The sequence below is a fragment of the Motilimonas eburnea genome, from assembly GCF_021295345.1.
Classification (GTDB): domain Bacteria; phylum Pseudomonadota; class Gammaproteobacteria; order Enterobacterales; family CBDFNC01; genus Motilimonas; species Motilimonas eburnea.
Genome location: NZ_JAIMJB010000023.1, coordinates 1 through 57,671 on the forward strand (window position 1 = coordinate 1; position 57,671 = coordinate 57,671).

Annotated in this window: 48 protein-coding genes, 2 tRNA genes, 1 other RNA gene and 1 pseudogene; 34 read left to right on the plus strand and 18 right to left on the minus strand. The window is 45.4% G+C overall.

All coding sequences use genetic code 11. The features are described 5' to 3' along the window. Positions 1-125 precede the first annotated feature (125 nt). A pseudogene (locus K6Y21_RS18145) lies at positions 126-557 on the plus strand (IS3 family transposase); the annotation flags it as partial. Positions 558-791: 234 nt separating this feature from the next. On the opposite strand, the gene K6Y21_RS18150 reads toward K6Y21_RS18145, so the two are convergent. Genes K6Y21_RS18150 through K6Y21_RS18165 form a run of 4 tightly spaced genes read right to left on the minus strand, consistent with a single transcriptional unit; the run spans position 792 to position 6,683 of the window. Further along, entirely contained in the window at positions 792-1,475 is a 684-nt protein-coding gene (locus tag K6Y21_RS18150) for a hypothetical protein (protein ID WP_233073298.1), read from the minus strand. A gap of 34 nt (positions 1,476-1,509) precedes the next feature. Beyond that, positions 1,510-2,682 (minus strand): protein-PII uridylyltransferase, encoded by a 1,173-nt coding sequence (locus K6Y21_RS18155; RefSeq protein WP_233073299.1) that lies wholly within the window; start codon positions 2,680-2,682, stop codon positions 1,510-1,512. Further along, a complete protein-coding gene (locus K6Y21_RS18160; RefSeq protein WP_233073300.1) occupies positions 2,672-4,999 on the minus strand; it encodes a sensor histidine kinase in 2,328 nt (775 codons plus the stop codon). Before K6Y21_RS18160 ends, K6Y21_RS18155 begins: the two co-directional genes overlap by 11 nt. Then, on the minus strand, positions 4,989-6,683 hold the full coding sequence (locus K6Y21_RS18165) for an N-6 DNA methylase (protein WP_233073301.1): 1,695 nt from the start codon (positions 6,681-6,683) through the stop codon (positions 4,989-4,991). Before K6Y21_RS18165 ends, K6Y21_RS18160 begins: the two co-directional genes overlap by 11 nt. A gap of 301 nt (positions 6,684-6,984) precedes the next feature. On the opposite strand from K6Y21_RS18165, the gene K6Y21_RS21495 reads away from it, so the two are divergent. Beyond that, entirely contained in the window at positions 6,985-7,494 is a 510-nt protein-coding gene (locus tag K6Y21_RS21495) for a transposase (RefSeq protein ID WP_432758007.1), read from the plus strand. Next, positions 7,464-7,802 carry a hypothetical protein gene (locus K6Y21_RS21500; protein WP_432758008.1) on the plus strand — a complete coding sequence of 113 codons (339 nt, stop codon included), beginning with the start codon at positions 7,464-7,466 and terminating at the stop codon, positions 7,800-7,802. The genes K6Y21_RS21495 and K6Y21_RS21500 overlap by 31 nt, the downstream gene beginning before the upstream one ends. A gap of 162 nt (positions 7,803-7,964) precedes the next feature. Here the strand turns inward: K6Y21_RS21500 and K6Y21_RS18175 are convergent, their stop codons facing one another. From K6Y21_RS18175 to smpB, 3 genes are all read right to left on the minus strand, one after another. Further along, the gene (locus K6Y21_RS18175) at positions 7,965-8,249 is read right to left on the minus strand and encodes a hypothetical protein (RefSeq protein ID WP_233073302.1); all 285 of its coding nucleotides are present in this window, start codon (positions 8,247-8,249) and stop codon (positions 7,965-7,967) included. A 509-nt stretch (positions 8,250-8,758) separates the two neighbouring features. Continuing rightward, positions 8,759-9,110: a transfer-messenger RNA gene (gene ssrA, locus K6Y21_RS18180) on the minus strand. A 46-nt stretch (positions 9,111-9,156) separates the two neighbouring features. Then, positions 9,157-9,642 carry an SsrA-binding protein SmpB gene (smpB, locus tag K6Y21_RS18185; RefSeq protein ID WP_233073303.1) on the minus strand — a complete coding sequence of 162 codons (486 nt, stop codon included), beginning with the start codon at positions 9,640-9,642 and terminating at the stop codon, positions 9,157-9,159. A 196-nt stretch (positions 9,643-9,838) separates the two neighbouring features. Between smpB and K6Y21_RS18190 the strand changes: the two genes are divergently transcribed. Then, positions 9,839-10,273, plus strand: a complete 435-nt coding sequence (locus K6Y21_RS18190; RefSeq protein WP_233073304.1) for a type II toxin-antitoxin system RatA family toxin — start codon at positions 9,839-9,841, stop codon at positions 10,271-10,273. Further along, a complete protein-coding gene (locus tag K6Y21_RS18195; protein WP_233073305.1) occupies positions 10,266-10,601 on the plus strand; it encodes an RnfH family protein in 336 nt (111 codons plus the stop codon). Before K6Y21_RS18190 ends, K6Y21_RS18195 begins: the two co-directional genes overlap by 8 nt. Positions 10,602-10,772: 171 nt before the next feature. Here the strand turns inward: K6Y21_RS18195 and K6Y21_RS18200 are convergent, their stop codons facing one another. The 3 genes from K6Y21_RS18200 to nadK form a co-directional block, all read right to left on the minus strand. Beyond that, complete coding sequence (locus K6Y21_RS18200; protein ID WP_233073306.1) at positions 10,773-11,228, minus strand: outer membrane protein assembly factor BamE; 456 nt, start codon at positions 11,226-11,228, stop codon at positions 10,773-10,775. 134 nt (positions 11,229-11,362) lie between these two features. Continuing rightward, positions 11,363-13,030, minus strand: a complete 1,668-nt coding sequence (gene recN / locus K6Y21_RS18205; RefSeq protein WP_233073307.1) for a DNA repair protein RecN — start codon at positions 13,028-13,030, stop codon at positions 11,363-11,365. Between the two features lie 171 nt (positions 13,031-13,201). Then, complete coding sequence (gene nadK / locus K6Y21_RS18210) at positions 13,202-14,083, minus strand: NAD(+) kinase (protein WP_233073308.1); 882 nt, start codon at positions 14,081-14,083, stop codon at positions 13,202-13,204. 169 nt (positions 14,084-14,252) lie between these two features. Here nadK and grpE point away from each other — a divergent pair, with 169 nt between their 5' ends. The 6 genes from grpE (at position 14,253) to bamJ (ending at position 21,333) form a co-directional block, all read left to right on the plus strand. Beyond that, complete coding sequence (gene grpE / locus K6Y21_RS18215; RefSeq protein ID WP_233073309.1) at positions 14,253-14,882, plus strand: nucleotide exchange factor GrpE; 630 nt, start codon at positions 14,253-14,255, stop codon at positions 14,880-14,882. 322 nt (positions 14,883-15,204) lie between these two features. Further along, positions 15,205-17,130: a molecular chaperone DnaK gene (gene dnaK, locus K6Y21_RS18220; RefSeq protein WP_233073310.1), complete on the plus strand. Its 1,926-nt coding sequence runs from the start codon at positions 15,205-15,207 to the stop codon at positions 17,128-17,130. A 102-nt stretch (positions 17,131-17,232) separates the two neighbouring features. After that, positions 17,233-18,363, plus strand: coding sequence for a molecular chaperone DnaJ (gene dnaJ, locus K6Y21_RS18225; RefSeq protein ID WP_233073311.1), 1,131 nt, complete (start codon positions 17,233-17,235; stop codon positions 18,361-18,363). A 358-nt stretch (positions 18,364-18,721) separates the two neighbouring features. Beyond that, positions 18,722-19,630: an ROK family protein gene (locus K6Y21_RS18230; RefSeq protein WP_233073312.1), complete on the plus strand. Its 909-nt coding sequence runs from the start codon at positions 18,722-18,724 to the stop codon at positions 19,628-19,630. A gap of 243 nt (positions 19,631-19,873) precedes the next feature. Further along, positions 19,874-20,614, plus strand: coding sequence for a copper homeostasis protein CutC (locus K6Y21_RS18235; protein WP_233073313.1), 741 nt, complete (start codon positions 19,874-19,876; stop codon positions 20,612-20,614). A gap of 95 nt (positions 20,615-20,709) precedes the next feature. Beyond that, positions 20,710-21,333: a BamJ family beta-barrel-assembly machinery protein gene (gene bamJ, locus K6Y21_RS18240; RefSeq protein ID WP_233073314.1), complete on the plus strand. Its 624-nt coding sequence runs from the start codon at positions 20,710-20,712 to the stop codon at positions 21,331-21,333. A 119-nt stretch (positions 21,334-21,452) separates the two neighbouring features. On the opposite strand, the gene K6Y21_RS21325 is transcribed toward bamJ, so the two are convergent. Further along, complete coding sequence (locus tag K6Y21_RS21325) at positions 21,453-22,919, minus strand: lytic polysaccharide monooxygenase (protein WP_285229761.1); 1,467 nt, start codon at positions 22,917-22,919, stop codon at positions 21,453-21,455. An 894-nt stretch (positions 22,920-23,813) separates the two neighbouring features. Between K6Y21_RS21325 and carA the strand changes: the two genes are divergently transcribed. The 3 genes from carA (at position 23,814) to greA (ending at position 28,906) form a co-directional block, all read left to right on the plus strand. Next, a complete protein-coding gene (gene carA, locus K6Y21_RS18255; RefSeq protein ID WP_233073315.1) occupies positions 23,814-24,959 on the plus strand; it encodes a glutamine-hydrolyzing carbamoyl-phosphate synthase small subunit in 1,146 nt (381 codons plus the stop codon). Positions 24,960-24,979: 20 nt separating this feature from the next. Next, positions 24,980-28,204: a carbamoyl-phosphate synthase large subunit gene (carB, locus tag K6Y21_RS18260; RefSeq protein ID WP_233073316.1), complete on the plus strand. Its 3,225-nt coding sequence runs from the start codon at positions 24,980-24,982 to the stop codon at positions 28,202-28,204. A gap of 225 nt (positions 28,205-28,429) precedes the next feature. Continuing rightward, on the plus strand, positions 28,430-28,906 hold the full coding sequence (gene greA, locus K6Y21_RS18265) for a transcription elongation factor GreA (protein WP_233073317.1): 477 nt from the start codon (positions 28,430-28,432) through the stop codon (positions 28,904-28,906). Positions 28,907-28,961: 55 nt separating this feature from the next. Here greA and yhbY read toward each other — a convergent pair whose 3' ends face one another. Next, a complete protein-coding gene (gene yhbY / locus K6Y21_RS18270; protein ID WP_233073318.1) occupies positions 28,962-29,258 on the minus strand; it encodes a ribosome assembly RNA-binding protein YhbY in 297 nt (98 codons plus the stop codon). 88 nt (positions 29,259-29,346) lie between these two features. Here yhbY and rlmE point away from each other — a divergent pair, with 88 nt between their 5' ends. The 15 genes from rlmE (at position 29,347) to nlpI (ending at position 45,251) form a co-directional block, all read left to right on the plus strand. Continuing rightward, a complete protein-coding gene (gene rlmE / locus K6Y21_RS18275) occupies positions 29,347-29,976 on the plus strand; it encodes a 23S rRNA (uridine(2552)-2'-O)-methyltransferase RlmE (protein ID WP_233073319.1) in 630 nt (209 codons plus the stop codon). Positions 29,977-30,027: 51 nt separating this feature from the next. After that, positions 30,028-32,064 (plus strand): ATP-dependent zinc metalloprotease FtsH, encoded by a 2,037-nt coding sequence (gene ftsH / locus K6Y21_RS18280; protein ID WP_490356156.1) that lies wholly within the window; start codon positions 30,028-30,030, stop codon positions 32,062-32,064. Positions 32,065-32,151: 87 nt separating this feature from the next. After that, positions 32,152-32,979 carry a dihydropteroate synthase gene (gene folP / locus K6Y21_RS18285; RefSeq protein WP_233073320.1) on the plus strand — a complete coding sequence of 276 codons (828 nt, stop codon included), beginning with the start codon at positions 32,152-32,154 and terminating at the stop codon, positions 32,977-32,979. A gap of 29 nt (positions 32,980-33,008) precedes the next feature. After that, the gene (glmM, locus tag K6Y21_RS18290) at positions 33,009-34,343 is read left to right on the plus strand and encodes a phosphoglucosamine mutase (protein WP_233073321.1); all 1,335 of its coding nucleotides are present in this window, start codon (positions 33,009-33,011) and stop codon (positions 34,341-34,343) included. 222 nt (positions 34,344-34,565) lie between these two features. Next, positions 34,566-34,913 carry a preprotein translocase subunit SecG gene (gene secG / locus K6Y21_RS18295; protein WP_233073322.1) on the plus strand — a complete coding sequence of 116 codons (348 nt, stop codon included), beginning with the start codon at positions 34,566-34,568 and terminating at the stop codon, positions 34,911-34,913. Between the two features lie 15 nt (positions 34,914-34,928). Further along, positions 34,929-35,015: transfer RNA gene (locus tag K6Y21_RS18300), tRNA-Leu, on the plus strand. Positions 35,016-35,089: 74 nt separating this feature from the next. Then, positions 35,090-35,166: transfer RNA gene (locus K6Y21_RS18305), tRNA-Met, on the plus strand. 180 nt (positions 35,167-35,346) lie between these two features. Next, the gene (gene rimP, locus K6Y21_RS18310; protein ID WP_233073323.1) at positions 35,347-35,805 is read left to right on the plus strand and encodes a ribosome maturation factor RimP; all 459 of its coding nucleotides are present in this window, start codon (positions 35,347-35,349) and stop codon (positions 35,803-35,805) included. Positions 35,806-35,819: 14 nt separating this feature from the next. Beyond that, positions 35,820-37,316, plus strand: a complete 1,497-nt coding sequence (gene nusA / locus K6Y21_RS18315; protein WP_233073324.1) for a transcription termination factor NusA — start codon at positions 35,820-35,822, stop codon at positions 37,314-37,316. Between the two features lie 26 nt (positions 37,317-37,342). After that, positions 37,343-40,021: a translation initiation factor IF-2 gene (infB, locus tag K6Y21_RS18320; protein ID WP_233073325.1), complete on the plus strand. Its 2,679-nt coding sequence runs from the start codon at positions 37,343-37,345 to the stop codon at positions 40,019-40,021. 135 nt (positions 40,022-40,156) lie between these two features. After that, entirely contained in the window at positions 40,157-40,552 is a 396-nt protein-coding gene (gene rbfA, locus K6Y21_RS18325) for a 30S ribosome-binding factor RbfA (RefSeq protein WP_233073326.1), read from the plus strand. After that, positions 40,552-41,484, plus strand: a complete 933-nt coding sequence (truB, locus tag K6Y21_RS18330; RefSeq protein ID WP_233073327.1) for a tRNA pseudouridine(55) synthase TruB — start codon at positions 40,552-40,554, stop codon at positions 41,482-41,484. The genes rbfA and truB overlap by 1 nt, the downstream gene beginning before the upstream one ends. A 135-nt stretch (positions 41,485-41,619) precedes the next feature. Further along, the gene (rpsO, locus tag K6Y21_RS18335; protein WP_233073328.1) at positions 41,620-41,889 is read left to right on the plus strand and encodes a 30S ribosomal protein S15; all 270 of its coding nucleotides are present in this window, start codon (positions 41,620-41,622) and stop codon (positions 41,887-41,889) included. 201 nt (positions 41,890-42,090) lie between these two features. Continuing rightward, entirely contained in the window at positions 42,091-44,208 is a 2,118-nt protein-coding gene (gene pnp / locus K6Y21_RS18340; protein WP_233073346.1) for a polyribonucleotide nucleotidyltransferase, read from the plus strand. 164 nt (positions 44,209-44,372) lie between these two features. Then, a complete protein-coding gene (nlpI, locus tag K6Y21_RS18345; protein WP_233073329.1) occupies positions 44,373-45,251 on the plus strand; it encodes a lipoprotein NlpI in 879 nt (292 codons plus the stop codon). A 62-nt stretch (positions 45,252-45,313) separates the two neighbouring features. Here the strand turns inward: nlpI and K6Y21_RS18350 are convergent, their stop codons facing one another. Both K6Y21_RS18350 and ubiU read right to left on the minus strand, forming a co-directional pair. Next, complete coding sequence (locus K6Y21_RS18350) at positions 45,314-46,192, minus strand: U32 family peptidase (protein WP_233073330.1); 879 nt, start codon at positions 46,190-46,192, stop codon at positions 45,314-45,316. Positions 46,193-46,201: 9 nt separating this feature from the next. Continuing rightward, positions 46,202-47,197, minus strand: a complete 996-nt coding sequence (ubiU, locus tag K6Y21_RS18355) for a ubiquinone anaerobic biosynthesis protein UbiU (protein WP_233073331.1) — start codon at positions 47,195-47,197, stop codon at positions 46,202-46,204. Between the two features lie 165 nt (positions 47,198-47,362). Between ubiU and ubiT the strand changes: the two genes are divergently transcribed. From ubiT to K6Y21_RS18375, 4 genes are all read left to right on the plus strand, one after another. After that, positions 47,363-47,899 (plus strand): ubiquinone anaerobic biosynthesis accessory factor UbiT, encoded by a 537-nt coding sequence (ubiT, locus tag K6Y21_RS18360; RefSeq protein WP_233073332.1) that lies wholly within the window; start codon positions 47,363-47,365, stop codon positions 47,897-47,899. A 120-nt stretch (positions 47,900-48,019) separates the two neighbouring features. Then, positions 48,020-48,460: a hypothetical protein gene (locus K6Y21_RS18365; protein WP_233073333.1), complete on the plus strand. Its 441-nt coding sequence runs from the start codon at positions 48,020-48,022 to the stop codon at positions 48,458-48,460. 165 nt (positions 48,461-48,625) lie between these two features. Next, on the plus strand, positions 48,626-49,804 hold the full coding sequence (locus K6Y21_RS18370) for an aminotransferase-like domain-containing protein (RefSeq protein WP_233073334.1): 1,179 nt from the start codon (positions 48,626-48,628) through the stop codon (positions 49,802-49,804). A gap of 305 nt (positions 49,805-50,109) precedes the next feature. Further along, positions 50,110-50,736 (plus strand): NADPH-dependent FMN reductase, encoded by a 627-nt coding sequence (locus tag K6Y21_RS18375; RefSeq protein ID WP_233073335.1) that lies wholly within the window; start codon positions 50,110-50,112, stop codon positions 50,734-50,736. Positions 50,737-50,816: 80 nt separating this feature from the next. Here K6Y21_RS18375 and K6Y21_RS18380 read toward each other — a convergent pair whose 3' ends face one another. The 4 genes from K6Y21_RS18380 to K6Y21_RS18395 form a co-directional block, all read right to left on the minus strand. Further along, on the minus strand, positions 50,817-52,286 hold the full coding sequence (locus K6Y21_RS18380; protein WP_233073336.1) for an MATE family efflux transporter: 1,470 nt from the start codon (positions 52,284-52,286) through the stop codon (positions 50,817-50,819). 82 nt (positions 52,287-52,368) lie between these two features. Continuing rightward, a complete protein-coding gene (locus K6Y21_RS18385; protein ID WP_233073337.1) occupies positions 52,369-52,614 on the minus strand; it encodes a YfhL family 4Fe-4S dicluster ferredoxin in 246 nt (81 codons plus the stop codon). A 19-nt stretch (positions 52,615-52,633) separates the two neighbouring features. Then, positions 52,634-54,019, minus strand: coding sequence for a prephenate-dependent tRNA uridine(34) hydroxylase TrhP (gene trhP, locus K6Y21_RS18390; protein ID WP_233073338.1), 1,386 nt, complete (start codon positions 54,017-54,019; stop codon positions 52,634-52,636). 205 nt (positions 54,020-54,224) lie between these two features. Then, positions 54,225-55,364, minus strand: a complete 1,140-nt coding sequence (locus K6Y21_RS18395) for a Na/Pi symporter (RefSeq protein WP_432758010.1) — start codon at positions 55,362-55,364, stop codon at positions 54,225-54,227. A 409-nt stretch (positions 55,365-55,773) separates the two neighbouring features. Between K6Y21_RS18395 and K6Y21_RS18400 the strand changes: the two genes are divergently transcribed. After that, complete coding sequence (locus K6Y21_RS18400) at positions 55,774-57,339, plus strand: AbgT family transporter (protein WP_233073348.1); 1,566 nt, start codon at positions 55,774-55,776, stop codon at positions 57,337-57,339. Positions 57,340-57,671: the final 332 nt, after the last annotated feature.

The window sequence follows — 57,671 nt, forward strand, 5'->3', positions numbered from 1 at the left end:
GCAATGTGCGCAACTGTACACCGGTTGGGCCGACAACGTTGAATCCAGAAAAAGAGTCAATTAAACAGACAGAAAAACAGGCCGCCTAAAGCGGCTAATGGTGACAACTAACTTGAAAAACGCCGATTGTGATGGATTTATATTCGCGTCGCATCGTAGGCTGGCACATCGACAAGCGCATGACGACGGATTTGATAAGTAAGGCATTAATGAAAGCTTACAATTTGCGACTGCCACCTCAGGGGCTGGTGTTTCACAGCGATCGTGGCTCACAATATACCAGCAAGCAATTCCGTAAATTGCTAGCGAGCTATGGAATGAGATCCAGTATGGGGGATGTGGGTGCGTGTTGGGATAATGCCGTTGTAGAGCGCTTTTTTGGCAGTTTAAAGCACGATTGGCTATTCAAAGTTAATCAGCCAACAAGGGAATTTATGAAGCAAGATGTGGCCGCTTACATGAAGTATTACAACTTGGAGCGACTGCACTCAGCCAATGGTGATCTGTCACCAGTGGAGTTTGAAAATTCTCAACTAAAGGTGTCCAGTTTTGGTTGACCAGAACAAACTCCATGGCGGATAAGTACGGTACCCAGTAAGATCCTTATACCTATGACGATAGTCTAGTGCTTCGTAACAAGCTAAATATTCGTGATGAAGCATTGTTGGCTGCTGCCGAAAGCGATCTAACGACTCTCGCAACAATGGGGCTTGAATTTCAACTGCCGCCTTATGGGGAGGATTACCGTGTTCAGTATTGATGGTGCAGATCTGGCAAGTATCAGTACACCTTTAGATTAAATGTGGGTTTAGTTCACGAGCCGCTGCGATATTTTTGGCTGATGAACCAGCTTTCGAATTAGCCTTACTAGTCCAGTACTTTCCAAGTTCTTCATAGTAAGGCTTCCACCAGTGCTGCTGAGCCTTTTCCATAATTTTTTGATATCTAGTATCTCCCCGTAAGCGAACCCAACTCTCCGCTTCCACAAAATTTGATATTACAAAATCTATTGCAAGGAAAATATCAAGAGGGTGGTGCATTACTCTTGGGGTGTCTAATAATATGATGTTGCCATACGAATCTAAATCATCTAATTTTTTGCCGCCGTGATGAAAGTGATAGATAGGATGCATAAATTTAGTTGGTTCAGGAGAGTTGTGAAAGTCTAAATGCCAAGCTCCCTTACACGGCTCATCCAGTAGACTCTTGGTATCGTAATGAACATTGATTGTGAGGTCTGTTACATCTTGGTAATTGAAGCAGTTATTCGAAACAGTAACATCCACATCTAATTTTAACGTGAGTTTATTTGTCCATTCATTCCCACGTATAAACTGAGGTTCACCGACATTAAATTGTAGGCCGCGCATTTTGTATTTTAACGGATGCCGGCCATTTGGTTTCCACATCTTTAACTGGTTGATTGTGTTGTCAATAGGACCACTGTTAGAAATAATACCAGTATTTCTCAACATCCCAGAAAGCTCTTTTAATCGATCTATCGTTTCATTATGACTGGGCACTTGGTTTTAGCCTCGCTTTCAGTAGCTCACGCTTAGAAGTATCATCACTATGAAGGGCATAGCCTTTACGTTTGTGCTCTTGCTTTAGTACAGCTGTAATATCAAGGTATTTAGGTTGTTCCCAAGGCTGTATATCTGACTCGCGAACTCTTAGAGCATCATAAGGGTCTAAGGGAGTACCTGAAACTACGCAGTTAACCCAGAGCTTATCGCTCTGATCGCCATCAGGGTAGCTTAATTGAATCGGCTCCAACTCGTTAGTGCCTAGTATTTTTTTTAGTTCTTCAACTCGCTCCGAACAAGATAAGGCGTTTAATGGTTCACCATCTTCAGAGTTATTGTACCACCAGTATTCAATGGCGGGTGTCCACCAACGTTGTTTAACATTAGAAAAAATTCCGGTGTAACGATAGTCAGATAAAGCCTCAAGTACTTTGTCCCAATCCGTAGAACGTTCAATATCTACCCCTAGCTTTGTGGCTAACATTTTTTCAGTGGAGAGCATTCCAGCGCTTCGTATTAAAGAAGAAAAAATGCAACTCACTACCGCGTGTGGCATCTTCGATTTTGCTTTGAGGTAATCGATCAGTCGAGAGTCTACAAATTGAAAAATAGTGTCGTTGCAGTTTAATAAATTTTGGACTTCTTGATCATTGAACTCGTTAATACCAATAGGCCTTTTCGCAAAGTGATAGGCTTCTACCACATCGCAAAGTACTGTTTTTGCTCTTTCTGCGAAAGCTGACTGGGTTAAATTATCTTTTATGATTACGTAGTCGAATAGGTTTGAAGAAGTATCATCTGGTTTAAAGGAAGCAACAATGTTTCTATTACTAGAGAGAAGTATCAATGGGCAGTGTGACAAATTACCCATAGTCATTTCTGTTCTGAGATGTTGAGCTAGAGTCGTACCGTGGTAATCAGCACGTTGCTCATCTACACTCTTTTTGACGAGCTCTTGGTCGATAATAAAGCCGCTATATGGCTCGTTGTTTCCACTCGTAGTCTCAAAACCTGATTTAAATTCTTTAATAACATCAGGAATACTCATTACTTGTATATGTTTTATGGATATACCAGAGTCTTTACAAAGTATCTCTGTAAAGCCTGTCACATCTCTCAACTCATCATCGTCAATGTAAAGGTAATTAATAGGCATCTTCAGGGATCTCTTCTTGTTTGGCTCTTGGTAGTAGAATCTGGATACATGTGTTGTAACCCTCAGATGGTTCTACGACTGTAATTTCACCATCCAACTCATCAATGATTTGCTCGGTAATCGATAGACCTAAGCCCATTCCACGGCCATACTCATTGTCTGAGGCATAGGACTTAGCTGGCACTTCAGTTGTGTATAGTGGCATGAAAACTTGAGTTCGCTTACTCTCAGGAATTCCATCTCCATTATCCTCAAAGCGAATAGTAATCCAGTCACTGGTAGAACTAACATCAAACAATATTTTTCCAGTTTGTCTTTTGGCTCTATCAATTGCTTTGCATGCATTTGTAAACATATTGATAAGTACCGACATTAACTCTGAAATATGGAGTGGTTTCAACCAGATATCCCAATCATCATAACGAACCTCAAGCTCATAGCCTCGGCGCTCAATGGTCGGTTTCATTGCTTCAAAGAAGTCAGATACAATTTGTCGAATTTCGAAATACTGTCTTTCTCTGTTCGAATTACTGCGTATTGTTCCATCAAAAAAGTCAGTATAGGCATCAAGCATCCCAACACAGCGGTTCAAGTCACTAGAGATGTTACTCAGTTCATCATTCCTTTTAGTCAGCTCATTTAATTTGTGGCTAGCTATCTTTAAGTTGGAAAGATATAGCTGTATTTCATGGGTGAACTCAGATATTGCAAGGCCAATTGATGCAAGTACACGGTGCATCATTTGTTCATTGATAAACTCTTTTACTGTGAAATCTAATTCTTCGACTTTCTCAAGTAGCCTCTCAGGAGCTTGTTCAAAGCCAGTGCTTGTATTATCAATTATCTCACTATTGTCAGACTTCCGCTCTAGTGTCTCTTTTTCAGGAGTGGACTGATAGATAGCTACTTTTTCAATTTCTGCTTTTAGGTTTGAGACTTTTTCTTCAACTTGCTCCACTAGCGGCTTGGGCTTTTTATAGTCTTTTTGGCTCGCTTTAACTTTTCGGCCTCTTTGCTCAGCATTATGAGTTGCTACTTTTATTACTATATCTCTTGTAAGCTTCTGAAGTTTCTCAAAACTAGGTGACTCGATAACGCCTTCTCGAGCAGATGTTTCCTCAAATACCCCTTGGTCGTCATCAAGGCTAACGTGACCATAAAAGTTTGTGTTTGCATGAGGTGGAAGAATAACCCTTCTTCGCGACGACTCATCAAGCCCTAGCCAGTCATTATATCGCTCACCATAAGGAGCAACATTGAACTTATTTCTAAATAAACGAATACCACCGTTATTTGTAAGGAAAGCTTGAAGATAGCGAACTGTGCTTTTCCCTTTCCCCATCGAGAAATAGTACCCTGTAAGTTTGTAGTTAACTGACTCCAGAAGGTAATCGTAATGCTCTGGTAACTCATATGTTGTCACGAGGTCATCACCTAATTCGTCGAATATTGTCAGATAAACATTCTCGTTCCTTACTTCCGCTTCAAATCTTACATCGGCAGCGTTTAAGAATTGTTCTTTTGGTTCGAGCGTAATCGGAATGTTTTTCCCATCATATGATTGATAGCTGAATGTGACATCAAACCCAGGGTCATTTCGTTTAGAATCGGGCTTTACTGTAAGTATGTTGGACAAATAATTGTATGATGTAAGAATGTTGTGCTCTGTCCATGCTTCTCGTGTTCTTGACATGATTAGCTTAGTACCACATTCGAAAGTATCTATATCTTCACTGCTTTCGATTTTGCTAGGGATAAAGTTAACGGAAGTGTTGGCTGCGAACTCTTCCCAATTGATTTCAACTTTTAGATAATTAGTGTCTTCTTGACGCTTGGTTATTATAGTGAGTTGCTCTGCTAGCTTTTGAGCTGAAAATCGCCCAATGCCTTTTCTGCCAGCCTTTTGACGCGAGAATTTAGGGGAGGTTGGGTGCTCATCTTTGTCTGGAGTGCTTATCTTCATAAAGCCATTGACAAGGCTTGCACGACTCATACCAGCACCGTTGTCAAAAAGGCTTATCTCACCACCTTCTTGCTCGGTTCCTACAAAGTTAACACGGACAGATGTTGCATCTGCATCGTATGAGTTTTTTATAAGCTCCGTTAATGCAGTTGTACGTTTAGCTACTAATTGTTCGCCAAGTCGCTCAACTATTTTCGCATCCACAGTAAAACGAACATTATTTTTATCATGTTTAGCGATTTGTTCTGAGAGGTCCAATAGTTTGCTGTAGTCAAAACTCTGTGCATTTGGTTTAGATAATTTCCCACCCAACAAAGTTATTAACTGCTCTTTCAGCTCTAACTCAGTACTCATTATATTTTTTAGCTCCCTTATATCGCTCTCGTCTTAAATCATGGACTGCTTTAACAAGATACTCACACTCTTCGTACGTTATTAGGCCATGCTTGATTAGTACATCATCGACCATCTTGGCTGCAGAGTTAAAGTCTTCTAATGCTAACGTGCTTTCAACCTGAACTCTTAAGCTATCTAAATCATCAATGCATTGCTCTGTAAACAGTACTTTAATGCGTCGCCCTGCAGACGGCTCAATTTTCAATACACCAGAACTGTATGCTCTTCCTTCCAGTTCTGCAGAGAACTGAGTAAAAGTAGAAAGCATGGTCAGTGCCATAGCGCGTTTATATTTTGCACTTACAGGCTTATTGAAAATCACTTTATGAATTGAGTTAGTACAATTAAATTGTTTACCAGTGTTGACGACCATACGTGGCCCGCGGTGAATCATGTAAGATAAAAAGCAATCTGCTTGTAGTCCATCGATTCCCCAGCCAGGAGCAAACCAGTGTGGACGTTTTTTAAACGTACGATTTGTTTTTCTTTCTTCGAGAGATATTTCAGACAGATACTGGAATACTCGAGACGAAGTATCTGTCATTTGCTCTTCTGTCGGACAAACAAGATATACGCGCTGATCTGCATTCGCGCTTTTCTTATGTCTATTTTTATCGTGGATGATACCTTGTAGATAGCTAAATCGGCCAACGACAGGTTTTAACACATTTTCTGGAAGTTGGTGTTGTTCTGCTGTCGAGCGGTTGATAATAAAGTAGTTGTTCGCACCCGTTACCATTCCGATTTTAATATCAACATATTCACTTAGTTCTTTTGTTGTCTCTTTCATAAGAAGATTTCTATACGAAAGTTTCGCACCAGATGAAATGATATCTAGCTTATAGTCCTTCACACTAAGGGTAGTTGTAGCATTAACGTTAGCAATAGCCTGTTTTAGGTCATTCACATTCCCCACAACATTCACCGAAAGGTTACTTTGTGAGATTTCTTTTTTATGAAAACCTTCAGCTAGAAGAATAATCGAAGTTTCTTGCGCACCTTCTTCTTTGAAGAAACGCTCTGCAAGTTTCAGAATCTTAATTCGTTTAAAATGCTTTTGGTGAATTTCTAATAGTTTCTCTGCGTAGTCTGCATGTAACAAGCTACTAGGTAGGACCCAAGCTACACGCCCACCTTCTTTCAGGAAGACTAAGCTATGCAACAAGAAAAAAGCCCACAAGCTTGTATTCCGCCCCATTGTTGTTGCGGAAAAAGGGGAGTTACGAAGAACGCTGTTACATGACTTACGTTGTTCGTCAGTCATGTTATGCATTGATACGTAAGGTGGATTACCAAGAACTACATCAAACTCATTTGTTAAGAACTCAGAAGGATCTACTTGAATGAAGTCTTTTTGGATGAATCTCTTTTCTGATTCAATGTGATTGATGAACTTTGAATTCAAAATTTGAAAAGCATGCTCATCAATATCTACGCCGTATATCTGCTTTTCGGGTACACGAGAGCCTAGCTCGCGCAATCTCGCGATACTACTTTCAAAAAATCCACAACCACCAAAACTTGGTTCTAGGATGTCCTCATTGGTACTTCGAATAGCCCAATCAGCTAGTACTTGGCTTAGTTCTGGTGGAGTGTAATAGGCACCCAGTTCTCTTTTTTTAGGTAAAGAATGTGGGTTCATGATGATAAGTTCTCATTCATCCGAGGATAATTCAAAAGATACAAAGATATCTTCTTATAGTACATGATGTACTTGCGCATTTGAACCACTCCTCGAGATTGGGCTTTGTTCAAGAGTATATACTTCAGTTACTTAACATTTTCTATTCTCGAGAACTCTTCAGCAGCATAGGGAAAGTATCATTGTTTTCCTAAATAGCGCGATATGTGCTATTTATCGCTGGCATGCGCACTTAACTTGCGGCCTCAACCCTTTTCCATTTGTCCTTATCGACTGGGCTGACGTGCGTGAACAGCTGCGAATGATGACATTGCGCGCATCCATTGCCGACAATGGTCGCAGCGTTGTTTTGTATGAACGCACCTTTGAATTCAAGCATTACAATTCTCCTCGCAGCCATCAACGTTGCTTGGATGAATTAAAACAAGTGATGCCTCCCAGCTGCACGCGCATTCTGATCACCGATGCCGGTTACCGAAATACTTGGTTTCGCCAAGTTGAAGCACTGGGTTGGTATTGGCTTGGCCGCTTACGCGGTGAGGTGGGTGTGAAGCTAGCCAAGCAAGGCTGGCTATCAAATAAGAGCCTTCTTGCATGCCAGCTTTATTTGTACAAAGGGGCTGCTAAGAAACGCAAAGGTAAGCGGCATAGCCGCACGGGTCAAAAGCATTCTGCTCAACACTTATATCAAAGTTCAGCAAAAGAGCCATGGATGCTTGCCACCAACTTGCCCCCGCCATGTTTACTGCAAAACAAGTTGTTAATCTCTACGCCAAACGGATGCAAATCGAAGAATCATTTCGAGACTTAAAAAGCCCTGCTTATGGCTTTGGTTTGCGCCATTGCCGTAGTCGCAGCACGAAGCGCTTGGATATTTTGTTACTCATCAGCCTGTTGGCTGAGATTGTGCTTTGGTGCATTGGGCTGATTGCTAGACAGCAAAATTGGCAGTATCAGTTTCAAGCCAACACCATCAAAACCCGCCATGTTTTATCAATAACACGGCTCGCAAAAGAGGTGCTAAGGCGGCGGGACCACCAAAGAAGTTGCGCGGATATACAGTGGGCAATCTGCGAATACGTGCGCGTGATCCATCAAACAGCGATGCTTAAATTATGAGGGGATCCGTCAGATGAGAAAGTTGCTAGCGGCGTGTGTTACGAAAGCACAGTTGCTTAGTTAAATCTGTGTTCAGTCTTTACCATTGCGTTTTACTCTATGAGACCTGAGCTTGCTCTGGGAATGATGGCAATCGTAGTAGGTGCCGATCTTAAACCAGTCTTAAGAATCAAAAACAAACGCTAATCCAACCAAAACTAATACCAGCCCATTAAATATGAGGCCGATGGTGGCGAGTCCGTGAGGATCTTGATGACGCATTTTTGCCACCACACCTAAGAGTGTGCCCAAAATAATAAAACCAAAAAATGTGATGATAGCTGCGAATAGGGCATGGTAGCCATAATAATCTCCGGCAAATCGAGATAGCTTACCAACTAATAAGGCACTCGGAAAACTCAGCGCAAAGCATGCGATGGATGAAACGCCGGTATAGGGTTTTGACATAGGTAACTCTTTGCAAGTGATTTGAATAAATGTTTAAGCTATTGATATTAAAGATATCACTCTTTTCCTTGATGGCAATGCCGACTACTGTTGTTAGATGCATTCTCTGGCATATAAATGGGGGTGGCATTTAGGGCGGTTTGGTGTGTTGGGTAAGTCGACTTGCTATGGTAATTTTCTCATATTAATTGCATTAAAACAGTAATAGGTATCGAACCTTTCGTCTTGTTCTGTTTAAGAATCTTTTACAGAGGTACGGACAAAAAAAGTACGCTATAGGTAATTTATTGGGAAATCTGGTGACCGATAATGACACCTTTGTTACTCATTAATTGGCGTTTTGTTTGTTTATGTAACTTAAACTACTCATTAATTATTCAAGAGTTGAGCTGCAAGACAAGGGCATAGATTGCTTGGCTATTGAAGATAATAAAACCGCAGAGGAAAATTTTGTGGCAGCAAAACAAAAAGGGCAATAACTCAGAGAGTTATTGCCCTTTCCAATCGATTGGTGGAGCTGGCGGGAGTTGAACCCGCGTCCGAAAAGCCTACATCCTCGGTACTACATGCTTAGTTAGTCATTTGGTTAACCATGGCAACTCCGACTAACAGGATTTGATATGGCGAGTCTGATACTGTTTCGCGGTTCAACCTCAGACAAGTTTCCCTCGCTATTCTATGTGGATGACCTTCCGAAACCCTGCCCATAGAAGAGACCTGGGAGGAAGGCTAGCTAGCCTAAGCTGCTAGAGCGTAGTTATCGTCGTTTGCAACTATAACTTTGCGGCTTTTTACGAGGCCTGCCGCACCTCGGCATGCACCTTGGGTTTCGTGAATCCCGTCGAATCCTAAATCAGCCCCAAGCTGTTACAGGCAGTTTACAAGAAACTTGCCCTGCAAGAAAGCACTATCTTACTTTATGTTTCATGGTGCGTTCTTTTTGTACTTGCCATTCGCGGTCTTTAATGTCGGCGCGTTTGTCGTGATCTTTTTTACCTTTGCCTAGCGCAACCTCAAGTTTTACCCAGTTTTGTTTCCAATACATGGCTGTGGCGACGAGGGCGTAACCTTGACGTTCTACCTTACCAATGAGGGTTTCAAGCTCTTTGCGCTTTAGTAGCAAACGTCTTGCACGCATTGGCTCACACACAACGTGAGTCGAAGCCTTGTCCAGTGGAATAATGGTGGCGGCAAGGAGAAACGCTTCGCCGTTCTTGAGGAACACGTAGCTGTCGGTGATGTTAGCTTTCCCTGCGCGGATTGATTTCACTTCCCATCCCTGCAGTTCGAGACCGGCTTCCACTTTGCTTTCTAAATGAAATTCATGGCGCGCTTTTTTGTTGAGCGCGATAGTGTTACTGCCGGATTTTGATTTTGAGTTCTTTTTAGCCATAGATGCGTATTATATTCGGCTGCTGTCAGAAAGGAATAGAATAAGCGAAAAAAGCCCAATAAAGCACTTATTTTCATCACTATGCCAAATTTGTCAGTTAGTGGATGAGGGGATGATGTCCAGCGAGATTGAAAAAAGTGCCTATTTTTGTTTTATTCTCGGGTAAAATAGTATTTTTGTGTTGAGAGTGGTGGTAATGGCACAGATTTCGAAGTCGGCATTAGTGATGTTTAGTGCCAATGAGATGTTTGACTTGGTTAATGATGTAGTGGCGTATCCTGAATTTTTGCCAGGCTGTGCAGGCAGTCGTATTCTAGAACAAACTGAGCGCACCATGCGGGCATCAGTCAACGTGGCTAAAGCGGGGATCACTAAGACCTTTACTACCGAGAACACCTTGGTCCCCGGCGAACGTATTATCATGCAGCTGGTGGATGGCCCCTTTAAGCATTTAAAAGGCGGTTGGACCTTTACGCCTCTTGATGACAAGGCATGCAAGGTAGCGTTAGATCTTGAGTTTGAATTTAGCAGTAAGTTAGTTGAGGTGGCTTTTGGGCGCGTGTTTAATGAATTATGTCACGCCATGGTAAGCGCATTTAGCGAACGGGCAAAAGAGGTTTACTGTGTCTGAGCTGACAATAAAAGTGGAGGTCGCTTATGCCACGCCTCATAAGCAAAAGATTGTCGCCTTGGATGTGGAAAAGGGCCTTACGATAAAAGAGTGTATCGAGCGCTCACATATCCACCATATTTTTCCTGAAATCGATATCGCACAGGCCAAGGTGGGCATTTTTAGTCGTCCGGCGAAATTAAGTGATGAAGTGCATGATCACGATAGGATTGAGATTTATCGTCCACTGATTGCCGATCCGAAAGAAATGCGTAAATTGCGTGCTCAGCGTGCAAAAGCGGAAGGTCGAGCGGATAAGATCACCGGTGGACGGGCGAAGTCGAAATAAGCTAGCGCAGGCTTGTTTTTGGATGACAAGCCGTAAGACAGCTTATAAGACGAGTCATAAGACAAGCCATAAGGCTAGATAGCCAGTCAATCATAAAATGACTGAAAATATAGAAAAGATACGGCTTTGCTAGGCCATAGGCTATTGAGTTAAGCCCATGGCCTGGTGGGATTACTGTGAAAAATCAACAGGTTTACAACGTTCATCGTCTGCTGTGTCAACACAGCGTTGTGCGGACTTTTTGCCTGATTTCGTTGCGTCTTTGGTATAGTTATCGACTCTGTCACTAAACTTTTCTACGATGGCATCGTCTCCCGAGACGCGGGCTAACTTACCGTTGTAGAACACTAATTCCATTTGAGATTGTTCCGATGGCTCTCCCCCTGGCTTTAAATAGTAAATGTAATACCATTTATCATTATCAAAGCTGTCGACTAGCATAGGAGAGCCCATTACATAGGTGACTTGCTCTTTGGTCATGCCTAGGGTGAGTTTTTCAACTTGCGATTCCTCAACGAAATTACCTTGTGGCACGTCGATTTGGAAAACAATCATATCGTAGATGGCTGAACAGCCGCTAAGTGATAGCGCTAAGGTGGCTGCAGCAAGAAGGCTCTTTAATCGCATAAATCCGTTTCATTAAGGTCAATATCAGCGGCAAATCATACCCAGTATGAGACTGGATGTAAAAACTTGCCGTGACAATTTTTGTTATTTTGTGCTTGCTGAAACAATCTTGCGGCTTATTAGCCCTGGTTTGTTTATTGGATCAGCAGCTCTTGTGCATTGGCGAGGGTTTTTTCGGTAATTTCATCGCCCCCCAGTAGCCTTGCAAGCTCAGTCAATCGCTGTTCGGGTTTTAGCGCGTGCATTGAGGTTTCGGTGCTGGTGCCGTCGGTTTCTTTACTAACAAACATTTGTTGATGGCCATGGCCAGCAACCTGAGGTAAATGGGTGACACAAAATACTTGCGTTGTTTCACCGAGTTTTCTGAGTAGCTTACCGACAACAGAAGCGGTGGCGCCACTGATACCAACATCGACTTCATCAAAAATCATGGTGGGTGTGGAGGCTTTTTGTGAGGTGATCACTTGCAGCGCTAAGCTGATCCTTGATAGCTCTCCGCCCGATGCCACTTTGCCGATGCTTTGCAAAGGCTGTCCGGGGTTGGTAGAGACACTAAAATTGATGGTGTCGATACCGAGTGCGCTGATCTCTGCGTGCTCATCGCTCATGATATCGATGGCAAATTGCCCTGAGGGCATACTCAGTTGATGCATGCTCTGGCTGATTTTGTCGCCTAATTCTTCGGCGTAGCGCTGGCGACTCTTGCTAAGTTTGAGGGCATCATCAAGGTAGCGTTGGCGGATCCCGGCTAACTCTGTTTCCAGTTGAATAATGCGCTCCTCTGAACTGGATATATTGCTGAGTTCTTTCGCTAACGCTTGGTGTTTTTGCGGTAACTCTTCAGGATTAACTTGGTGCTTACGGGCCAGCTGCATCCCCTGACTTAGGCGACTGTCTAAGTGATTAAACTGTTCAGGATCCATTTCTAGGCTTTCGGTGTAATGGCGTAGCTGGCTGCTGGCTTCTTCTACTTGGATGATGGCCTCTTGCAGTAAAGTGCATATTTCGGCGAGCGCTGGATCATTGTCTGCTTCACTTTCAACGCGGTTAGCGGCCATTTGCATCAAGCCAAGGGCGTTGACTTCATCATTTTCATAGAGCATGTCGATACCTGCTTGGCATTGCTCCATCAGCGAGCCGCAGTTGGCGAGCTTTTTATGCTCCTTCTCGATTTCCTCAAATTCACCGGGTAGTAGCGCAAACTCGTCTAGCTCTTGTACTTGATATTCAAGCAATTGCTTTTTGGCTTCGTTTTCAGCCTGTTGCTGCTGTAAATGACGTAGCTCTTTGTTCAGAAACTGCCAACCTTGATAGCTGTCTTTAACCTTTCGCAATAAATCTTTATGGCCTGCATAGCCATCTAATAGCTGCATTTGTATTTCGGGGCGCAGTAACGTTTGGTGAGCATGTTGGCCGTGGATATGGACGAGTTGTTGGCCCAAGCTTTTTAGTTGAGATAGCGGTACTGGAATGCTGTTAATGTAGCCTCGCGAGCGCCCCTCATGGGTAATGGTGCGTCGCAGAATACAATCGCCATGTTCATTATCTAACTCATTTTCCCTGAGCCAACGCTGTGCCGCAGGGATATTTGCTAAGGAAAAGCGAGCACTTATTTCCGCTTTTTTAGCGCCCGGGCGAACCATGTTAGCATCGGCTCTGTCTCCAAGGCACAACCCTAAGGCATCAATGGCAATGGATTTTCCTGCTCCGGTTTCACCCGTGATACTGGTCATGCCAGCAGTCAGTTCTAGTTCGAGAAATTTAACAATCGCAAAATTAGTAATGGTTAGCTGAGTCAACATAGTTACGATCCATGAAATACACACACTGTATAAAAAAGCAGTATAGACTGTTTTTTTATACAGTAAAGTACCTGTGTAAAATATTTCGTGGGCGCGATCGCGTTATTTCAATCCGTACCTTAGGCCAAGCAAAGTTCTATCAACCAAGGCTTGAACCATCGGCAGCTGACATCAAAAGTTTTTCTTTTCCCAGCCTAATTTTTGTTGCAGCACAGCAAAGTAGCTGTAGCTAGATGGATGAACCAGTTTCAGTTTATGCTTGTGTTTTTGGATGATGACTTCGTCACCGGGCTCGACATCTAAGATCACATGGCCATCACAGCTGACCTGCATTTCGGCCACATTGTGTGGGGCGACCACTAACCGTACATGGGAGTTAGCATCGAGTACGATAGGGCGGCTACTTAAGGTGTGAGGAAACATAGGGACTAACGTGATGGCGTCTAAGTTAGGCGTTAAGATGGGCCCGCCACCCGACAGCGAGTAGGCCGTTGAACCCGTAGGCGTAGAGATGATCATGCCATCGGCGCGCTGATGTAGCATGTAACTGCCATTAACATACACTTCAAACTCGATCATATGAGCCACTTTACCGGGGTGCAAAATGGCTTCGTTGACCGCGGTTTGACGGCGATGCACCGCACCTTTTCGGATCACTTCGGCTTCGAGTAAAAAGCGATACTCGGTTTGATAATTACCCGCTAATACTTCTTCGAGTGGTTGCTCAAAGGCATCGGGGTCGAGATCCGTAAGAAAGCCTAAATTGCCACGGTTTACGCCGATAACGGCCACGTCGTGCTGGGATAAAATACGCGCTGCGCCAAGCATGTTGCCATCACCGCCCACCACAATGGCAAGATCCACATGATGACCTAATTCATCCACACTCATGCTTTCTACGTCTTCTATATCTAGCTCAGCGGCGACCAAGGTTTCAATGATGACGCGATAGTTGCGTTGGCGTAGATAGTGATGCAACGCGTTTATCGTTTGGTTTGCGCCTAAATGGTTAGGCTTGCCGATTAAACCTATTGAGGTAAATTTTGCGGTCATAAAGTCATCTTTTCAGTAGCTTGAGCTGATTATATCGTTTCAGTATTGGTTAATAATGAAAGTGGTTGGCTTATCAAGCAAGGCTTTTCTTTACACTAAGGTTGAAACTGCCAAAGCGATCCCCATAATAAGCTGCAAGTATTTTAGTTAACATCTAAATGGAGTAAACATGAGCAGCGAAGAGAACAAACTGTCGCCGGAACAACAAGCAGAAGTGCAAGCTAGCGAAGCAGAGCAAGTGGATGCGCAAGCGGCAACTCAAGAAGCTGTAGAAGGTGAAGTGGCTTCACCAGAGCAAGCTAAAATCGAAGAGCTTGAACGAAAGCTAACGGCAGCTGAAGCGAAAGTGGCTGAGCAAAAAGATTCGGTGATCCGCGCTGCCGCTGAAGTGGAGAATATCCGTCGTCGCACCGCACAAGATGTTGAGAAGGCGCACAAGTATGCCCTTGATAAATTTGCCGCTGAGCTGTTGCCTGTGATTGACAACATGGAGCTGGCGTTAAGTCATGCAGATCATGAGAATGAAGAGCTTAAGCCGATGATCGAAGGGGTTGAATTAACTCTGAAAGCCATGCTGAGCTCGGTTGAGAAGTTTGGTGTCGTCGCGATTGACCCTAAAGACGCGCCGTTTGATCCTGAAAAACATCAAGCCATGAGCATGCAAGAAATTCCTGGCGTGCCTGCGAATACGGTTATCGCTGTCATGCAAAAAGGCTATGAGCTGAATGGTCGCGTGATCCGCCCTGCGATGGTCATGGTGTCAAAAGCCGCAGCTAGCTCGGTTGATACACAAGCTTAATCCCTTAGCGTCACGGTAAAAATAACGATGATATAAAAAGCCAACGATCTAGGTCGCTGGCTTTTTTTATATGCAAATCGCTAATGCAATCTTTTCTCATTTGCAAGCTGAAAGGCCCTAGTTTGAGAGCAAGTTAGCTAAAAATAGATGTCAAAACGGTTTTTTCTGACCTTTTTTCGGATTTATTTTCAATTTTTTTTGTTTTTCCCCTTGAAGCCGTTTTTCATAACCCCATATATGAGGCATAGACGGAGCAGCATTAAGCAAAAGCGCTTTAGCTGCCTTCCATAGTTAACATAGATTAAGAATTGGAGATTGCCTGATGGGTAAAATTATTGGTATTGACTTAGGTACAACAAACTCTTGTGTTGCGATCCTAGACGGTGAAACTGCAAAAATTATTGAGAATGCTGAAGGTCACCGTACCACTCCGTCAATCATTGCTTATGCTGAAGATGGCGAAACCTTAGTAGGTCAACCTGCTAAGCGTCAGGCAGTAACTAACCCAGAAAATACCTTGTTTGCTATTAAGCGTCTTATCGGTCGTCGCTTTGAAGATGATGAAGTACAGCGTGACATCAAGATCATGCCTTACAAAATCATCAAATCTGACAACGGTGATGCTTGGGTTTCTGCTCGCGACAAGAAAATGGCGCCGCCACAAGTGTCTGCTGAAGTACTTAAGAAAATGAAGAAAACAGCAGAAGATTACCTAGGTGAAAAAGTGACCGAAGCGGTCATCACTGTACCGGCTTACTTTAACGATTCACAGCGCCAAGCAACCAAAGACGCGGGTCGTATCGCAGGTCTAGATGTTAAGCGTATCATCAACGAGCCAACAGCGGCGGCATTTGCTTACGGTGTTAACTCAACCAAAGGTGACAGCGTAGTTGCTGTATATGACTTAGGTGGTGGTACATTCGATATCTCTATCATCGAAATCGATGAAGTAGATGGCGAGAAAACCTTTGAAGTACTAGCAACTAACGGTGACACTCACTTAGGTGGTGAAGACTTCGATAACCGCGTAATCAACTACTTGGTATCTGAGTTCAAAAAAGAGCAAGGTTTTGACCTAACGTCTGACCCTCTTGCAATGCAACGTCTAAAAGAAGGCGCAGAGAAAGCGAAAATCGAACTTTCTTCAGCACAACAAACGGACGTTAACTTGCCATACATCACGGCTGATGCAACAGGTCCAAAACACCTTAACATCAAGCTAACGCGCTCTAAGCTAGAGTCGCTAGTTGAAGACATGGTTGAAGCGACCCTTGAGCCGCTACGCATTGCACTTCAAGATGCTGACCTATCTGTAAGCGAAATTAACGACGTTATCCTAGTGGGCGGTCAAACTCGTATGCCACTGGTACAGAAGAAAGTTTCTGAGTTCTTCGGTAAAGAAGCGCGTAAAGACGTGAACCCAGACGAAGCGGTTGCGATGGGCGCGGCAATCCAAGGTGGCGTACTATCAGGTGACAAAACTGACGTACTACTACTTGACGTGACTCCGCTATCTCTAGGTATCGAAACCATGGGTGGCGTAATGACTAAAGTGGTTGAGAAAAACACCACGATCCCAACGAAGGGCTCTCAAGTGTTCTCTACCGCTGACGACAACCAAGGTGCGGTAACGGTACACGTACTACAAGGTGAGCGTAAGCGCGCGGGTGATAACAAATCTTTAGGCCAATTCAACCTAGAAGGTATCCGCCCTGCACCGCGTGGTGTGCCGCAAATCGAAGTTACTTTTGATCTAGATGCCGACGGTATCCTACACGTATCTGCGAAAGACAAAGATACAGGTAAAGAGCAAAAGATCACTATCCAAGCAAGCTCAGGTTTGTCGGATGATGAAATCAACAAGATGGTAGCAGAAGCGGAAGCTAACGCCGAAGCGGATAAGAAGTTTGAAGAGCTAGTTCAAACGCGCAACCAAGCTGATGCCATGGTACACGCAACGCGTAAGCAAGTTGAAGAAGCAGGCGATGCACTGGGCGCTGACGATAAAGAAAAAATCGAAGCGGCAGTGAAAGAGCTTGAAGAAGCGGCGCGTGGTGAAGATAAAGAAGCCATCGAAGCGAAAACGCAAGCGTTAATGGAAGCGTCACAAAAGCTAATGGAAATTGCCCAGCAAAAAGCGCAAGCTGAGCAAGCGCAAGGCGGTGAGCAACCAGAGCAAGGCCAAGCGAAGCAAGACGACGATGTTGTTGACGCTGAGTTTGAAGAAGTAAAAGACGACAAGAAATAATTAACCCTATAATAAGTTAATTATGGCGGGTGTTGCGTGACCTATAGGTAACCAACACCCGTGTGTGTTTCCAGCGATGTATCAATGAAGTAATAGTGAATCATGTCAAAACGCGATTATTATGAAGTGCTAGGCCTAGATAAAGGGGCTGGTGAAAAGGACGTAAAAAAAGCCTATAAGCGTCTTGCGATGAAGTATCACCCAGACAGAACCAAAGGTGATAAAGAGTTAGAAGCTAAATTTAAAGAGGTTAAAGAAGCCTACGAAGTGCTCAGCGATCCTCAGAAAAAGGCAGCTTACGATCAATTTGGCCATGCTGGCGTTGATCCCAATCGCGGTGGCGGTGGTGGTCACCAGGATTTTGGCGATATTTTCGGTGATGTTTTTGGTGATATTTTCGGTGGTGGCGGCCGTCGTGGTGGTCAGCAACGTCCGCAGCGCGGTTCAGATCTTCGCTACAACATGGAACTTACCCTTGAAGAAGCGGTAAGAGGTATTTCCAAAGAGATTAAAATTCCTAGCTTAGTGCATTGTGAGCAATGTAATGGCTCAGGAGCTAAAGCGGGTACTGAAGCAACCACATGTGGCACCTGTCATGGCCAAGGCCAAGTACAAATGCGCCAAGGTTTCTTTGCGGTGCAACAAGCCTGTCCAACCTGTCGTGGTAAAGGCAAAATCATCAAGGATCCTTGTAGTAAGTGTCATGGTGAAGGCCGTTATGAGCGCACTAAAACCTTGTCAGTTAAGATTCCAGCAGGTGTTGATACCGGCGATCGCATTCGTCTATCGGGCGAAGGTGAAGCGGGGGAAAATGGCGCACCAGCGGGCGATTTATACGTACAGGTGCATGTGAAAGAGCATGAGATCTTTGTTCGTGATGGCAGCAACTTATATTGTGAAGTACCCATTGGCTTTGTTGAAGCAGCCTTAGGTGGTGAGATTGAAGTGCCGACCTTAGACGGTCGCGTTAAGCTTAAGATCCCAGCCGAGACGCAAACGGGTAAAATGTTCCGCATGCGTGGTAAGGGCGTTAAGTCAGTGCGCGGTGGTGCGGTAGGTGACTTACTTTGTAAGGCTTATGTTGAAACGCCGATCAAGCTTTCTGACAAGCAAAAAGACTTGTTATTGCAGTTTAATGAGACCCTAAAAGGCTCTCAGGGCAATAAGCACAAACCAAAAGAAGAAGGCTTTTTTGCGGGTGTGAAGAAGTTTTTTGATGACTTGACCAAATAACAACACGTTATTTTAAAATGCCACGTTCTGTGGCATTTTTTTTGCGCTGCACTTTTTGCTTTAGCTTGTTAGAATCACTCTGTTTTGTTGGTTTTTTTCATATTTGATTAATTGTGCGCATTTATTCAGCAAATTTGCGTAATTTGACAACAATTTTGACTTTTTCGACCTTAAATTGGCGTAAGTCACTTTTTTTTATATTTAGATAAATACAATGGCTGTAATTTTTGCCGTTGTGTTAGCAATACCATGAAGGCTAACCTTGTTGGGCCTTAGTTTAACTACGATACAGCTAAGGTTGTGGCTTTGCTTGATGGCAGCAATGGCAGCTGAATTATTATCGGATCAGGAGCGATGTATGTTATACGGATTTGACTTAGGCGGAACTAAGATTGAGTTTTCAGTCTATGATCAACAATTAAACTTACTTTCAAATCAACGTGTGGCAACCCCCGCAGATGATTATAAAGCCTTTTTACAGATCTTTGCTGACATGGTGAAGCAAGCTGATAAAGAATACGGCTGTCGTGGCATGGTGGGCATTGGCTTTCCCGGTGCCATTAATACCGATAACGATACCTTAATTTGCGCTAACTTACCGGGGATGAATGGCAAGCCACTGCGCCAAGATTTAGAAAAGTTAATCGATCGCCGTGTTGCGGTACAAAATGACGCGAACTGTTTCCTTATTTCAGAGTGTTACGGTGGCGCAGCCGATGGCTGTAAAAACGTATTAGGCGTGACCTTAGGCACAGGCGTAGGCGGAGCCTTGTTTGTTAATGGTGACGTTGTTAATGGCTTAAACTTCTTTGCCGGCGAAATTGGCCATTACTGTATTCCTGCTACGATGACCGAAAAGTACCCCGATTTACCCTTGTTTATGAGTGGACTAGGTCATGCGGGCTCATTTGAAACTTACGCATCAGGTACCGGCCTTGGCAACATTTACAACCACTTTGCTGAGCAACCTGCTAAAGGCCCAGAGATTTTAGAGCGTTACCGCAATGGCGATGAGATAGCATGCAAAGCGGTGGATATCTATTTAGAAGTGCTTGCGGCGGGTTTATCAACCTCAATCATGGTGCTGGATCCCGAAGCCATCGTGTTTGGCGGTGGTCTGGCTGCATTTGAAGAAATCTACACAGAGCTAGAAAAGCGTTTGCCAGCCAAGCTTATCCCCAATGTGAAGTTACCTAAATTGTGCCAAGCACAGTTTGGTGGGGCAGGTGGCGTACGCGGCGCGGCGCTCTTAAATTACCGTAAATAAGCTACATAGCCTAAACAAAGCGCACTTTTTTATGTGCGCCTATCATTTGCAGGGACAGGGTTGAGTCGCAGATTAATATTGATAACAAGTAGTTAAAAATATTTAATCTAAGCTAAAGCTTGCGATAGCGCACAGGCAAGGCCAATACAATTGGCTAAGCTACGTTAACTGATAGGGAAAGTCGACTTTAAACGGGGGCCACAAGGCTCCTTTTTTTTCTGTTCACTTTGATAAGGTTAATGAATGAAAGTTGAAGTGTGTATTGATAACTTTGAATCCCTGCAAATTGCCGAGCGTGCAGGTGCTGATCGCATTGAACTTTGCGCAGCCCTTGCACTTGGTGGTATCTCTCCTAATGCTGGCTTTATCGAGCAAGCGGTTAATTATGCTTCCATTCCCATTTATGTGATGATCCGCCCCCGCAGTGGCGATTTTTATTATAGTGAAAATGAAGTTGAAATCATGCTGAAGGATATCTATCACGCACGGGTGGCGGGTGCCCAAGGTGTGGTTTTTGGTGTGCTGGATAAGCAGGCTAATGTTGATCGCCAAGTACTCAAAGCCTTAATGCGAGAGGCGGGGCAAATGGGGGTGACCTTCCATCGTGCAATTGACTTAGCGAGCGACTATCAGAGCGCACTTGAAACCATTATCGAGGCAGGTTGTGAAAGGGTGTTAACATCGGGTCAAGCTTGTAATGCACTATCGGGCTCAGGGGTGATATCTCAAATGGTTAAACAAGCTGCTGGCCGACTTTCAGTGATGGCAGGAGCCGGAGTTAATCATCACAATGTGGCCGACATTGTTAAGCAAACAGGCGTTACTGAAGTGCACCTCTCTGGTAAGTCATCACGACCAAGCCAGATGTTGCTAAGCCCTAACGCGGCATCGATGGGAGACATGGATGACTTTTCTCTTGCGATCACGGGTGAGGCAAATATCCAATCCTTACGTCAAGCCTTGGGCTTGGTCATTAATGGATAGTTTGCCGGTAGCCATTGTGCCTATCCTTTGTTGCGGCTCGAAATAAGCCCGGGTTTTTGTTAGACTGCCTTTTTTAAGTCAATCTGGAACAGATAATGTCAGACAACAAATTCGCTTCAACAGAAGCAAAAGTAAGCTATGGTGTAGGCCGTCAACTAGGTGAACAACTAGCCGCTAACCCTTTCGATGGCTTAGTGATCACTGCAGTACAAGAAGGTTTAGCTGACGCATTCGGTGGCCAACCAAGTCAGGTTGAAGAAGCTGCGCTTCATGAAGCATTCCAAGTTATTGCTGCTCAAATTCAAGCTAAGCAAGCTGAGCAAGCTAAAGTGTTGGCGGCAGAAGGTGAAGCTTTCTTAGCAGAGAACGCTAAGCGTGACGGTGTTGTAGTGACTGAATCAGGCCTACAATATGAAATCATTACTCAAGGTGGAGGTGAGAAGCCGACGGCTGACTCAACTGTTCGTACTCACTACCATGGTGAATTGACCGACGGTACCGTATTCGATAGCTCAGTACAACGTGGTGAACCAGCTGAGTTTCCAGTTGGCGGCGTGATTGCTGGCTGGACTGAAGCACTACAACTTATGCCTGTAGGCTCTAAGTACAAGCTATACATCCCACACAACCTAGCCTACGGTGAACGTGGCGCGGGTAACGCGATTGCACCTTACTCTGCACTTGTGTTTGAAGTTGAATTATTAGAAGTGGTTGCATAATTGCTTCACTTGTTGAATGAAAGCCTAGCTTAGCTAGGCTTTTTTTTGCTCTAAATTTATCAAGTATATAAAAAAGCCCTGCAATGCAGGGCTAGATGATTAGATAGTTGGATTAAGGTTTATAGCTTTTTCCAAACACCCCATTGGCCGCCTTTACCCGGCTCATCGCCACGTGTCCACCATTTGGCTTCATAAGTTGCACCTTGGTGCGTTACACGCTTGCCACCCGTGTAAACCGTATTGGCATTCCAAGCTGGAATACCTGGCTCTGGCGTAGGCTCAGCGGTTGGTACTGGCGTTGGCTCAGCAGTCGGTACTGGTGTTGGCTCAGCGGTTGGTACTGGCGTTGGCTCAGCGGTTGGTACTGGCGTAGGCTCAGCGGTTGGTACAGGCGTAGGCTCAGCAGTTGGTACAGGCGTAGGCTCAGCAGTTGGTGCTGGCGTAGGCTCAGCAGTTGGTGCTGGCGTAGGCTCAACGCCTGCTACTTCTTCCCAAGGTCCCCATTGTGCGGTACCTGGCTCTTCACCTTTGTTCCACCATTTAGCGCGCCAGTTCTTACCGTTGTGGCCAACTACGCTGCCTTTTTCATAAGCAATTTGCGCTTCCCAAGCATTAGCTGTGGGTTCGCCACCTTTACGCTTGTCAATCTTGTAAGAGAGATTACGGCCTTCAATAATGTAAACGCTGTTCTTTGAGGCACCCATTACTGGCTCAATGTTACCGTTGACGTCAGCAACACCGACCTTAGCAAGTTGAGATTGAGTGTTGATAGCAACGGCAAGATCATACGCCCATTGGTCTGCGGCTGTGTTGGCAGCAGTAATATCAACACGAATGGTTTCAGCATCACTGTAGTTTTCATCAAACAGACGGAATAAAACATAGTCGCCTGCTTCTAGGTCGGTATTAGCTGTTAGGTGTCCTTTGTTTTGCCAGCCTTGGATAGGTTGGACAAAATCAACGTCGATACAGGTGTAAAACGCTTCTGGGCTGTCGGCGCGTTGCCAAACATTATAGATAACGTGTTTACCTTCGCGATCCGGTAGTGGACAAGTCATCTTGTAACGTTTATTTGGCTCAAGGGGCACTTCGCCACCTAAACGACAAAACTCTTCTAGGTCGCTCCATTTTAGTGGCTCAAGTGGGTTATAACCCGGCTTAGTGACATAGAAGATCCAATCTTTAGTACGGTGTGGCGCTGGCTCGCCGTTAAAAATAAATTCGTAGTTGCCGTTTTCATCGGCATAAATCGGCGTTGCAGTCCAGTCATCACGCACAAGATCCAGACCGTCGTAGTAGCTATTACCACCACTACACAATTTGCCGTCTGGCACTACGGCTAAGTGATCGCTATTTGCACCACCTTGAGCAACACCACTCCAATCATAGAAAGTAGATTTGCCACTGACTTTTGAGGCGGCTAAACAGGCTTCATCTTGTAGGTTTTCAATGTCGCCCTGAGCACAGCTGTAAACACGGCTGAGGGGTTTTTCCATACTGCCGTGAGCAAAGACGGTAGTGGGGGTGAGCATTGCACCTGCGGCAGCAATGATAGATGCACTTAGCATCCCTTTGTTAAATTTCATAACTATATCCTTTAGTTACGGTAAATTGAGAAAGGTTATTTATAAATACCATCAGGCTGGGTGGCTAGCCACAGCCTCAGCTTGTCATGCATAAACAAGCTGAAACCGTATTTTCGATATTAATACCCAAGTTGTAAATACTTTGTTTCATTTATGTTTGTTTTTTTGCGCGATACCTCTAATTCAAGGTTTTGCAAGTGCAGAAATAGAAATCGTGAACACGATCAATTGGGTTTAAATAAGTATTAATTTTAGGTATGATGCGCGCTCAAAATTGATCTAGATCAAAGTGGTTCAGGGAGAGTATAAATGAGCAATCATGATTTTAAAGAAGTGTACAATGTAAAATATTTTATCGGCTTTATCTTGGCACTAGGTATTCCTACTTTACCTATGTCACTCACTTTGATTGAAATGTTTTCTTAATTAAAGCTGATATTGCTTTATATCTAGGCGCTTTAAGCGCCTTTTTTATTGCCTAAAATACATGGTTTGGGGCAAAGCTGACGGAGTAAGTTGCAAAAAACAGGGCTTTCGATGAAAAAAATGCCCGAAAGCGTAATAAGTTATGGTTTTCTGGAAGTGCTAAATGAATAGCTCGCATAAAAATTCACAAATGCAGAATTGATATTCATAAGGGCTTTGTTGGTATGAGGCCAAAAACAGTTAAATGCGTGGCTTCTAGGGCATAAATGGTCAACGTTTTAGAGTATTCATCTAAATATTTAACCTCATTTAGTATTGTGTAAATAAGCTTAAATTTCAATAGCCATTAGGGCCATAAGTCTGTAAAATGCGCGCAATTTGCCAAATTTTGTCAATGGTAACCAAGTTCACCAATTTTGCTTGTTTGTTGTTGAGATAAATTTCTGTTTTTATTGTATTTTTGCTTTTATGGAGGTCATCTTGAGTAATTCCGCCATACTGGTCCTAGAAGATGGGACAGTATTTAAGGGCGTGTCTATCGGCGCCGAAGGTAGCTCAGTGGGTGAGGTTGTGTTTAATACTTCGATGACGGGCTATCAAGAAATTTTGACAGACCCTTCTTATGCTCGTCAAATCGTCACTCTGACTTACCCTCACATTGGTAACACAGGTACTAATGATGAAGATGAAGAATCCAACCAAATCCACGCTTGTGGTCTCGTTATCCGAGATTTACCTCTATTAGCAAGTAACTTCCGTAATCAAGCCAGTTTAAGTGAATACTTAAGCGAGCGTGGTGTGGTGGGTATTGCTGATATCGACACGCGTAAGCTTACTCGTATTTTACGTGAAAAGGGTGCACAAGCAGGCTGTATCGTTGCAGGTAAGGACTTGGATGAAGCGGCGGCATTAGCGCAAGCTAAAGCTTTCCCTGGCCTTAAGGGCATGGATTTAGCAAAAGAAGTGACTTGTGATGCTGTTCATGAGTGGAAGCAAGGTAGCTGGACCCTAACAGGTGGCTTGCCTGCGGACGCAACAGATAGCCGTTTTCATGTCGTTGCTTACGATTTTGGTGCTAAAGCCAATATTCTACGCATGTTAGTTGACCGCGGTTGTCGCCTGACTGTGGTACCTGCTAAGACCCCAGCCAAAGACGTGCTCGCTCTTAACCCCGATGGTGTCTTCCTATCGAATGGTCCAGGTGACCCAGAGCCGTGTACTTACGCCATTGAAGCAATTCAAGAAATTCTGACCACAGACATCCCAGTATTTGGTATCTGTTTGGGTCACCAACTACTGGCACTAGCCAGCGGTGCAAAAACAATAAAAATGAAGTTCGGTCACCACGGTGCTAACCACCCTGTAAAAGACCAAGATCGTAACGTCGTGATGATCACTAGCCAAAACCACGGTTTTGCGGTGGATGAAACCACCTTACCTGATAATTTACGTGCGACTCACAATTCGTTGTTTGATGGCTCACTTCAAGGTATTCATCGTACCGATAAGCCTGCATTTAGCTTCCAAGGTCACCCTGAAGCAAGCCCAGGCCCACATGATGCGGCGCCACTGTTTGATCACTTCATTGAACTAATCGAAAAATATAAAGCGTAACTGAAAAGGTAAAGAGTCAGATGCCAAAACGTACTGATATAAAAAGTATACTAATTATAGGTGCCGGTCCTATCGTGATCGGCCAGGCTTGTGAGTTCGACTATTCAGGTGCGCAAGCGTGTAAAGCATTACGCGAAGAAGGTTACCGCGTCATCCTAGTTAACTCTAACCCAGCCACCATTATGACAGATCCAGAAATGGCCGATGCAACCTACATCGAGCCGATTCACTGGGAAGTCGTGGCTAAGATCATTGAGAAAGAGCGCCCAGATGCGATTCTTCCAACCATGGGTGGCCAAACCGCGCTGAACTGTGCCCTTGAGCTTGAAAGCAAAGGCGTACTAAAACAGTTTAATGTTGAAATGATCGGGGCAACGGCTGACGCGATTGATAAAGCCGAAGACCGTAGCCGCTTTGACAAAGCCATGAAGAGCATTGGCCTTGAGTGTCCACGTGCTGGTATTGCTCATAATATGGATGAAGCTTACGCGGTACTAGACCAAGTTGGCTTTCCTTGTATTATCCGTCCATCTTTCACCATGGGTGGTACTGGTGGCGGTATTGCGTACAACAAAGAAGAATTTGAAGATATTTGTTCAAATGGTTTAGAGCTATCACCAACCAATGAACTGCTAATCGATGAATCACTTATCGGTTGGAAAGAGTACGAGATGGAAGTGGTTCGCGACAAGAACGATAACTGTATTATCGTGTGTTCGATCGAAAACTTCGACCCGATGGGGATCCACACGGGTGACTCCATCACGGTGGCGCCTGCGCAAACCCTAACCGACAAAGAATACCAATTGATGCGTAATGCATCGATCGCGGTACTGCGTGAAATCGGCGTTGAAACCGGTGGTTCAAACGTACAGTTTGGTATTAACCCAGCTGACGGTCGCATGGTTATCATTGAGATGAATCCACGTGTATCTCGTTCATCGGCATTAGCTTCTAAAGCGACCGGTTTCCCGATTGCGAAAATCGCCGCTAAGTTAGCCGTAGGTTTTACCTTAGATGAGCTGCAAAACGACATAACAGGTGGCGCAACACCGGCATCGTTTGAGCCGGCGATTGACTACGTTGTGACTAAGATCCCGCGCTTTAACTTTGAAAAATTCGCTGGCTCTAACGACCGCCTAACCACGCAAATGAAGTCGGTTGGTGAAGTTATGGCCATAGGTCGTAACCAACAAGAATCAATGCAAAAAGCACTGCGCGGCCTTGAAGTTGGTGCAACTGGCTTTGATCCTGTGGTTGACCCACAAGACCCAGAAGCGCTAGCCAAGGTGAAGCACGAACTGCAAGATGCGGGTGCTGAGCGTATTTGGTACATAGGTGATGCGTTCCGTTTGGGCATGACCATGGAAGAAGTATTCGAGCTGACTAAGATTGACCTTTGGTTCCTAGTACAAATTGAAGACCTGATTAAAGAAGAGCAACGTCTTGCTGAAGACGGCTTCTCGGCTTTGGACGCAGATCGCTTATATGCCCTAAAACGTAAGGGTTTTGCTGACGCTCGTTTAGCTAAAATCTTAGACGTATCTGAGTCTGAAGTGCGCAAGCTGCGTGACAAGTTTGATATTCACCCTGTTTACAAGCGTGTTGATACTTGTGCGGCGGAATTCTCAACCAGCACTGCTTACATGTACTCAAGCTATGATGAAGAGTGTGAAGCTCAGCCTTCAGACAAAGAGAAAATCATGGTTATCGGCGGTGGTCCAAACCGTATCGGTCAAGGTATCGAGTTTGACTACTGTTGTGTGCACGCGGCATTAGCGGCGCGTGAAGACGGTTTTGAAACCATCATGGTTAACTGTAACCCTGAGACGGTATCTACCGATTACGACACCTCAGACCGTTTATACTTTGAATCGGTTACCTTAGAAGACGTGCTTGAAATTGTCCGCATCGAAAAACCTAAGGGTGTGATTGTGCAATACGGTGGTCAAACACCACTGAAATTAGCACGTGCATTAGAAGCCGCAGGCGTGCCAATTATTGGTACTTCACCTGACGCCATTGACCGTGCGGAAGACCGTGAGCGTTTCCAAAAAGCGGTTGAGCGTCTAGGCCTAAAACAACCTGAAAATGCAACGGTAACAACTGTTGAAGCGGCGGTGGCTTGTGCTGAAAAAATCACTTACCCACTAGTGGTTCGTCCATCTTATGTATTAGGTGGCCGCGCAATGGAAATCGTGTACGACGAACAAGACTTACGTCGTTACTTCAACGAAGCCGTATCGGTTTCAAACGAATCTCCTGTATTGCTAGATCGCTTCCTTGATGATGCGACTGAAGTTGACGTAGATGCAATTTGTGACGGTGAAAACTTTGTTATCGGTGGCATCATGGAGCACATCGAGCAAGCGGGTGTTCACTCAGGTGACTCGGCATGTTCTTTACCGCCGTACTCCCTAAGCGCTGACATTCAAGATGTGATGCGTGAACAAGCGCGTAAACTTGCGTTTGAATTAGGCGTGGTCGGCTTGATGAACATTCAGTTCGCAGTGAAAGATAACGAAGTTTACTTAATCGAAGTAAACCCGCGTGCTGCACGTACCGTACCGTTTGTGTCTAAAGCAACGGGTGTGCCACTAGCGAAAGTGGCTGCGCGTGTGATGGCTGGCCAAAGCTTAGCTGAGCAAGGCTTCACCGAGGAAGTGATTCCACCTTACTTCTCGGTTAAAGAAGTGGTATTGCCATTTAACAAGTTCCCGGGTGTTGACCCTATCTTAGGCCCAGAAATGCGCTCTACCGGTGAGGTCATGGGTGTGGGTGATACTTTCGCTGAAGCTTATGCCAAGGCTGAGCTAGGCTCGATCAAAGACGTTCCTAAATCAGGTCGTGCGCTGCTATCGGTGCGTAACTCAGATAAGAAGAAGGTAGCGAAACTGGCTGCTGAGCTGATTGCCCTAGGTTACGACATTGATGCGACTCACGGTACGGCTGTCGTGCTTGGTGAAGCGGGCATTAATCCTCGCTTGGTAAACAAGGTATCGGAAGGTCGTCCACATATTCTTGACCGCATCAAGAATGGCGAATATACCTATATCGTTAACACCACTGAAGGCCGTCAAGCGATTGAAGACTCGAAGCAACTACGTCGTGCCGCATTGCGTGAAAAAGTAAACTACACCACAACCCTAAGTGGTGCGTTTGCTACTTGTCACGGCCACACGGCGGATAGCCGCGCTAAAGTTACGTCGGTACAAGAGCTACATGAGCGCGTACTGGCAAAGTAATCGCTAACTAATCGGCGTTAAGCCACTGATGAATGAGCCGTGTTTTCACGGCTCTTTTTTTTGCCTCTATTTTGCAAATGTTTTTTACAATAGTGTTTGCCTTATCTGCTTTTTCATTGCCATCGGGTGCAACTTAATGTGTTTCATATTACAATGCGCCGATTCAAACTCAGCTTCCTATGTTGCTGCGAGTTCCATTTCTATTTTTAAACAGGTTGTGAATTTATGAACCAATTTCCTATGACTGCGCGCGGTGCAGAATTACTTCGTGAAGAATTGGAGCACTTAAAAACGGTTAAACGTCCTGCCATTATCGAGGCGATTGCCGAGGCCCGTGAACACGGCGATTTAAAAGAAAATGCTGAATATCACGCCGCTCGTGAAGAGCAAGGGTTTTGTGAAGGGCGTATTCAAGAAATCGAAGGCAAGTTGTCCAATGCGCAGATTATCGATGTAACCAAGATCCCAAACCACGGCAAGGTGATTTTTGGCTCAACCGTAACCATGCTAAATACCGAAACCGATGCCGAAGTCACTTACCGCATTGTTGGCGATGATGAAGCGGATATTAAGCAAAACCAAATTTCAATTAACTCGCCCATTGCGCGTGGTTTGATTGGTAAGCTAGTGGATGATATCGCCATTATTCGCACGCCGGGCGGTGATGTCGAATTTGAGATCCTGGAAGTAGAGTACGTTTAATCTGGGGTGGATAGGTTGATTGAAAAAAAGGAGCGGATGCTCCTTTTTTAATGGCTTATTTTTTCGGTAAGCTAATTTTTTTGTCTTCAGTGGCGCGAAACAGCACTAGCGTGTGACCGATGGTTGTCACTTCAATGGCTTGGGTTTCGCGCACAATCGCGTCAATGATTAGGCGCTTTACTTCCCGATCTTCGGTGGCGACCTTTACCTTGATGAGTTCATGAATATTGAGGCTGTTGTCGATTTCGGCAAGGACCCCTTCTGTCAATCCATTTTGACCGAGAAGTACGACAGGTTTTAACGAATGTGCTAAACCTTTTAGATATTGCTTTTGCTTTTTTGTTAAATTCATGGATATTTCTTATAAATAAGGGTTGAATTGTGCTTATTGTACCTCCATCTTTGTGCTAATACTATTAACTGCTCAATGAGGGTGAACAATGGCAAAGAGCACTAAGTCTGCCAGTTCAAAGCGGTGGCTCGATGAGCACGTCAATGATCATTATGTGCAACAAGCAAACCGATTAGGACTTCGCTCTAGAGCGGTCTTCAAGCTCGATGAAATCAACCAAAAAGATAAAATTATCAAGCCGGGTATGAGTGTGGTGGATTTAGGCGCCGCGCCGGGGAGTTGGTCTCATCGTTGTGTCGAGTTAGTTGGCGATAAAGGTCAGGTCATTGCGTGTGATATTTTGCCGATGGATGCCATTGCTGGCGTTGATTTCCTGCAAGGGGATTTTCGTGAAGAGGCGGTGCTTAACGCCTTATTAGAGCGCATTGGTGATAACAAAGTTGACGTGGTGTTGTCCGACATGGCGCCGAATATGAGTGGTACCAATCAGGTAGATCAACCAAGAGCTATGTATTTGGTTGAGCTTGCTTTAGATATGTGTCACCAAGTTTTGGCCAAAAATGGCAGTTTTGTCGTAAAAGTATTTATGGGCGAAGGGTATGATGAATTCATCAAATCCGTTCGCGCTGCATTTAATGTGGTTAAAACACGAAAACCAGATTCTTCTCGGGCAAGGTCTAGAGAAGTGTATATTGTGGCTACTGGTTTCAAACTGTAGTAACCTTGGTATGTAATTAATTGTTAAAGAAGAGGTAGCACCTTGAGCGATATGGCTAAAAACCTAATCTTGTGGTTAGTGATCGCCGTTGTATTGATGTCGGTGTTCCAGAGCTTTAGCCCCGGCGATGCGGGCGGCAAGCAAATGGACTACACCACCTTCGTAAAAGAAGTGAGTCAGGGACAGATTCAAGAAGTCCGGATCAATGGTCAGGAAATCAATGGATTAAGGTCAAACCGTGAGCGTTTTGTCACCTATATGCCAACGCGTGATCCAGACTTGTTAAACGATCTAATCAACAATAATGTAAAAGTGTTAGGTGAGCCGCCTGAAGAGCCAAGCTTGCTAACATCTATCTTTATTTCTTGGTTCCCGATGCTGCTATTGATTGGCGTTTGGGTATTCTTTATGCGCCAAATGCAAGGTGGCGGTGGTAAAGGCGCCATGTCGTTTGGTAAGAGTAAAGCCCGCTTGATGGGTGAAGACCAAATCAAAACGACCTTTGCCGACGTTGCTGGCTGTGATGAAGCAAAAGAAGATGTAGTTGAGCTAGTTGATTACCTTAAAGACCCAAGTCGTTTCCAAAAGCTAGGTGGTAAGATCCCGACCGGCGTGTTGTTGGTTGGCCCTCCAGGTACAGGTAAAACCTTGCTTGCTAAGGCAATTGCGGGTGAAGCCAAGGTACCATTTTTCACTATTTCAGGCTCTGACTTTGTTGAGATGTTTGTGGGTGTGGGTGCATCACGCGTGCGTGATATGTTTGAACAAGCTAAAAAGTCGGCCCCTTGTATTATCTTTATCGATGAGATAGATGCGGTAGGCCGCCAACGCGGCGCAGGCTTAGGTGGTGGTCACGATGAACGTGAGCAAACCCTAAACCAAATGCTGGTTGAAATGGATGGCTTTGAAGGTAATGAAGGTATCATCGTGATTGCTGCGACCAACCGTCCAGACGTACTTGATCCGGCACTATTGCGTCCAGGGCGCTTTGACCGTCAAGTCGTGGTGGGATTACCCGATGTACGTGGCCGTGAACAAATTCTTAAGGTTCACATGCGTAAAGTACCACTTGAGGGTGACGTAAACGCGGCAGTTATCGCGCGTGGTACGCCTGGCTTCTCTGGTGCAGATCTGGCAAACCTAGTGAACGAAGCCGCGCTGTTTGCCGCTCGTGGTAACCGTCGAACCGTGTCGATGGAAGAGTTTGAAAAAGCCAAAGACAAGATCATGATGGGCGCTGAGCGTAAGTCTATGGTGATGACGGAAGAAGACAAAGAATCGACCGCATACCACGAAGCTGGCCACGCCATTGTGGGTCGCCTGGTTCCTGAACATGATCCGGTTTATAAGGTAAGTATTATACCTCGTGGTCGTGCGTTAGGTGTAACCATGTACTTACCCGAGCAAGACCGTGTTAGCTATAACAAGCAGCACTTAGAAAGTATGATTTCTAGCCTTTACGGTGGCCGTTTAGCAGAAGAAATCATCTACGGTATGGATAAGGTGTCAACCGGTGCTTCAAACGACATCGAGCGTGCAACTGACTTAGCGCGCAAAATGGTGACTCAATGGGGTCTATCTGAAAAAATGGGTCCTTTGCTGTATGCCGAAGAAGAAGGCGAAGTCTTTTTAGGGCGTACTGCGGCTAAAGTGAAGCATATGTCAGATGACACGGCTCGCTTGATTGACCAAGAAATCCGTATGTTGATTGACCGCAACTATGATCGCGCACGTCAGATCTTAGAAGACAACATGGATATCTTACATGCGATGAAAGATGCCCTTATGAAATACGAAACCATCGATGCCAAACAAATTGACGATTTGATGGCGCGTCGTGATGTTCGACCTCCAGCTGATTGGACCGAAGACCCAAAAGCAGCCAAAGGGACACCTGAAGCAAAAGCTGAAGCCAATGCTAAGCCGGTAGCGGACAAAGACGAGGAGGCAAAGTCAGAAGACGTGAAAGCACAAGCCTCTGAGCAGGTCGCGGCTGAAGAAAGTGCAGATAAAGCATCAGAGCAAAACAGCTCAGATGAAGTAAAGCTAAAAGACCGTAACGATAACGACAAGTCATCCTTACTTTAATTTGCTTTCACTCTTGTTTAAAAACCCGAGTTCGCTCGGGTTTTTTGTTTTTTAGTCTTAGGTTTAGTTAACAATTGAGGACAAGCCATGCAACTCGTGAGTGGCACCAAGATATTAGATTTATCACGCCCCCAAGTGATGGGGATATTAAACGTGACCCCCGACTCTTTTTCTGATGGTGGGCAGTTTCATGCCCTTGATACTGCCGTTGCACAAGCGGATTTAATGGTCAAACAGGGAGCGGCTATTATTGATATTGGCGGTGAATCAACTCGGCCGGGCGCGCAACCGGTCAGTTTGGATGAGGAGCTAAATCGCACCCTACCTGTAATAGAAAAAATTAGCCAAAACCTCGATGTTTGGATCTCGATAGATACCAGTAAAGCCACCGTGATGGCTGAAGCGGTGAAAGCAGGAGCCAATCTGATTAATGACGTTTGTGCCTTGCAACAAGAAGGGGCGTTAGCCGCAGCGGCCAAAGCGAATGTGCCCGTGTGCTTAATGCATATGCAAGGGGCGCCGCGCTCTATGCAGCTCGCGCCAAGCTATCAAGATGTGGCTAAGGACATTGCGCAGTTTTTTCAACAGAGGGTAGCGGCGTGTTTAGCGGCGGGGATCGCATCTGAACAAATTATCTTAGATCCAGGCTTTGGGTTTGGCAAAACCTTAGACCATAATTATCAATTATTACAGCGATTAAGCGAGTTTAAGGCATTGGGTTTTCCCCTCTTAACTGGGCTTTCTAGAAAGTCGATGTTTGGTGATTGGCTGGGGCGCAGTGTTGACCAAAGGTTGGCGGCCAGTTTAGCGGGGGCCTTATTGTGCGCGCAGCAAGGGGCCAGCATTATCCGTGTGCATGACGTTGAGCCTACGTCAGATGTATTGAAGGTGTTACAAAAAACAATTGAAGTGTAAGTCATAAAACTAAGTGAGGTCAGACAAAAATGGTAAGAAAATATTTTGGCACTGACGGAATTCGAGGCAAGGTTGGCGAGTATCCTATTACGCCAGACTTTGCCTTGAAACTTGGTTGGGCAGCAGGAAAAGTGCTGGCCAAACAAGGTACCAGGACGGTACTCATAGGTAAAGATACCCGAATTTCTGGGTATATGTTGGAATCGGCTTTGGAAGCCGGTTTGTCTGCAGCAGGTTTAAGTGCCTCCTTGCTTGGTCCAATGCCAACGCCGGCGGTGGCCTATCTAACGCGCACCTTTCGCGCCGAAGCGGGCATAGTGATCAGCGCTTCTCACAACCCTTTTTATGATAATGGCATTAAGTTCTTTTCGGCCGATGGGACTAAGCTCCCTGATGAGATTGAGTTGGCCATTGAAGCGGAATTAGACAAGCCAATTACTTGTGTGGATTCAGCTCAATTGGGTAAGGCAAAACGGATCAATGATGCCGCAGGTCGATATATTGAATTTTGCAAAAGTACTTTCCCGACTAAATATAACTTGCGGGGCTTAAAAATAGTCATCGATTGTGCCCATGGCGCGACTTACCACATTGCGCCGAATGTGCTGCGCGAGTTAGGTGCCGAAGTGGTGGAAATTGGCTGCCTACCCGATGGCCTTAACATCAATAAGGAAGTCGGTGCCACAGATACCCGTGCACTGGTGGCTAAGGTGTTAGCCGAGCAGGCCGATTTGGGGATTGCTTATGACGGTGATGGTGATCGCGTGATGATGGTTGATCACACTGGGTATGTGGTCGACGGTGATGAAATTTTATACATCGTTGCCCGTGATGAGCTGCGCCATGGCCGCTTAAAGGGCGGTGTTGTTGGCACTAAGATGTCCAATGTTGGCCTTGAAATCGCTTTTCAAACCTTAGGTATTCCGTTTATTCGCGCCGATGTGGGTGACCGTTATGTGATGGAAATGATGCTTGAAAAACAATGGCGGTTAGGAGGCGAGAATTCAGGCCATATCATTTTTGCCGATCATGTCTCCACTGGGGACGGTATTGTCGCTTCGTTACAAGTGTTAGCGGCCATGTGTAGCCATCAGTTGAGTTTGCATGATACGCGTAAAGGGCTGCAAATGTTTCCGCAGGTGCTGCTGAATGTTAAATTTTCTGGCTCAGGTGACCCACTAGCCAGTGAAAAAGTGCAAGCTGAGTTAGCGCGCGTAGAGGCTGAGCTTGGCGAGCGGGGTCGAGTATTGCTGCGTAAATCGGGTACTGAACCTTTGATCCGGGTAATGGTGGAAGGCGAACAAGAGGACACCATTAATCAATACGCCCAAGCCATTGCGGAGCAGGTGGTGCAGGCTTGCTAGCGAGCTTATAGTAAGCTGAACGCACTCATATTCGCTGTATTTTTCAGCAATCATATCTAAAGCCATTAAAATAGCGCTGCTTATTTAGGCAGTCGCTATTTTTGTCGGGATTTCTCGCATTAAATCCTTGTTATTTTATTTTAGGTTGGTTACTATCAGCGCCGCTTCCGATGAGGGGTTTTTTCTCATTGATGAATAAAAAGCAATTAATAGGTATGGAAAATGTTTGAGATATTACTGGTTATATATCTTTTAGTGTCTTTAGCCTTGGTTGGATTAGTGTTGATCCAACATGGTAAAGGTGCAGATATGGGCGCCTCTTTTGGTTCTGGTGCATCTCAGACGGTTTTCGGTGCCTCTGGCTCAGGTAACTTTTTAACGCGTTCAACGGCTATCCTTGCAACTGCGTTTTTTGCTCTAAGCTTAGTCTTAGGCAACTTATCTACCGGCCAAACTAAGGAAGGCGACGAGTGGAAAGATCTTTCAGTACCGGTTGCAGAAGAAGTGGCTACGCCAGATTCTGATGTACCTGCGGTTGAAAGCAGTAACACAAGTGACGTTCCTCAGTAATTAAGTAGCAAATTTGCCGTGGTGGTGGAATTGGTAGACACGCCAGCTTGAGGGGCTGGTGTCCGTTAGGACGTGAGGGTTCAAGTCCCTCCCTCGGCACCAAAGTTAAACAATCAATTAAACTCAATTGATTGCATAGTGTTGGCGACAACGCTATAATCTCGCCAGTTTTCGGGCGCGGGGTGGAGCAGTCTGGTAGCTCGTCGGGCTCATAACCCGAAGGTCGTTGGTTCAAATCCGGCCCCCGCAACCAACTTTCATGACTCTCATCGAGAGGTTGTTTTAAGTAGTGACTTAGAGCAATAGTTTTAAGCCAAGCTTAATTCAGTGGAAAGTGTAAGGCCCCGTTTACGGGGTTTTTTATTATCTGGCCATTTTGGTGGCTAAATATCTGGGCTATAAAGCCCTTTTTTTGTTTCTGAAGGAGGCGTAATTGGCTGGTCTAGAACAAAAATTAACTGAAATGTTAGAGCCAAGTATTAATGATTTAGGTTTTGAGTTACTTGGTATCGAGTTTCATAGCGCGGGTAAAAATTCCATTTTGCGCATTTATATTGATCATGAAAATGGTATTTACGTGGATAACTGCGCCGAGGTCAGTCACCAGGTCAGTGCTATTTTAGATGTAGAAGACCCGATTTCAACGGAATACACCCTTGAAGTTTCTTCTGCAGGAATGGAAAGACCCTTATTTAAAGTTGAACACTACCAGCAATTTATTGGCGAAGAAGTGAAGCTTCAACTGCGCATGCCAATTACGAATCGAAGAAAATGGAAAGGTGTTATCAAAGCAGCGGAAAATGACTTGATTACCATTGAAGTAGAAGGTCGTGAAGAAACATTTGCGATGAGTAACATCCAAAAAGCTAACATAGTTCCTAAATTTGACTAACGGGGCGATCAGGAATGAATAAAGAAATCTTACTAGTCGTAGATGCCGTATCTAATGAAAAAGCTGTTCCTCGTGAGAAGATTTTTCAGGCACTAGAAAGTGCATTAGCGACAGCAACCAAGAAAAAGTATGAAGGCGATATCGAGGTTCGCGTTGAAATTGACCGTAAAACCGGTGAGTTTGACACCTTCCGTCGTTGGTTAGTGGTTGATCCTGAAGTGGGTGTTGAGCATCCTTACAGCGAGATCACTTACGAAGCGGCGGTATTTGAAGACCCAGAAATCCAAGTCGGTGAATATATTGAAGATCAAATCGAATCCGTTAAATTCGATCGCATCACTACTCAAACCGCCAAGCAAGTTATCGTGCAAAAAGTACGCGAAGCTGAGCGTTCAATGGTGGTTGAGCAATATAAAGAGCAAGAAGGCGAGCTAATCACAGGTGTGGTTAAGAAAATTAGCCGTGATACCTTAGTCATGGACTTAGGTAACAATGCTGAAGCCGTGATTTTACGTGATGAAATGTTACCGCGCGAAAACTTCCGTCCAGGTGACCGCGTACGTGGCCTACTTTTTTCTGTCCGTCCTGAGGCTCGTGGTGCACAACTATTTGTTAGCCGTAGCCGTCCAGAAATGCTGATTGAGCTGTTCCGTTTGGAAGTACCCGAGATTGGCGAAGAAATGATCGAGATTAAAGGCGCGGCTCGTGATCCGGGTTCTCGTGCTAAAATTGCGGTCAAAACCAACGACAAGCGTATCGACCCTATTGGCGCTTGTGTTGGTATGCGTGGTGCACGTGTACAAGCGGTGACCAGTGAGCTAGGTGGTGAGCGCATTGATATCGTGTTATGGGATGATAACCCAGCCCAATTTGTTATTAATGCAATGGCGCCGGCTGAAGTGGCTTCTATTGTTGTTGACGAAGATTCAAACAGCATGGATATCGCGGTTGAAGCAGACAACCTTGCGCAAGCAATTGGTCGTAATGGTCAAAATGTTCGCTTAGCTTCTCAACTTACCGGTTGGGAACTGAATGTGATGACTGTTGCTGAGCTACAAGAAAAACATCAAGCTGAAACAGATAAAGTGATTACCCTATTTGTTGATAAGCTGGACATAGATGATGATTTTGCAACCCTACTAGCAGAAGAAGGCTTCAGTACGCTAGAAGAGATTGCCTACGTGCCCGTAAACGAGTTAATGGAGATTGACGGTTTAACAGAAGAAATCGTTGATCAACTACGTGAGCGTGCAAAAGGAGTGCTTACTACCAAAGCACTGGCTGATGAAGAGAACCTTGAAGGCGCTGAGCCAGCAGCTGATCTGCTTGCCCTTGAAGGATTAGAAGAGCATTTAGCTTATGTGCTAGCGAGCAAAGGCATTGTGACCTTAGAAGACCTAGCCGAGCAAGGTGTAGATGATATCAGCGAAATCGACGATCTAGGCGAACAAAAAGCAGGTGAGCTTATTATGGCTGCCCGTAATATTTGTTGGTTTAGTGATGAAGCATAATTAGGTCAGCGGAGGAAATAATACCAATGGCAGAAGTAAGTATTGAAACCCTTGCCAAAGAAATTAGTACGCCGGTTGATCGGTTAGTTCAACAGTTTGCTGATGCAGGCATTAAAAAGAACACTGGCGATAACGTTAGCGAAGATGAGAAACAGGCACTACTTAATCACTTATCAAAGCAACATGGTGGTAAGGCCGAACCGAGTCGTATGACGCTACAGCGTAAAACCAAAACGACCCTGAATGTGGCGAGCACAGGTGGTAAGCAAAAAGCGGTTCAGGTTGAAGTGCGTAAAAAGCGTACTTACGTTAAACGCAGTGCAGCAGAAGAAGAAGCAAGATTAGCTGAAGAAGCGCGTCTAGCAGAAGAAGCAAAAGCCAAGGCAGAAGCTGAAGCTAAAGCGGCAGCCGAGGCAAAAGCCAAAGCAGCCGCTAAAGCAGAAGCTGAGGCAAAAGCGAAGGCAGAAGCTAAAGCGAAAACGGAAGCTAGCAAAGCTGCTAAGCCGGCAGCGAAAAAAGCCGAACCTGCGAAACCGAAGAAAGCCGAAGCGCTAACACCAGAGCAAGAAGCCAAAGCAAAAGAAGAAGCCGAGTTATTGAAAAAGGCTGAGCAAGCGGCACTGCAAAAAGCGGAGCAAGAAGCCGAGGCACTCGCACAAGAAGCTAAGCGTTTAGCCGAAGAAAATGCTAAGCGTTGGGAAGAAGAAGAAGAAAAACGTAAGCGTGAAGAAGAGCAAGCTGATCATCACGTGACCACTTCTCTTGCCGCTCGTGCAGCTGAAGACAGTGTTGACTCTCAAGCAGAAGGTCAAGGCCGTCGTCGTAAGAAGAAACAGCGTAAAGACAAAGACGAGCCAGTCGCGCGTCATGCCAAAGGCAAGCGCGGCAAACGCCAGCAACCACAAGCGCCAACGTCGATGCAACACGGCTTCCAAAAGCCTGCCGCACCGGTTGAGCGTGAAGTTAAAATTGGTGAGACCATCAGCGTTGCTGAATTAGCCAACAAGATGGCCGTCAAGGGTGTTGAAGTTATCAAGACCATGATGAAAATGGGCGCGATGGCGACCATTAACCAAGTGATTGACCAAGAAACGGCAGCGTTGGTTGCTGAGGAAATGGGTCACAAGGTTATTCTAACCAAAGAAAACGAGCTTGAAGAGCAGGTCATGGCAGAAGCGCAAGGCAACCAAGAGTTAGCCCCGCGTGCACCTGTTGTTACCATCATGGGTCACGTTGACCATGGTAAAACGTCATTACTGGATTACATTCGTCGTGCAGCGGTTGCTGAAGGCGAAGCTGGCGGTATTACTCAGCATATCGGTGCTTACCATGTTGATACCGAAGGTGGCATGATTACCTTCCTTGATACACCAGGACACGCCGCCTTTACCGCAATGCGTTCTCGTGGTGCCAAAGCCACCGATATCGTTATTCTTGTGGTTGCAGCCGATGACGGTGTAATGCCGCAAACCATTGAAGCAATCCAGCATGCGAAAGCAGCGGACGTGCCTTTGATTGTGGCTGTCAACAAGATGGATAAAGAAGCCGCAGATCCTGATCGCGTTAAAACTGAACTTTCTCAGCATGAGGTTATCTCTGAAGAATGGGGCGGTGATAACATGTTTGTACACGTATCGGCTAAAGCGGGTATGGGTATCGATCAACTACTTGAAGCCGTCTTGCTACAAGCTGAGGTATTGGACTTACAAGCGTCACCAACGGGCCCTGCTTCAGGCGTGGTAATTGAATCTCGTCTTGATAAAGGTCGCGGTCCGGTTGCGTCTATCTTGGTTCAACAAGGTGAGCTAAAACGCGGCGACATCGTATTATGTGGCCTAGAATATGGCCGTGTGCGTGCGATGCGTGATGAAAACGGTCAAGAAATTGAAGTCGCGGGTCCTTCTATCCCTGTGGAGATCTTAGGTCTTTCTGGTGTTCCAAGTGCAGGTGATGAAGCAACCGTTGTTAAAGACGAGAAGAAAGCGCGTGAAGTGGCATTGTACCGTCAAGGTAAATTCCGCGATGTTAAGCTGGCCCGTCAACAAAAAGCGAAGCTTGAGAACATGTTTACTAACATGGAAGCAGGTGAGATTTCTGAGTTGAATGTGGTACTGAAAGCAGACGTTCAAGGCTCACTTGAAGCGATTTCTGATTCATTAACTAAGCTTTCTACCGATGAAGTTAAGGTTAATATTATCGGTCGTGGTGTTGGTGGTATTACTGAAACCGACGCGTCTTTAGCGGCGGCATCGAATGCCATTATCCTTGGTTTCAACGTGCGTGCTGATGCTACTGCACGCCGCTTGATCCAAACCGAAAGCGTTGACCTACATTACTACAGCGTTATCTATGACTTGATTGATGAAGTGAAAGCCGCCATGTCTGGCTTACTTTCTCCTGAATTTAAGCAAGAGATCATTGGTCTGGCTGAAGTACGTGATGTATTTAAATCGCCTAAGATTGGTGCTATTGCAGGTTGTATGGTGACCGAAGGTCAAGTTAAGCGCAGCGCGCCAATTCGCGTACTACGCGATAACGTGGTGATTTACGAAGGTGAACTAGAGTCACTACGTCGCTTTAAGGATGACGTGCAAGAAGTGCGTAACGGCATGGAATGTGGTATCGGCGTTAAGAACTACAATGACGTTCGTGTAGGTGACCAGATCGAAGTATTTGAAACAGTTGAAGTTAAACGTAGCTTATAATTAGCTATTGTTAATGGAATGATTCTAAGGGGGCAATAGCCCCCCTTTTTGTCATGGGTGCTACTTGAATTAGCCAAGCCGCACCTTCAATAAGATAGGGTTTGAGGCTGTCGATAGGCCCAAAGAGAGAAAAAAATGGCGAAAGAATTTAGCCGCTCACAGCGAGTTGCACAACAAATTCAAAAAGAAATAGCGGGAATTTTACAACGTGATGTGAAAGACCCGCGCATCGGTATGGTGACGGTTTCAAGTGTCGAGGTAAGTAAAGATCTTGCGTACGCATCGGTTTATGTCACCTTACTTAATTTTAATGATGATGGCATTGAAGAGTCGATGAAGGGGCTAAGCGAGGCATCGGGCTATGTCCGTATGTTACTGGGTAAAGCCCTGCGTTTGCGCATCGTGCCAGAAATCAAATTCGTTTACGACAACTCCTTAGTTGAAGGTTTACGTTTGTCGGGCTTGGTGAGTCAAGCGGTGAATCAAGATAAACAAAAACAGCAACAAGCTGGGCGTGACGAGGAAGAATAATGGCAAGACGTGGCAAAGGTCGTAATGTTCACGGCGTTTTATTATTAGATAAACCAACGGGCATCTCGTCTAACGATGCGTTACAAAAAGTCAAGCGGATCTACTTTGCTGCTAAAGCGGGCCACACTGGGGCATTAGATCCCCTAGCCACCGGCATGTTACCTATTTGCTTAGGTGAAGCGACGAAGTTTTCGCAATACTTGTTAGATTCAGATAAGCGCTATGTGGTGACGGCCAAACTGGGTGTGCGCACCACCACCAGTGATTCAGATGGTGAAGTGGTGAGTGAGCGCCCAGTTAATTTCAGTCATGCTGAATTAATTGAGGCACTTGATAAATTTCGAGGCGATAGCATGCAGGTGCCGTCAATGTACTCGGCATTGAAATATCAAGGACAGCCGCTCTATAAATACGCGCGCGAAGGGGTAGAGGTCCCTCGAGAAGCAAGGCCAATTACGGTTTATGAACTTAAGTTGCTACGTTTTGAAGGTGATGAGCTCGAGCTTGAAGTTCACAGCAGTAAAGGAACATACATCCGTACGATTGTTGATGATTTAGGTGAGCTATTGGGCTGTGGTGCGCATGTGATCCAGCTGCGCCGGACGCAAGTGAGCACTTACCCGTATGAGCGGATGCTGACCCTTGAACAATTAGAGTGTATTTTACAGCAGGCGAAAGCAAGTGAGACACAGCCTAGCGATGTGCTAGATCCGTTATTGCTGCCCCTTGATACAGCGGTATCCCATTTGCCGGAAGTGAATATGCCTGATGTGGTGGCCGAGTATGTCAAACATGGCCAACCGGTCCAAGTGGGTGGTGCACCTACATCTGGGTTAGTACGCATGACTGCTGGCGATTCACGCTTATTTTTAGGTGTCGGCGAAATCAATGATGATGGTTTAGTGGCGCCCAAGCGCATGGTTAATTATTGATTGTCTGTTAAGGCGATAAATATGTTACCTAAGGCTTGTGTTTAAGGGAGCCGACGGGTAGAATCCGCATCTCATTTTACAGCTGAATTAGTGATCGGCTGTAATTCATTTAAATTTATAGATACTGGAGTAGTTATGTCACTAAGTGCAGAAGCTAAAGCAGCAATCGTTGCAGAATTCGCAACAAAAGAAGGCGATACAGGTTCACCTGAGGTACAAGTTGCTTTGTTAACAAATCAAATCAACCACCTTCAAGGTCACTTTAAGACTCATATCCACGATCACCACAGCCGTCGTGGTCTACTACGTATGGTTAGCCAACGTCGTAAGCTTCTAGATTACCTAAATCGTAAAGATTCAGAGCGTTACGCTGCTCTAATCGCTAAATTAGGTCTACGTCGTTAATTTCGACTTTCGACTAAAGATAAAGGGAGCCGTATGGCTCCTTTTTTGATCCCATTCCATTTTCTCGCTACGAACCTTGCGATACGCCAAAAAATTGCAATGCAAGCAAGTTAAGCTGTATCTGAATAATATGATTTCAAAAATGAATGCAGTATACTTAGGCGCGAAATTAACGACCCAAAATTTAAAGGATGATTCATGCTGAATCCGATAGTTAAAACCTTCCAGTATGGCGAACATACTGTCACTCTTGAAACGGGCGCCATTGCTCGTCAAGCTACTGCTGCCGTTATGGTTAGCATGGATGATACTGCTGTCTTTGTATCTGTAGTTGGTAAAAAATCGGCTGAGCCTGGCCGTGACTTCTTCCCTCTTACGGTTAACTACCAAGAGAAAACATACGCAGCGGGTAAAATCCCTGGTGGTTTCTTCAAACGTGAAGGCCGTCCAAGTGAAGGCGAAACACTAACGGCACGTTTAATCGATCGTCCAATTCGTCCGCTGTTCCCTGACGGCTTCAAAAACGAAGTACAAATTGTGTGTACCGTGGTATCGGTTAACCCTGAAGTCCACCCTGATCTTGTTGCTATGATCGGTGCATCAGCGGCGCTGGCTGTTTCTGGCATGCCATTTGGTGGCCCAATTGGTGCAGCGCGTGTTGGCTATAAGGATGGCGAATACCTACTTAACCCAACTAAAACTGAGCTTGAATCAAGCCAATTAGACCTTGTTGTTGCAGGTACTAAAGACGCCGTATTAATGGTGGAATCAGAAGCTGAGCTATTGTCTGAAGACGTGATGCTAGGCGCGGTTGTTTACGGTCACGATGAACAACAAAAAGTGATTGATGCCATCAACGAATTTGCCGCTGAAGTGGCTACCCCTGCATGGGACTGGGTTGCACCACAAGAAAACACAGCCCTAAAAGACAAGGTGAAAGCGTTAGCTGAAACTAAGCTAACAGAAGCTTACCAAATCAGTGAAAAAACTAAGCGTTACGACCTGATTGCTCAAATTACTGAAGAAACCGTTGCTCAGCTAGTCGCTGAAGACGAAACCGTTGATGCCAAAGAAGCGGCTGAAGTGGTTCACGATTTAGAGAAAACCGTGGTTCGTAGTCGCATTATTTCAGGTGAGCCGCGCATCGATGGCCGTGAACCCGATACCGTTCGTGCACTTGATGTTAAAACGGGTGTATTACCACGTACTCACGGTAGCTCATTATTCACCCGTGGTGAAACGCAAGCCCTAGTGACTTGTACCCTAGGTACAGAGCGTGATGCACAAAACATTGACTCACTGATGGGTGAGCAAAAAGATTACTTCATGCTGCACTACAACTTCCCTCCATACTGTGTGGGTGAAACCGGTATGATTGGCTCGCCTAAGCGTCGTGAAATTGGTCACGGTCGCCTAGCTAAGCGTGGTGTTCAAGCGGTAATGCCAACCCTAGCTGAGTTCCCATACACGGTGCGTATTGTGTCTGAGATCACCGAATCGAACGGCTCCTCTTCTATGGCATCTGTCTGTGGTAGCTCGCTTGCATTGATGGATGCGGGTGTACCGCTTAAAGCATCGGTTGCGGGTATTGCCATGGGTCTAGTGAAGGAAGACGACAAGTTTGTGGTGCTTTCTGACATTTTAGGTGACGAAGACCACCTAGGTGATATGGACTTTAAAGTGGCGGGTAGCAGCGAAGGTATCACTGCACTGCAAATGGATATCAAGATTGAAGGTATCACCCGTGAAATCATGGAAGTGGCCTTGACTCAAGCACGTGGTGCGCGTTTGCATATCCTACAGGTCATGGATCAAGCGATTGCCGGTGCTCGTACCGAAATCTCTGAGTTTGCACCGCGTATCCACACCATCAAGATCAACCCAGAGAAAATCCGTGACGTTATCGGTAAAGGCGGCGCAACCATTCGTCAACTTACCGAAGAAACCGGCACGACAATCGAAATTGATGATAACGGTACCGTTAAAATTGCAGCGACTGATGGCCAGCAAGCCAAAGACGCCATTGCGCGTATTGAAGCCCTAACGGCGGAAATCGAAGTTGGCCGTATTTACGCAGGTAAAGTGGTTCGTTTGGCTGACTTTGGTGCATTTGTGAATATCCTACCGGGTAAAGATGGCCTAGTGCACATCTCGCAAATCTGTCAAGAGCGTGTACAAAATGTCGCAGACCACCTAAAAGAGGGTGACGAAGTGCAAGTTAAAGTACTCGAAGTTGACCGCCAAGGTCGTGTTCGTCTAAGTATTAAAGAAGCATTAGCTGAAGCTGCACCTGCTGCCGAGGCACCAGCAGCGGAATAATATTTTTGCTTAAATACATTTAAGGAGCCAATTTGGCTCCTTTTTTTTGCTTTAATTTCTTTACTTTAAGACGGGGATCAGCCAGTCTCTGCTTACATTAATACTTGTATCTATAATTTCTTTTTCGCTATCGTCAGAGATACAAGTAGGACGGGAGGAATTTGATGAATAAATGGGTTTTAGCCATGTTAGCCGTAACTACTTTGCTAACTGGCTGTGCAACAAATAATGCAAGTGTAAATAGTCCCCAATCCTTAGTGTTGGCTGTGCCATTACAAGTCACCTACCAAAGCGAGTTAAAATTAATCCGCTTAGGGCAGATGATCAACTCGCCGGACGTAGACAGTGAAAAGCTGGCGTTATTGTTTTATGAGCGTGGCGCGACCTATGATCAATTAGGCATGACTTCATTAGCACGCTTTGATTTTAACCAAGCCATCAAGGTTAAACCTGATTTTGCTGAAGCCTATAATTACTTAGGTGTTTACTTAACTCAAATGCAGGAGTTTGATGAAGCCTTTGAGGCGTTCGACTCGGTACTTGAACTACAGCCTGAACATCAGTATGCCTATATGAATCGGGGTATCGCTTTATCTTACGCTGGGGCGGATACCTTAGCGCTAGCGGATTTAGAGACGTTTGTGACGTTTGAGCCTTCCGAGCCTTACCGCAATGTTTGGCTGTATTTAGTCGAGCGTCGTATCGCACCCGACGCCGCCTTGGCACGTTTAACAGCCAATGCTAAGCGCCACCAGACCGATGAATGGGGTTGGCGTATCGTTGACTTTTACACCGGTAAGATCGATGAATCAGACTTTATTGGCTCGGTCACTCAAGGGATCGAAGACAATCAAGGCTTGGCCGAGCGTTTATGTGAAGCCTATTTCTACTTAGCGAAATGGTATCAAGGGCAAGGTAATGATGTACTGGCAGCGAGCTTTTACAAACTCGCATTAAGTAACAACGTATATGAGTTTATAGAGCATAAGTATGCCCTGTTGGAGTTAGACCTATTGGCACAAAAGCACGGCAGTGCTCGTTAATTCTACCTGTTTTTATTCACATCCACGGTTGGCAAGTCACGACTTGCCAACCTAGCGCCTTTCTAGCCCGTTTTTGCCAGCCCTGCAATATGATGCCAATAACCATTACACTCATCCTCGGCTAATGAGTAAGGCTGGTACTGAGCAAATTGCTCCTTAAATGCTGAGGTGACCGCTAAACTTGCCTGATCTTCAGGGCTGACTCTCACGATATCGGCTAATTCCACTATCTGCTGTGTTTCATTGAGTAAGTTACAACGTAAACCGGATTGTGTCTGGATGCCATTGAGCACAAATAAAGGCTGTTGCTCTTGGGTGTGCATGACACGCCCTTGTGGGTAGTTTATGCAGCACAGTTCACAATCGTCCTTGGCTTTGTTTTCGCTGCGAGCGGTAAAGCAGCGCGCCGAATAAGCTAATGGCATATGGCCCCACGCAAACACTTCAACTTCAAACTGATCGCGAATGCCCATGGCTTGGCAATCAGCCAGTAAGCTGCGTAACCAGTCCGCAGATAGCTCTACCGGCATCACCCAACGTTTCATTCCCTTGCTTAATAAAAATTGGATCACATTGGCGTTATAACAATTGATGGCAGGTCCGCAGACAAAAGGCACATTTTGTTCGGCCAGTAGCTGTACAGCGCCTAAGTCATTGGCTTCAACCATGAATTGCCCATTGTCACAGAGCTCCTTGAGTACGCGCACTTCCGACGGGGCCTCTAACAAAGCCATGGTAGATAAAATGATCTGTTTATCGGTATTGGCCGCCAACTCGGTTGCCAGTGCTATCCAATCCTTGGCTTTTAATTCTCGGCGCTTACTGCAAACCGTTTCGCCTAAATAGATAATGTCGGCGTCAGACGTTAATGCTTGCTGATAAAACTCAGTGACCGTTTGTTTTGGCCAGAAATACAGAATAGGCCCAAGTGAAACTTTCATAATATGCTCCTATTGCCATGCCTTGTGATAAGCGCCTAAGGTGGTGGTGCTGCCTTCTGATACTTTATCAAGGGCACGATCCCAAGCGGGCGCAACTTGGTATTGCTCTGGGGCTTGTTGGTAACGATCGATCGCTTGGCGCCAGACTCGGGTAATTTGTTCAACATACGCTGGGCTGCGCTGGCGACCTTCAATTTTGACCGCGGCGATCTTAGCTTTAAATAAGTCAGGCAGTAGCGCTAAGGTATTTAAACTGGTTGGCTCTTCAAGGGCATGATACAAGCTCTCTTCGACTTGGAATCTGCCTTTACACAGAGTAGGGTAGCCGGTCTTTTCATCGGGTTGGTATTTATCGATTAGCACATCACTGAGGCGAGATTCCAAGCCGTTGGGCGTTTCTTGCCAGCGGACAAATTTGGCTGGTGAGCAAGCGCCGACGGTATTCGGTGATTCACCCGTGACATAAGATGATAAGTAACAGCGTCCTTCAGCCATGATGCACAAACTACCAAAGGCGAACACTTCTAGCTCTATCTCTGTTGCTCGTGCTAATTGCTTTACTTGATGAATGGAGAGGACCCGAGGCAATACCACTCGAGATACATTGAAATTTTGTTGGTAAAACGCGATAGCAGGGGCATTGGTGGCAGAGGCTTGAACTGACAGGTGCAGATCAAGATGAGGGTAGTGTTTCGTGGCGTATTCTAGAGCCGCAATATCGGCCACGATCACCGCATCAGCGCCAATTTCTGCGCATTTATCGATGGCTTTAAACCAACGCTGCTGTTGACCAGGATGCGCGAAGGTATTAATGGCCACGTGCAATGCTTTGTTGTGGGATTTTATATAGTCGACCCCTTGCTGCAATTTTTTGTCTGTAAAATTCAGCCCTGCGAAATGGCGTGCATTGGTGTCATCTTTAAAGCCGATGTAAACCGCATCTGCACCATTATCGATAGCGGTTTTGAGCGCGGGTAAATTCCCAGCGGGACAGAGAAGTTCCATATAAGTGCCTTTTATTTTTCAATCCCGGCATTGTAGGGATTGCCCACGTCAGTCATTTTGATGCAGGGCAGGGTTGCGCAGGTTTTATGGTATTTGTTTGATTTAATACAGGGTCAATTGACATTAAGTGCTCAATAATGGCCATTTTGTCAGATCAGGAATGTTATGTTAGCGCACCTTCACCATCACTTAGTCAAACTGGGACCGCAAGTGTTACGCGTTCCCGCTCAAGCCGTTCCCTTTGCTGTGCAACGAGTGTTGCTTGAAAACGCATTAAATACCCTGTTGTCATCGAGTATTGAAGATGAAGAGCTCGATTTTTTAGAGGAAAAATGGCTAAAAGTGTGCATTAGTGATCTTGGGCTTGCTTGGTGTATGACATTAAAGCAAGGCCATATTGTGGTGGCCGATGCCAACCAAGCTTATGACGTCTTGTTTCAAGGTGAACTCAATGATTTGATTTTGATTGCTGGGCGTAAGGAAGATGCGGATACGTTATTTTTCCAACGCCGTTTACAAATCGAAGGCGATACTGAACTCGGTTTAGAAGTCAAAAACTTACTCGATGGTTTTGATATGAGCTTATTACCTAAGCCAGCGTTGCAGAGTATTGGGGTATTAGCCAACTTTGTTGAGCAAGGCTTAAACTCAAACCTCCAAGGCTCAGTTGGGCTGGCAAATAAATTCAAATTAGTTCCATAACTCGGTGAAATTTGCGCGCTTTTTGTTCTATTTTTGTGCCATTACACATTTTGCGGCTTCCGGTTGGTATTTACAGAAAGAAAATCGTAGGCTGGCAACATAACAGTAATGGTGGTGGACATGATAGCTCGAAATGTTTTTCGATTATTAGTAGTGGTTTTTGTATTTTTTGTGACAATGACCTTTGTCACTGAGCAAATTCTACCTTGGCAAAAAGCGCAACTGATTAGCCAAACCATTATTCAAAGCTATTTGCCCGTCACCGCAGAGTGGAGTGGGGCGTTAATCTATTTAATGTTATTGAGTGGCTTTGTGTTCGTGCTGGTCGCCATCATTGGCTTGTTACTGTTTTGGAGTGCAGCGCGTTGGCTATTTCTCTTCGGTTATGGTGTGTTGATCTTGATTAACTGGTTAACCCAATCCCCTGTCATGTTGAGCTACCTTGCAAATCTGTTTACCCACCTTAGCTCAATAACTGGCGGCTTTATTATTTGCTGCGTGTTTTTTACTAATGTTCGCCATTATTTCATCTCAGAAAGAAAAATATGGAGCAAGCGTTAGGGGGAGCCAAAAATCCCTTGTTATTTGCCACTAAATAGCATAAAAACAATCCATTAATAAGAATAATTGTTTTACCACAGGGTGCTAATTGCATTTTGACTAGCACAAAGTTCCGATGTTTCTTCATTGGGTGGTTTTTTATAGAAGTAACCTGGATGTATTTATATGAATAAGCTTTTCTCCGACCGTATCTCAGATGTTCCTCAATCTTTCATTCGTGAGATTCTAAAAGTGGCAGTTGACCCAAGTATTATTTCTTTTGCGGGTGGTTTGCCTAATCGCGATTTATTTCCGGTCGAAGCGTTGAAAAAAGCTACCCTAGATGTCTTTGACAGTGCAGGGAAAGATATTCTGCAATACAGTAATACGGAAGGGTACCTACCACTGAGAGAATATATCGCCAAACGCTATAAAGAGCATGAAGGGTTAGATATCGATCCCAGTGAAATATTGATCACCAGTGGTTCACAGCAAGGCTTGGATTTATTGGGTAAAACCCTGCTTAACGAAGGCGATGATGTGATCATCGAAGAGCCAGGGTATTTAGGTGCTATCCAAGCTTTTTCCGTCTATAAGTCTCAATTTAACCCAGTACCTGTGAGTGGTGAGGGCTTAGACGTCGCGGCTTTTGAACAAACCTTAAATAAGGTCAACGCAAAACTCTTCTACGCGGTCCCCAATTTTCAAAATCCATCGGGTGTGTCTTACCCTGAGCAAAACCGTCATGATGTTGCGGCAGCATTGGCAAAAAGCCAAACCTTGATCATTGAAGACAACCCCTACGGCGATTTACGCTTCTCGGGCAAGCCTGCCAGCTCGTTTCGTAAGTTGATCCCAGAGCAAACGGTATTATTGGGCTCTTTCTCTAAAACCGTGGTTCCTGCGTTCCGATTGGGTTGGATTGTTGCGCCAAAGGCCTTGATGGAAAAGCTAGTGATCGCTAAGCAAGCCTCGGACTTGCATACTAACTATTTTTCTCAGCGAGTACTGTTTGAGTTTTTATCGCAAAATGATCTTGATGCTCATGTTGCTAACATCATTAAAGTATATGGTGAGCAAAAAGATGCGATGGAGCAAGCGATTAAGCAATACTTTCCACCACAAGTTAAGTGTACTCAACCAGAAGGTGGCATGTTTTTGTGGGCAACGTTACCAGAAGGCATGGACGCGAGAGCCCTATTTGATTTAGCCATAGAAGAAAAAGTGGCATTTGTTCCAGGTGCACCCTTCTATGTCAGTACGACGGAAACCAACACCTTACGTTTAAACTTCTCAAGTGTGGATCCTGCGACCATCGAAGAAGGAATTAAGCGTCTTGGTAAGGTCATCAAATCGCAGCTTTAGTGAATCTCGTTAATGAGCAACAAATAACCACCTTAGGGGGGCTATTTGTTGCATTTTTGTTTCAATAGATTCTCAAGTAGATCCAATACAAATCAGTAAATCCTACCGTTACTCAATCGCGCACTGGTGTATTTATCTTTATTTGATTAAATTTAATCGATTTAGATGCATTCTTAGCTGAGTTGTACTAAATTGTGGCCATTGTCCTTGATGACAATATGGGTCAGAGTTAAGCCCGTAACAATAATATAATTAGCTCATTTTTTTTTATATCGGGCCGCACATCCAGAATCAAGGAGTGTTCGGTGAACATAGTAATTATTTGTGGTAGTCAAAGAAAAAACTCATCCGCCAACGCGGTAGCTCAAGCCATATCAACTAGAGCCAAAGCGTCAAGTGACGTGGTCAATTGCCGTTTAGTTAATCTCGCCAAACTCACGATTCCACTGTGGGATGAAGATCTGTGTAGAGAATTAGATCATTGGCTTGATGACTGGTACGACACGCACCGACTTTTACAACAAGCTGATGCCGTGATCGTGGTCAGCCCTGAATGGGAAGAGGTTACTCTCAAAAACTTTTTTGCGCTGTGTGAGCGCTCAGAGTTAACGTCCCTGCCTGGTTTAGTCGTTCGTATTTCCAGCACTTGTCGTGGTGCATTTTCAGCTCAAGAGATGCGGTTAAGTAATTTTGTCTTTAATCGTCTGTGTTTTGTATTGGATCACATTGTGGTCGCAACCACAGATGAAGTTATCAAATGCAAGCAGGGAGACTATGAGCTTGATGCCCTCAGTGCCGAGCGGCTGGATTATGGGTTTAAATTATTGCGTTGTTTTGCGAATGGCGATACGCCTATCGCTCAGGTAATGCAGCCCAGCGTTAACCTCGTTTTACCCCAAGAGCCGGCTCCTCGCGCCTTGCTCGCATACTAACTGAGCAAACGAAGTGTTAGCGGGGGGCTAACGCTTCGTTTGATCTCCTTCGTTTGATAGATAAACACTGTGCTGACCAGCTATTTATTTATCACAGTATCACTCACCTCGTTTGTATCAGCCTGATTTTCGTTACACAAATACACCCGACTTGAACTGTATGGGCTTAAAGGCACCGCCACCTCTGTCTTCGGCTCTGCGGCAGGGTGGGCATGGTTCACTTGCCAATCACGTTCTATTTTAGCAACCAAGCGATAGGCTATGAGCACGGCGGTAATGCCAAATAGTGTGGTACCGAGTGCTTGACCATATAACACACCACTGGGGCCATACCAAAGGGCACCCAAATAGACAAAAGGGATCGTGCCCAAGGTGGACTTTCCGACATTGAGTAAGGTGGAATAACTGGCAAAGCCTAAGTTGTTAAAAGAGGCATTGGCAATAAACTGCCCACCGGAAAAAACAAAGCTGACCGCGATCGCCTGACAGAATAAGCGCACAATACTCGCGCCCTCAGAGCCAACACCAAATGCCGCAATGATCAAATCTTGGGCAAACGCTAAACACATTGCCGCGGTAAGCACATACACAATGACAAATTTGAGTGATTCATTGAGGGTAGCTCTTACTCTATCGAATAAATTAGCCCCGTAGTTTTGGCCTATGATCGGCCCAATGGCACCTGACAGCGCAAAGATCATTCCAAACGCAACCGGTAACACCCGTCCAACGACAGCCCATCCCGCGACATAGCCATCACCAAATTGTGCAATTTCCGATGTGACATAAGCATTCCCAAAAGGGGTGGCGATATTGGTTAAAATCCCTGGGCCGGCGATGGCCACAATCGGGCGGATATCTTGTTTAAAGTCGCGCCAGTGAAAGCGGCCGATAAGTCGGTGTTGAACATGGGCGCCATGAAAGCCAACAGCCAACACGGCAAAACGAGCCATTACCGAAGCCATGGCTGCTCCTTCTAAACCCAACCCTAACGCAAAAATGAAGAGTGGATCAAAAATGGCGTTAACCGCCCCGCCTGTGAGGGTAGAATACATGGCTTTTTTGGCATCTCCCACGCCGCGCAGTGCAGCCCCCATGTTCATGGCTAAACACAGAAAGGGTAAGGAAGGAACTAAGATTCGCAGATAGCTAATGGCGTAATTTAAGGTATCACCCGTGGCTCCCAGTAGTCTCAGCAGCTCGGGCACAAAGTACCACATCACGGCACTAAACAAGCTAGTAAGTAAGAAACCAAAAACCGCAACATTGATGGCAAATCGGCGTGCTTGTTCACGGTTTTTTTGACCGATGGAGCGTGATACCAAGGCTGACATGGCAATAGAGATACCGATGGCAATAGAAGTGGTAAAAAATGATAAGGTGCCTGCATAGCCGATTGCTGCGGCTAATTTGACCTCACCTAATAAGCTGATAAAAAACAGGTCGATAAGGTCAACTAAAAATAAGGCGGTTAAGCCAATCGCATTGGTTGATGACATCACGAGGATGTGTTTAAAGATTGAACCTTTGACAAATTTAGCTTGTGACATGGTTGCTCACTAGGTGAAATGGAATAGTCAGTTTAGAAGGCGTAAAGGGAAAAGTCACCGCCTGATGACGGTGATTTACATATTATGGATGAAGGCGCAAGAACTTAGCTTGCAGTTGCTCTGGGGTTTCTATGTGATCGGGATCGGGGATGATGCAGTCGATAGGACACACCGCCACGCAAGTGGGTTTATCGTAAAACCCCTCGCATTCGGTGCATAAGTCCGGATCGATTTCATAAATCTCCGCGCCAAATGTGATCGCCGTATTGGGACACTCGGGATCGCACATATCACAGTTGATACATTGATCCGTTATCAATAATGCCATCGCTGCATCCTTATCAAGTTTAAGCTAACTTCGCTTGATGAGGATTACGGGTGTCGGCATTTTCCGGCAGATTACGCATGAGCAGCGCAAATTCGAGCTCGATATCGTCGGGCAGTGGAATATACACGATGTGACCTGAGCCTTTTGCGTCATCGATGGCTTCACCCTTACGGTTTTGCATCTGCTCTAGGGTAAAGGTGATATTGCCTTTTGGCGTCATCAGCTCCATGCTGTCACCCAGTAAAAACTTATTTTTTACCGTGACTTCAACTAAACCTGTTTGCTCGTTACGGCCGGTGATTTCACCGACAAACTGCTGATAAGTGCTGACCGAATAACCATAGTCATAGTTTTGGTATTCACTGTGATTATGACGACGTAAAAAGCCTTCGGTGTAACCGCGATGGGCGAGGCTTTCTAAGGTTTGCTTGAGGCTAGGATCAAATGGGCGACCAGCTACCGCATCATCGATGGCTTGCTTATAGATTTGTGCGGTGCGGGCACAGTAGTAAAAGCTCTTGGTGCGGCCTTCAATTTTTAAAGAGTGAACGCCCATCTTAGTTAAGCGTTCAACATGTTCAATGGCGCGCAGATCTTTTGAGTTCATGATGTAGGTGCCATGCTCATCTTCAAACGCCGGCATATATTCGCCAGGGCGGCCTTGCTCTTGGAGTAATACCACTTGATCAGTAGGCTTTCCTGCGCCTAAGGTGGGCTCGATGTCTTGCGCATCTGGCGTGTAAATTTCAGGTTTAACCGCGACGATATCACCCACTTCATTTTCGGTCGCTTCATGAGTATCGTATTTCCAGCGACAAGAGTTAGTACAGGTGCCTTGGTTAGGATCGCGTTTATTTATGTAGCCAGACAGTAAACAGCGGCCAGAGTAGGCCATACAGAGTGCGCCGTGAACGAATACTTCAAGCTCCATTTCTGGGGCGTGGGCGCGAATGTCTTCGATTTCTTCTAGGGACAGTTCACGGGATAAAATTACTCGCTCAACGCCTTGTTGCTGCCAAAATTTCACCGTGGCCCAGTTGACGGCATTCGCTTGAACCGACAGGTGAATGGGCATGTGTGGGAAATGTTCACGCACCATCATGATTAAACCGGGATCTGACATGATCAGGGCATCGGGGCCCATATCCACCACGGGCTTCATATCACGAATGAAGGTTTTAAGTTTTGAATTATGAGGCTGAATATTACAGACCACATAAAATTTCTTACCTAGGGCATGGGCTTCGTTGATGCCTATTTGTAGGTTTTCGTGATTAAACTCGTTGTTGCGCACGCGCAGTGAGTATCGAGGCTGGCCGGCGTAAACTGCATCGGCCCCATAAGCAAACGCATAGCGCATATTTTTAAGGGTGCCAGCAGGTGACAAAAGCTCTGGTGTAAACATAATGATTCTCTTTGGTCTGATATCAAGTCAGGGTCAAACCACTTACTGGTTTAACGGGGCGCAAATTTTACTGGCTTTAACCATACAAAGCAAAGGGAATTAAGTTAGGCTGATGGGGGCTGGAAATAGCTGAGATAAGTATTTGATTTGAAGGCGGGGGAGCAAGCGTAACCTGCCAATAGCAAGTTACGCCAATCAGCTTTGTTTAGCGAGCGCCAAACAGCATTAGTCCTGGCACGACAAAGAAGGTGCCAAGTACGTAGCTAAAGGCCAACATTTTGTTTTTAGAGCCCACTTCTGCAAGGCGCTCTGAAGCCACCACAGGCAAGTTGCGTAAAAATGGCAAGCCATAGATAAGCACAACGGCCAGAAAGTTAAACAAAAAGTGCACCAAAGCGATGGTTAGTGCTGCTTCTGCGGCAGCACCGGTAATGGCGGTCGCAGCGAGCAGGGCGGTGATCGTGGTCCCTATGTTTGCACCTAAGGTAAATGGGTAAATTTGGCGTGTGCTAAACATCCCCGATCCAGCCAGTGGGATCATCAGGCTGGTAGTGGTTGATGAGGATTGCACCATCACGGTGACCAATGCACCAGAACAAATGCCAGTCACTGGGCCTTTACCTATAGCATTGTGCAAGACATTTTTTGCTCGGCCAACCAGCACTCTTTTTAATACTTTGCCTAAGTAGGTTACCGAGAACAGGATAATAAGGATCCCCGTTACTACCATGGCGACACCAACGGCCTTGCCGGGTAAAAATGACCATAAGTCGTTAATCAGGTTAACCGTTGGTTTGGTCAAGGGCTTCATAAAGTTAAGCCCTTTCATCGATACATCGGCACTGCCAGCAAACAAGTGAGCAAAATTAGAGGCTAATTTCTCCAGTAAGCCAAACATTAATTCTAGCGGCAAGAAGATGGCGACAGCCAATAGATTGAAGAAATCGTGCACTGTGGCGGCGCTAAACGCACGCTTAAAGTCATCTTTTTCACGAATATGGCCAATAGAGACGATGGTGTTGGTAATGGTGGTGCCCATGTTTGCCCCCATCACCATAGGGATAGCAATTGAGATGGGGAGACCGCCGGCCACCAAACCGACAATAACCGCGGTTACCGTGGAAGAGGATTGTACCAATGCCGTAGCAAGGGTACCTAACAGTAAGGCGATGAAAGGGTTATTGGCAAATTGGAAGATTTGCTCAGCACCACTGGCACCGCCAGAAAAAATCTTAAAACCACTACTGACAGTACTGACAGCAATTAACATAGCGTAGACCAGTGCGACTACTGCAAGCCAATTAAGCGTATTTTGTGTGACTTGCTTACCCTGATTCATTTTCATTTTTCGCTTCCTATCACTAACGCAGGCCATGGTTGTAAAGACGATACGTTAGGTTTGAGTATGGTTTTACCTGAGGCTTAACCTTAAGTTGTGCTCCAATTCCTGTTTAAGCACGACTTAAGCTTTTAACCAGCCGCCTTAGCCGATTAACACCTTAGGTGATGTTTCAGTTTTTTGACACGCGGATTACAACAGAGAAATGTGACAGAAATATTTCACTGGATCCGTGTCTTTCGCAATCGGGCGCATTTTGCAGTGATTTCCACACAATTAACAGCATAATTGATCTAAAACAGTTATGAATGAAGATAAAGGTTTGTTGGTTGTTCTGGTTTTTGTTATTTTTTTAGTATTAAAGTCGATTTATTTGAAATATAAAAACACAATATACTGGTTTATACCTATGACAATGACAACTGATGCAACAGAATCAACGCCTTCTAGCCGAAAAAACAAAAGGTTACTAAAGGCTTTAGATAGTATTGAGCGAATTGGCAACAAATTACCCGATCCAGCAGTACTTTTTCTCATCGCCTTATCGATTGTAGCGCTTTTATCTTGGCTGCTGTCCAGTTTTACTTTTACCGAAATTGATCCCCGTACCCAAGAGGCCATCTATGTAACCAACTTATTGACGGGGGAGAGGGTGGCCGACTTTCTGGCGAACATGGTCACCACCTTTACCAGCTTTGCGCCTCTTGGCGTAGTACTGGTGGCTATGTTGGGGGTTGGGGTCGCTGAGCATTCTGGCTTTATTAATGCCGGTTTGAAGTTAATGCTGAAGGTGACACCTGAGAAATTACTGACTCCGTCCATTATCATGGTCGCGATTGTTAGCCACACCGCAACGGATGCGGGATATGTATTAGTCATCCCCCTTGCTGGTGTGATTTTCCATGCTGCAGGTCGTCATCCTTTGGCCGGTATTGCGGCGGCATTTGCTGGGGTGAGTGGGGGATTTTGTGCCAACTTTATCCCTTCAGCGATAGACCCGCTGTTACAAAGCTTTACTCAAAGTGCTGCGCAAATTGTTGCGCCAGAGATTCAAATCAACCCGTTAAACAATTGGTTTTTTGCCTCGGCCTCAAGCTTGTTGATTATGTCGGTAGGCTGGTTCATTACCGATCGTATCATTGAGCCAAGATTACGTGGCACTCAGATTGATGGTGATCCGGCGGATATTCCTCGTTTCGAAGAGATTAACAGTAAAGAGCGGGGGGCTTTTTGGCTCGCAACTGGGGTGATGCTGCTTGGTATTGCCTTGTTGGTGTATGCCAGTGTGCCTGCTGACAGCCCTATGCGTGCAGAAACGGGTGAGCTAGCGGACTTTAGTGCGCCTTTAATGCGCTCTATTGTGTCCCTTATCTTTTTGCTGTTTGTGATCCCCGGTATCGTTTATGGTGTGCGAGTGGGCACCTTTAAAAGCTCAAAAGACGTTATTGCGGCGATGAGTAAATCCATGGGGTCGATGGCTTACTACATTGTCATGGCGTTCTTCTGTGCTTTATTTATCAAAGCGTTTGATGATTCTAATATCGGAGCATTATTGGCGGTCAAAGGGGCTGACGCACTGCAAACGCTGGCCTTACCCTCTGGGGTTACCATCGTTGCCATGGTGCTTTTAACGGCAGCGGTTAACTTATTTGTCGGCTCATCGTCAGCAAAGTGGGCATTGCTTGGCCCGATTATGGTGCCCATGTTAATGCAATTGGGGTTATCACCGGACTTAACTCAGGCTGCTTATCGTGTTGGTGACTCCAGCTCCAACATCATCACCCCCTTAATGCCCTACTTCCCGCTCGTGGTGGTGTATTGTCAGCGTTATGTGAAGAACACAGGGTTAGGCACATTAATGGCCATGATGTTGCCATATTCTATTGCCCTGTTGTTAATTTGGACTGCTTTCTTGTTAGTTTATTGGGGCTTAGGCTTTCCACTTGGGCTACAGTCTAGTTATAGCTTCCCGGCACTTTAGTCACCTTTACTTAGGGCCTGTTGACCTTTCGTGGTTAATTTTTGTTCGAGTGGGAGACACCTTGTCTAAAAGCGTTTTGAGCAAGGCGAGCGGTGTGTAGCTTAGCACTCTAAGTAAATACCGCTCAACGACGCGTAGAATGCTTACGCCCGAAGGGCTTTAGCCGAATCCAAAGGACAGCGTTTGTTGGTCATTTCTACTGCGTTAGCGTCTTTTCGCATAGATGACTATGCCACAAAGATGCTGCCCACAACGATTGTTTTGTATAAATACCCAACAAATCGCTGTAAAAACAATCTCCAAAGGTCAACAGGCCCTATTAACCCTTGCCC

Bases quoted from the DNA above. Each gene is read 5' to 3' on its own strand.
- K6Y21_RS18150 (WP_233073298.1), bottom strand. From the start codon at position 1,475: ATGTTGAGAAATACTGGTATTATTTCTAACAGTGGTCCTATTGACAAC.
- K6Y21_RS18155 (WP_233073299.1), bottom strand. From the start codon at position 2,682: ATGCCTATTAATTACCTTTACATTGACGATGATGAGTTGAGAGATGTG.
- K6Y21_RS18160 (WP_233073300.1), bottom strand. From the start codon at position 4,999: ATGAGTACTGAGTTAGAGCTGAAAGAGCAGTTAATAACTTTGTTGGGT.
- K6Y21_RS18165 (WP_233073301.1), bottom strand. From the start codon at position 6,683: ATGAACCCACATTCTTTACCTAAAAAAAGAGAACTGGGTGCCTATTAC.
- K6Y21_RS21495 (WP_432758007.1), top strand. From the start codon at position 6,985: ATGATGACATTGCGCGCATCCATTGCCGACAATGGTCGCAGCGTTGTT.
- K6Y21_RS21500 (WP_432758008.1), top strand. From the start codon at position 7,464: ATGCAAATCGAAGAATCATTTCGAGACTTAAAAAGCCCTGCTTATGGC.
- K6Y21_RS18175 (WP_233073302.1), bottom strand. From the start codon at position 8,249: ATGTCAAAACCCTATACCGGCGTTTCATCCATCGCATGCTTTGCGCTG.
- smpB (WP_233073303.1), bottom strand. From the start codon at position 9,642: ATGGCTAAAAAGAACTCAAAATCAAAATCCGGCAGTAACACTATCGCG.
- K6Y21_RS18190 (WP_233073304.1), top strand. From the start codon at position 9,839: ATGGCACAGATTTCGAAGTCGGCATTAGTGATGTTTAGTGCCAATGAG.
- K6Y21_RS18200 (WP_233073306.1), bottom strand. From the start codon at position 11,228: ATGCGATTAAAGAGCCTTCTTGCTGCAGCCACCTTAGCGCTATCACTT.
- recN (WP_233073307.1), bottom strand. From the start codon at position 13,030: ATGTTGACTCAGCTAACCATTACTAATTTTGCGATTGTTAAATTTCTC.
- nadK (WP_233073308.1), bottom strand. From the start codon at position 14,083: ATGACCGCAAAATTTACCTCAATAGGTTTAATCGGCAAGCCTAACCAT.
- grpE (WP_233073309.1), top strand. From the start codon at position 14,253: ATGAGCAGCGAAGAGAACAAACTGTCGCCGGAACAACAAGCAGAAGTG.
- dnaK (WP_233073310.1), top strand. From the start codon at position 15,205: ATGGGTAAAATTATTGGTATTGACTTAGGTACAACAAACTCTTGTGTT.
- dnaJ (WP_233073311.1), top strand. From the start codon at position 17,233: ATGTCAAAACGCGATTATTATGAAGTGCTAGGCCTAGATAAAGGGGCT.
- K6Y21_RS18230 (WP_233073312.1), top strand. From the start codon at position 18,722: ATGTTATACGGATTTGACTTAGGCGGAACTAAGATTGAGTTTTCAGTC.
- K6Y21_RS18235 (WP_233073313.1), top strand. From the start codon at position 19,874: ATGAAAGTTGAAGTGTGTATTGATAACTTTGAATCCCTGCAAATTGCC.
- bamJ (WP_233073314.1), top strand. From the start codon at position 20,710: ATGTCAGACAACAAATTCGCTTCAACAGAAGCAAAAGTAAGCTATGGT.
- K6Y21_RS21325 (WP_285229761.1), bottom strand. From the start codon at position 22,919: ATGAAATTTAACAAAGGGATGCTAAGTGCATCTATCATTGCTGCCGCA.
- carA (WP_233073315.1), top strand. From the start codon at position 23,814: ATGGAGGTCATCTTGAGTAATTCCGCCATACTGGTCCTAGAAGATGGG.
- carB (WP_233073316.1), top strand. From the start codon at position 24,980: ATGCCAAAACGTACTGATATAAAAAGTATACTAATTATAGGTGCCGGT.
- greA (WP_233073317.1), top strand. From the start codon at position 28,430: ATGAACCAATTTCCTATGACTGCGCGCGGTGCAGAATTACTTCGTGAA.
- yhbY (WP_233073318.1), bottom strand. From the start codon at position 29,258: ATGAATTTAACAAAAAAGCAAAAGCAATATCTAAAAGGTTTAGCACAT.
- rlmE (WP_233073319.1), top strand. From the start codon at position 29,347: ATGGCAAAGAGCACTAAGTCTGCCAGTTCAAAGCGGTGGCTCGATGAG.
- ftsH (WP_490356156.1), top strand. From the start codon at position 30,028: ATGGCTAAAAACCTAATCTTGTGGTTAGTGATCGCCGTTGTATTGATG.
- folP (WP_233073320.1), top strand. From the start codon at position 32,152: ATGCAACTCGTGAGTGGCACCAAGATATTAGATTTATCACGCCCCCAA.
- glmM (WP_233073321.1), top strand. From the start codon at position 33,009: ATGGTAAGAAAATATTTTGGCACTGACGGAATTCGAGGCAAGGTTGGC.
- secG (WP_233073322.1), top strand. From the start codon at position 34,566: ATGTTTGAGATATTACTGGTTATATATCTTTTAGTGTCTTTAGCCTTG.
- nusA (WP_233073324.1), top strand. From the start codon at position 35,820: ATGAATAAAGAAATCTTACTAGTCGTAGATGCCGTATCTAATGAAAAA.
- infB (WP_233073325.1), top strand. From the start codon at position 37,343: ATGGCAGAAGTAAGTATTGAAACCCTTGCCAAAGAAATTAGTACGCCG.
- rbfA (WP_233073326.1), top strand. From the start codon at position 40,157: ATGGCGAAAGAATTTAGCCGCTCACAGCGAGTTGCACAACAAATTCAA.
- truB (WP_233073327.1), top strand. From the start codon at position 40,552: ATGGCAAGACGTGGCAAAGGTCGTAATGTTCACGGCGTTTTATTATTA.
- rpsO (WP_233073328.1), top strand. From the start codon at position 41,620: ATGTCACTAAGTGCAGAAGCTAAAGCAGCAATCGTTGCAGAATTCGCA.
- nlpI (WP_233073329.1), top strand. From the start codon at position 44,373: ATGAATAAATGGGTTTTAGCCATGTTAGCCGTAACTACTTTGCTAACT.
- K6Y21_RS18350 (WP_233073330.1), bottom strand. From the start codon at position 46,192: ATGAAAGTTTCACTTGGGCCTATTCTGTATTTCTGGCCAAAACAAACG.
- ubiU (WP_233073331.1), bottom strand. From the start codon at position 47,197: ATGGAACTTCTCTGTCCCGCTGGGAATTTACCCGCGCTCAAAACCGCT.
- ubiT (WP_233073332.1), top strand. From the start codon at position 47,363: ATGTTAGCGCACCTTCACCATCACTTAGTCAAACTGGGACCGCAAGTG.
- K6Y21_RS18365 (WP_233073333.1), top strand. From the start codon at position 48,020: ATGATAGCTCGAAATGTTTTTCGATTATTAGTAGTGGTTTTTGTATTT.
- K6Y21_RS18370 (WP_233073334.1), top strand. From the start codon at position 48,626: ATGAATAAGCTTTTCTCCGACCGTATCTCAGATGTTCCTCAATCTTTC.
- K6Y21_RS18380 (WP_233073336.1), bottom strand. From the start codon at position 52,286: ATGTCACAAGCTAAATTTGTCAAAGGTTCAATCTTTAAACACATCCTC.
- K6Y21_RS18385 (WP_233073337.1), bottom strand. From the start codon at position 52,614: ATGGCATTATTGATAACGGATCAATGTATCAACTGTGATATGTGCGAT.
- trhP (WP_233073338.1), bottom strand. From the start codon at position 54,019: ATGTTTACACCAGAGCTTTTGTCACCTGCTGGCACCCTTAAAAATATG.
- K6Y21_RS18395 (WP_432758010.1), bottom strand. From the start codon at position 55,364: ATGAAAATGAATCAGGGTAAGCAAGTCACACAAAATACGCTTAATTGG.
- K6Y21_RS18400 (WP_233073348.1), top strand. From the start codon at position 55,774: ATGACAACTGATGCAACAGAATCAACGCCTTCTAGCCGAAAAAACAAA.